At 64.4% G+C, this 56,474-nt stretch carries 52 protein-coding genes, 2 pseudogenes and 1 riboswitch (1 of these 55 running past the window's edge); of the genes and pseudogenes, 29 read left to right on the top strand and 25 right to left on the bottom strand.

The genetic code is table 11. From position 1 onward, the window contains the following. Positions 1–1,529, top strand: the 3' portion of a protein-coding gene (locus B7Z66_00270) for an adenylyl-sulfate reductase subunit alpha (protein ID OYV78048.1). 304 nt of this gene lie to the left of the window's left edge; only the last 1,529 of its 1,833 coding nucleotides appear in the window; its start codon lies off the left edge, out of view; it ends in the stop codon at positions 1,527–1,529. A gap of 56 nt (positions 1,530–1,585) precedes the next feature. Continuing rightward, positions 1,586–3,187, top strand: coding sequence for a hypothetical protein (locus tag B7Z66_00265; GenBank protein OYV78047.1), 1,602 nt, complete (start codon positions 1,586–1,588; stop codon positions 3,185–3,187). A gap of 277 nt (positions 3,188–3,464) precedes the next feature. Here B7Z66_00265 and B7Z66_00260 read toward each other — a convergent pair whose 3' ends face one another. Next, entirely contained in the window at positions 3,465–5,699 is a 2,235-nt protein-coding gene (locus B7Z66_00260) for a hypothetical protein (GenBank protein OYV78046.1), read from the bottom strand. Between the two features lie 955 nt (positions 5,700–6,654). Between B7Z66_00260 and B7Z66_00255 the strand changes: the two genes are divergently transcribed. From B7Z66_00255 to B7Z66_00240, 4 genes are read left to right on the top strand one after another with little or no spacing between them, the layout of a single operon-like run. Next, positions 6,655–7,020 carry a transcriptional regulator gene (locus B7Z66_00255; GenBank protein ID OYV78365.1) on the top strand — a complete coding sequence of 122 codons (366 nt, stop codon included), beginning with the start codon at positions 6,655–6,657 and terminating at the stop codon, positions 7,018–7,020. A gap of 31 nt (positions 7,021–7,051) precedes the next feature. Next, the gene (locus B7Z66_00250) at positions 7,052–7,489 is read left to right on the top strand and encodes a glyoxalase/bleomycin resistance/dioxygenase family protein (protein OYV78045.1); all 438 of its coding nucleotides are present in this window, start codon (positions 7,052–7,054) and stop codon (positions 7,487–7,489) included. A gap of 10 nt (positions 7,490–7,499) precedes the next feature. Continuing rightward, positions 7,500–7,937: an arsenate reductase gene (locus B7Z66_00245; protein ID OYV78364.1), complete on the top strand. Its 438-nt coding sequence runs from the start codon at positions 7,500–7,502 to the stop codon at positions 7,935–7,937. Between the two features lie 44 nt (positions 7,938–7,981). Beyond that, positions 7,982–9,067, top strand: coding sequence for an arsenical-resistance protein (locus B7Z66_00240; protein OYV78363.1), 1,086 nt, complete (start codon positions 7,982–7,984; stop codon positions 9,065–9,067). Positions 9,068–9,103: 36 nt separating this feature from the next. On the opposite strand, the pseudogene B7Z66_00235 reads toward B7Z66_00240, so the two are convergent. Continuing rightward, positions 9,104–9,517 (bottom strand): annotated as a pseudogene (locus tag B7Z66_00235) (phospholipase). A 318-nt stretch (positions 9,518–9,835) separates the two neighbouring features. On the opposite strand from B7Z66_00235, the gene B7Z66_00230 reads away from it, so the two are divergent. Then, a complete protein-coding gene (locus B7Z66_00230; protein ID OYV78044.1) occupies positions 9,836–10,174 on the top strand; it encodes a sulfur reduction protein DsrE in 339 nt (112 codons plus the stop codon). 172 nt (positions 10,175–10,346) lie between these two features. On the opposite strand, the gene B7Z66_00225 is transcribed toward B7Z66_00230, so the two are convergent. Continuing rightward, positions 10,347–12,128 (bottom strand): acetylpolyamine amidohydrolase, encoded by a 1,782-nt coding sequence (locus B7Z66_00225; GenBank protein OYV78043.1) that lies wholly within the window; start codon positions 12,126–12,128, stop codon positions 10,347–10,349. Positions 12,129–12,262: 134 nt separating this feature from the next. Here B7Z66_00225 and B7Z66_00220 point away from each other — a divergent pair, with 134 nt between their 5' ends. Beyond that, positions 12,263–13,075 (top strand): hypothetical protein, encoded by an 813-nt coding sequence (locus B7Z66_00220; protein OYV78042.1) that lies wholly within the window; start codon positions 12,263–12,265, stop codon positions 13,073–13,075. Between the two features lie 66 nt (positions 13,076–13,141). Here B7Z66_00220 and B7Z66_00215 read toward each other — a convergent pair whose 3' ends face one another. The 6 genes from B7Z66_00215 to B7Z66_00190 form a co-directional block, all read right to left on the bottom strand. Further along, positions 13,142–13,420: a hypothetical protein gene (locus B7Z66_00215; protein OYV78362.1), complete on the bottom strand. Its 279-nt coding sequence runs from the start codon at positions 13,418–13,420 to the stop codon at positions 13,142–13,144. Between the two features lie 555 nt (positions 13,421–13,975). Continuing rightward, positions 13,976–15,607, bottom strand: coding sequence for a mercury(II) reductase (locus B7Z66_00210; protein ID OYV78041.1), 1,632 nt, complete (start codon positions 15,605–15,607; stop codon positions 13,976–13,978). A 23-nt stretch (positions 15,608–15,630) separates the two neighbouring features. Next, a complete protein-coding gene (locus B7Z66_00205) occupies positions 15,631–15,924 on the bottom strand; it encodes a mercuric transport protein periplasmic component (protein ID OYV78361.1) in 294 nt (97 codons plus the stop codon). Positions 15,925–15,994: 70 nt separating this feature from the next. Next, the gene (locus B7Z66_00200; GenBank protein OYV78040.1) at positions 15,995–16,351 is read right to left on the bottom strand and encodes a mercury transporter MerT; all 357 of its coding nucleotides are present in this window, start codon (positions 16,349–16,351) and stop codon (positions 15,995–15,997) included. Between the two features lie 142 nt (positions 16,352–16,493). Next, positions 16,494–16,883, bottom strand: a complete 390-nt coding sequence (locus B7Z66_00195) for a hypothetical protein (GenBank protein ID OYV78039.1) — start codon at positions 16,881–16,883, stop codon at positions 16,494–16,496. Positions 16,884–16,997: 114 nt separating this feature from the next. Then, on the bottom strand, positions 16,998–17,456 hold the full coding sequence (locus tag B7Z66_00190; GenBank protein OYV78360.1) for a hypothetical protein: 459 nt from the start codon (positions 17,454–17,456) through the stop codon (positions 16,998–17,000). Positions 17,457–17,861: 405 nt separating this feature from the next. On the opposite strand from B7Z66_00190, the gene B7Z66_00185 reads away from it, so the two are divergent. The 4 genes from B7Z66_00185 to B7Z66_00170 all read left to right on the top strand — a co-directional run bounded on the left by B7Z66_00185 (position 17,862) and on the right by B7Z66_00170 (position 21,471). Further along, positions 17,862–18,269 carry a heavy metal-responsive transcriptional regulator gene (locus B7Z66_00185; protein OYV78038.1) on the top strand — a complete coding sequence of 136 codons (408 nt, stop codon included), beginning with the start codon at positions 17,862–17,864 and terminating at the stop codon, positions 18,267–18,269. Between the two features lie 69 nt (positions 18,270–18,338). Further along, a complete protein-coding gene (locus tag B7Z66_00180) occupies positions 18,339–20,846 on the top strand; it encodes a copper-translocating P-type ATPase (GenBank protein ID OYV78037.1) in 2,508 nt (835 codons plus the stop codon). Positions 20,847–20,913: 67 nt separating this feature from the next. Further along, complete coding sequence (locus B7Z66_00175; GenBank protein OYV78036.1) at positions 20,914–21,120, top strand: hypothetical protein; 207 nt, start codon at positions 20,914–20,916, stop codon at positions 21,118–21,120. A gap of 111 nt (positions 21,121–21,231) precedes the next feature. Further along, positions 21,232–21,471 carry an NrdH-redoxin gene (locus tag B7Z66_00170; GenBank protein OYV78035.1) on the top strand — a complete coding sequence of 80 codons (240 nt, stop codon included), beginning with the start codon at positions 21,232–21,234 and terminating at the stop codon, positions 21,469–21,471. A 44-nt stretch (positions 21,472–21,515) separates the two neighbouring features. Here B7Z66_00170 and B7Z66_00165 read toward each other — a convergent pair whose 3' ends face one another. Further along, a complete protein-coding gene (locus tag B7Z66_00165) occupies positions 21,516–22,031 on the bottom strand; it encodes a hypothetical protein (protein ID OYV78034.1) in 516 nt (171 codons plus the stop codon). Positions 22,032–22,203: 172 nt separating this feature from the next. Between B7Z66_00165 and B7Z66_00160 the strand changes: the two genes are divergently transcribed. From B7Z66_00160 to B7Z66_00125, 8 genes are all read left to right on the top strand, one after another. Further along, entirely contained in the window at positions 22,204–22,701 is a 498-nt protein-coding gene (locus B7Z66_00160; protein OYV78033.1) for a hypothetical protein, read from the top strand. Further along, on the top strand, positions 22,698–23,186 hold the full coding sequence (locus tag B7Z66_00155; GenBank protein ID OYV78359.1) for a hypothetical protein: 489 nt from the start codon (positions 22,698–22,700) through the stop codon (positions 23,184–23,186). The genes B7Z66_00160 and B7Z66_00155 overlap by 4 nt, the downstream gene beginning before the upstream one ends. 341 nt (positions 23,187–23,527) lie before the next feature. Further along, positions 23,528–23,848 (top strand): hypothetical protein, encoded by a 321-nt coding sequence (locus tag B7Z66_00150; GenBank protein OYV78032.1) that lies wholly within the window; start codon positions 23,528–23,530, stop codon positions 23,846–23,848. Between the two features lie 5 nt (positions 23,849–23,853). Beyond that, entirely contained in the window at positions 23,854–24,783 is a 930-nt protein-coding gene (locus B7Z66_00145; protein OYV78358.1) for a hypothetical protein, read from the top strand. 16 nt (positions 24,784–24,799) lie between these two features. After that, positions 24,800–25,777 carry a 6-bladed beta-propeller gene (locus B7Z66_00140; GenBank protein ID OYV78031.1) on the top strand — a complete coding sequence of 326 codons (978 nt, stop codon included), beginning with the start codon at positions 24,800–24,802 and terminating at the stop codon, positions 25,775–25,777. Positions 25,778–25,929: 152 nt separating this feature from the next. Further along, positions 25,930–26,856 (top strand): hypothetical protein, encoded by a 927-nt coding sequence (locus tag B7Z66_00135; protein ID OYV78030.1) that lies wholly within the window; start codon positions 25,930–25,932, stop codon positions 26,854–26,856. Continuing rightward, on the top strand, positions 26,735–27,271 hold the full coding sequence (locus tag B7Z66_00130) for a hypothetical protein (GenBank protein ID OYV78029.1): 537 nt from the start codon (positions 26,735–26,737) through the stop codon (positions 27,269–27,271). Before B7Z66_00135 ends, B7Z66_00130 begins: the two co-directional genes overlap by 122 nt. Further along, positions 27,271–27,882 carry a hypothetical protein gene (locus B7Z66_00125; GenBank protein OYV78028.1) on the top strand — a complete coding sequence of 204 codons (612 nt, stop codon included), beginning with the start codon at positions 27,271–27,273 and terminating at the stop codon, positions 27,880–27,882. Before B7Z66_00130 ends, B7Z66_00125 begins: the two co-directional genes overlap by 1 nt. A gap of 173 nt (positions 27,883–28,055) precedes the next feature. Here the strand turns inward: B7Z66_00125 and B7Z66_00120 are convergent, their stop codons facing one another. After that, positions 28,056–29,435, bottom strand: coding sequence for an L-serine ammonia-lyase (locus B7Z66_00120; GenBank protein ID OYV78027.1), 1,380 nt, complete (start codon positions 29,433–29,435; stop codon positions 28,056–28,058). A 64-nt stretch (positions 29,436–29,499) separates the two neighbouring features. On the opposite strand from B7Z66_00120, the gene B7Z66_00115 reads away from it, so the two are divergent. Next, positions 29,500–29,697, top strand: coding sequence for a hypothetical protein (locus B7Z66_00115; protein OYV78026.1), 198 nt, complete (start codon positions 29,500–29,502; stop codon positions 29,695–29,697). A gap of 44 nt (positions 29,698–29,741) precedes the next feature. Beyond that, a pseudogene (locus tag B7Z66_00110) lies at positions 29,742–30,656 on the top strand (IS91 family transposase). A 117-nt stretch (positions 30,657–30,773) separates the two neighbouring features. Here B7Z66_00110 and B7Z66_00105 read toward each other — a convergent pair. From B7Z66_00105 to B7Z66_00095, 3 genes are all read right to left on the bottom strand, one after another. Next, positions 30,774–31,898 (bottom strand): ribonucleotide reductase, encoded by a 1,125-nt coding sequence (locus tag B7Z66_00105; protein ID OYV78025.1) that lies wholly within the window; start codon positions 31,896–31,898, stop codon positions 30,774–30,776. Positions 31,899–31,958: 60 nt separating this feature from the next. Next, positions 31,959–34,817, bottom strand: a complete 2,859-nt coding sequence (locus B7Z66_00100; GenBank protein OYV78024.1) for a ribonucleoside-diphosphate reductase subunit alpha — start codon at positions 34,815–34,817, stop codon at positions 31,959–31,961. Between the two features lie 148 nt (positions 34,818–34,965). Beyond that, a riboswitch (cobalamin riboswitch) is annotated at positions 34,966–35,199 on the bottom strand. A gap of 31 nt (positions 35,200–35,230) precedes the next feature. Next, positions 35,231–36,151, bottom strand: a complete 921-nt coding sequence (locus B7Z66_00095) for a LysR family transcriptional regulator (GenBank protein OYV78023.1) — start codon at positions 36,149–36,151, stop codon at positions 35,231–35,233. A 156-nt stretch (positions 36,152–36,307) separates the two neighbouring features. Between B7Z66_00095 and B7Z66_00090 the strand changes: the two genes are divergently transcribed. Then, positions 36,308–38,620: a 5-methyltetrahydropteroyltriglutamate--homocysteine S-methyltransferase gene (locus B7Z66_00090; protein ID OYV78022.1), complete on the top strand. Its 2,313-nt coding sequence runs from the start codon at positions 36,308–36,310 to the stop codon at positions 38,618–38,620. A 98-nt stretch (positions 38,621–38,718) separates the two neighbouring features. Here B7Z66_00090 and B7Z66_00085 read toward each other — a convergent pair whose 3' ends face one another. The 6 genes from B7Z66_00085 to B7Z66_00060 form a co-directional block, all read right to left on the bottom strand. Then, entirely contained in the window at positions 38,719–41,796 is a 3,078-nt protein-coding gene (locus tag B7Z66_00085; protein ID OYV78021.1) for a multidrug efflux protein, read from the bottom strand. Beyond that, positions 41,783–42,901 (bottom strand): hypothetical protein, encoded by a 1,119-nt coding sequence (locus B7Z66_00080; protein ID OYV78020.1) that lies wholly within the window; start codon positions 42,899–42,901, stop codon positions 41,783–41,785. Before B7Z66_00080 ends, B7Z66_00085 begins: the two co-directional genes overlap by 14 nt. Then, positions 42,898–44,445, bottom strand: a complete 1,548-nt coding sequence (locus B7Z66_00075; GenBank protein ID OYV78357.1) for a hypothetical protein — start codon at positions 44,443–44,445, stop codon at positions 42,898–42,900. The genes B7Z66_00080 and B7Z66_00075 overlap by 4 nt, the downstream gene beginning before the upstream one ends. Positions 44,446–44,629: 184 nt before the next feature. After that, positions 44,630–45,676 (bottom strand): hypothetical protein, encoded by a 1,047-nt coding sequence (locus tag B7Z66_00070; protein OYV78019.1) that lies wholly within the window; start codon positions 45,674–45,676, stop codon positions 44,630–44,632. A gap of 18 nt (positions 45,677–45,694) precedes the next feature. Continuing rightward, a complete protein-coding gene (locus B7Z66_00065; GenBank protein ID OYV78018.1) occupies positions 45,695–46,045 on the bottom strand; it encodes a transcriptional regulator in 351 nt (116 codons plus the stop codon). Positions 46,046–46,413: 368 nt separating this feature from the next. Then, positions 46,414–47,088 carry an ArsR family transcriptional regulator gene (locus tag B7Z66_00060; GenBank protein OYV78017.1) on the bottom strand — a complete coding sequence of 225 codons (675 nt, stop codon included), beginning with the start codon at positions 47,086–47,088 and terminating at the stop codon, positions 46,414–46,416. A 112-nt stretch (positions 47,089–47,200) separates the two neighbouring features. Between B7Z66_00060 and B7Z66_00055 the strand changes: the two genes are divergently transcribed. The 4 genes from B7Z66_00055 to B7Z66_00040 all read left to right on the top strand — a co-directional run bounded on the left by B7Z66_00055 (position 47,201) and on the right by B7Z66_00040 (position 49,895). Beyond that, the gene (locus B7Z66_00055; protein ID OYV78016.1) at positions 47,201–48,079 is read left to right on the top strand and encodes a fatty acid hydroxylase; all 879 of its coding nucleotides are present in this window, start codon (positions 47,201–47,203) and stop codon (positions 48,077–48,079) included. A 111-nt stretch (positions 48,080–48,190) separates the two neighbouring features. After that, the gene (locus tag B7Z66_00050; protein OYV78015.1) at positions 48,191–48,370 is read left to right on the top strand and encodes a hypothetical protein; all 180 of its coding nucleotides are present in this window, start codon (positions 48,191–48,193) and stop codon (positions 48,368–48,370) included. 326 nt (positions 48,371–48,696) lie between these two features. Then, the gene (locus B7Z66_00045) at positions 48,697–49,362 is read left to right on the top strand and encodes a hypothetical protein (protein ID OYV78014.1); all 666 of its coding nucleotides are present in this window, start codon (positions 48,697–48,699) and stop codon (positions 49,360–49,362) included. A 302-nt stretch (positions 49,363–49,664) separates the two neighbouring features. Then, complete coding sequence (locus B7Z66_00040; GenBank protein OYV78013.1) at positions 49,665–49,895, top strand: hypothetical protein; 231 nt, start codon at positions 49,665–49,667, stop codon at positions 49,893–49,895. 32 nt (positions 49,896–49,927) lie between these two features. Here the strand turns inward: B7Z66_00040 and B7Z66_00035 are convergent, their stop codons facing one another. The 3 genes from B7Z66_00035 to B7Z66_00025 form a co-directional block, all read right to left on the bottom strand. Continuing rightward, positions 49,928–50,170: a hypothetical protein gene (locus B7Z66_00035; protein OYV78012.1), complete on the bottom strand. Its 243-nt coding sequence runs from the start codon at positions 50,168–50,170 to the stop codon at positions 49,928–49,930. 323 nt (positions 50,171–50,493) lie between these two features. Continuing rightward, complete coding sequence (locus B7Z66_00030; protein OYV78011.1) at positions 50,494–50,715, bottom strand: hypothetical protein; 222 nt, start codon at positions 50,713–50,715, stop codon at positions 50,494–50,496. Between the two features lie 268 nt (positions 50,716–50,983). Then, on the bottom strand, positions 50,984–52,219 hold the full coding sequence (locus tag B7Z66_00025; GenBank protein OYV78356.1) for an MFS transporter: 1,236 nt from the start codon (positions 52,217–52,219) through the stop codon (positions 50,984–50,986). A gap of 217 nt (positions 52,220–52,436) precedes the next feature. Between B7Z66_00025 and B7Z66_00020 the strand changes: the two genes are divergently transcribed. Then, complete coding sequence (locus B7Z66_00020) at positions 52,437–53,066, top strand: hypothetical protein (GenBank protein ID OYV78010.1); 630 nt, start codon at positions 52,437–52,439, stop codon at positions 53,064–53,066. 471 nt (positions 53,067–53,537) lie between these two features. Next, a complete protein-coding gene (locus B7Z66_00015) occupies positions 53,538–54,116 on the top strand; it encodes a hypothetical protein (GenBank protein OYV78009.1) in 579 nt (192 codons plus the stop codon). Between the two features lie 273 nt (positions 54,117–54,389). On the opposite strand, the gene B7Z66_00010 is transcribed toward B7Z66_00015, so the two are convergent. Both B7Z66_00010 and B7Z66_00005 read right to left on the bottom strand, forming a co-directional pair. After that, complete coding sequence (locus B7Z66_00010; GenBank protein OYV78008.1) at positions 54,390–55,073, bottom strand: alkyl hydroperoxide reductase; 684 nt, start codon at positions 55,071–55,073, stop codon at positions 54,390–54,392. A gap of 125 nt (positions 55,074–55,198) precedes the next feature. Continuing rightward, positions 55,199–55,759 (bottom strand): hypothetical protein, encoded by a 561-nt coding sequence (locus B7Z66_00005; protein OYV78007.1) that lies wholly within the window; start codon positions 55,757–55,759, stop codon positions 55,199–55,201. Positions 55,760–56,474: the final 715 nt, after the last annotated feature.

Below are 56,474 nucleotides of genomic sequence, written 5' to 3'. Positions count from 1 at the left end.
TTCACAAATTCGAGGAGTGGGGTTTGCCGATCATGCGGGATCCGAAGACCGGCCATTATCAGCGTGAAGGTAAATGGCAGATCATGATCCATGGTGAAAGCTACAAGCCGATCGTCGCGGAAGCTGCGCGCAAATCCGCAGACAAGATCGACAACCGGATCATGGTGACCCATCTGCTGAGAGACGAAAACCACCCCAATCGAGTCGGCGGGGCGATCGGCTTCAACGTCCGAACCGGCGATCTGCATGTGTACAAGGCCAAGGCGGTGATCGTCGGTGCCGGTGGCGCGTCTCACATTTTCAAGCCGCGCTCGGTCGGTGAAGGTATGGGGCGTACCTGGTATGCGCCCTGGAGCAGCGCGTCGGCCTATGCGTTGCCGATCCTGCTGGGCGCGAAAATGACCCAGATGGAAAACCGCATCGTGCTCGCCCGCTTCAAGGACGGATATGGTCCGGTAGGCGCCTACTTCCTGCACCTGAAGACCTATACCCAGAATGCCTACGGGGATGAATACGAATCGAAATGGTATGAACATACCAAGGCCATGGTCGGCGAGTATATCGATCACCACCCCACGCCGACCTGCCTGCGTAATCACGCCTTCCTGCAAGAAGTCGCGGCGGGCCGCGGCCCCATCCACATGGTCACCAAGGAGGCCTTCCAGGATCCGCACAAGGAAACCGTGGGGTGGGAAAACTTTCTCGGCATGACGATCAGCCAGGCGATTGTCTGGGCCTCGCAGGACATTGATCCCAAGTACGTTAACCCCGAACTGACGACTTCCGAGCCGTATGTGATGGGTTCCCACGCGACCTGCTCGGGCGCCTGGGCCAGCGGGCCGGAGGATCTTTCCCCCAGCGAATACTACTGGGGCTACAACCGTATGCTGACTGTCGAGGGCCTGTTCGGCGCCGGCGATGCCCTCGGCGGCACCGCGCATGCGTTCTCATCGGGTTCTTTTACGGAGGGCCGTCTCGCGGCCAAGGCCGCGGTCAAGTACATCCAGGATCATGCGAAAGACAAGGTCAAGGTCTCCGATAGACAGATCGAAGATCTCCGCAAGGTGATCTATAAGCCAATGGAGACCTATCAGATCTATCGCAACGAAATCGTCGGTGGCACGGTGTCGCCCCATTACATCTTGCCCTTGCATGGATTGCAGCGGCTTGAAAAAATCATGGACGAATACGTTGGCGGTATTGGCGTCAATTACATGACTAACGAGCCATTATTGAAGTTCGGGCTGGAGAAATTGAAGATCCTACAAGAAGATCTTGAACATACCGGCGCCGAGGATTTGCACCAGCTGCAGCGTGCCTGGGAGCTCAAGCACCGTGTGATCGCGTCGGAATGCGTGACGCAGCATACATTGTTCCGTAAGGAAACGCGTTGGCCGGGCTATTACTACCGCGGTGACCACCTGAAGTTGGATGACGAGAACTGGCATGTTTTGACCCTGTCCCGCCGCGACCCCGAGTCAGGCCAATGGGAAATGGAGAAAGCGCCTGTCTATCACATCGTTGACTGAACCGAGACCGCAGGGTGGATCAAGCCACGCTGCGGCCTTTCCGCAGAGCAAGTGTTATGAGTAGCACAGGACTCCACACGTCTGGCGGGGTGTCGCAAGACTTGTCGGAGACGAATCCCACTTACGCCGCCACACTGCATGCCGCCTGTCAAAACTTGCCGGCGCATAAATCCGACCTCGAGCGCTTGCTCGGTCCAATTCATGCTATGCAGGTTTCCCAACTACAGGTATCCGGTCTTCTTAAGCAGGCCTGGTTGCGGCTGGAAGCACTGCGTGAAAGCCATGCTGACGTTTCTGGCCCGGCATCGGAGCATCCTGATATCGCCCGTTTGTTAGAACGGGCTTTCGCCTGGCTGCAACCCGATGAAACCTTCTCCCTTGACGATGCCAACGCGGCATTCGAACAGGCCTATAGGGGTTGCCTTGAGATTGGTGCTGCCGCCGATCTCGTCGCCGCAATATGTGCTGGGCAAGCGCAAATCGCGGCCGTCAAACTGGACTACCGACAGGCTGCCAGCCTGTACGCTGAAGCCGCTACAACAGCAGGGCTGAGCGTGCCACTGCAATGGCGGTATCAAACCCAACACGCCCTGGTCCTTGCAGACTTGGGCCGTGAGCTTATTGACGACGCGGCCTTGGAAGAGGCCATCGATCTCTATGAGACCCGGGTGCTTGCACTGGCGCCGAGGGTGCAGCGGCCGGATGACTGGGCGGCGACACAACACCATCTCGGGGATGCACTCGGTGCGCTTGGCCAGCGCCAGCGCGGCACCTGGATGCTGGAAAAGGCGATTGAGACCTTGGAGTGCGCGCTGTCGGAGCGTAGTCGCGGACGGGTGCCGCTGGACTGGGCAGCGACGCAGAACAGTCTGGGTAATACGCTCGGAATCCTGGCCCAACGCCACGCCGATACGGAGATGCTGGAAAAATCGGCTGCGGCGTTTCAATCCGCGCTGGAGGAACGCACCCGAGATCGCTCGCCGCACGACTGGGCGGTGACACAGAATAATCTTGGCGCCGCACTGCTTGCGCTCGGCCAGCGCAAGAAAGATAAGACGGTATTAAAGCAAGCGTCCGAGGCCTATAAAAATGTTCTGCAAGTGTGGACCCGCGAGCGGATGCCACTGGAATGGGCGGTCACCATGAACAATCTTGGCACCGCACTGCGGATGCTTGGCGAACACCGCAAAGGTCCTCGGACGCTGCAGCAAGCTGTTGCCGCTTGTAGAAGTGCTCTTGCCGAAGGCACGCGTGCGCGTGTACCGAAGGTATGGGCTTTGACTCAGAACAATCTCGGTGCCGCGCTGCATAAACTTGGCGAACGCGAGCAAGATGCGCAGGCGCTGGAGGCGGCGGTCGAATCCTATGAAAGTGCGCTCGAGGAATGGACTCGTGAACGCGCGCCGATGAGCTGGGCGATGACCATGGCCAACCTGTGCGCGGCGCGAAAAGCATTGGCGGAACAGCTGCGCGACGTCGAACTCGTCCGTAGGGTTCTGACCGATTTTGGCGCCGTTGCGGAAGTATTCCGTGAAGCGAGCCACGCACGCTATTACGAGCTGGTCGTGGAACAAGTGGCATTAACGCGGAAGCTGGAACGAGAGCTCCTGAGCAACGAGACGCTAGGGGTTACATTTTCCGATGAGGGTTCGGTCTAACACGCGTTGAACTAAACCCCTTACGCGGTGGCTATAACCCATCTCAAAATGCATCTCGGTCACCCATTTCGGGTTGCGGACTCTGCTGCGGTGCTCATTTTCTAGTGTAATCTGCCCCACCCACAGGGCCCGCGCCTTGCGTGGACGCCCGATCTTAGACTTTCAGATAGATTTTATTCAGAGTTGTTGAAGATGCCGAAGTCAGGATCTCGAAGCCGTCTGGAAGGACTTGGCCGGACGGTATTGCACACGGCGCCGGGGCTGAGCGCAAGGTGTGCTAACGACGTGGTCCCGTGTCGGCGGAATAGAACTGATACGTGTTTTTTCCGAGCTGTTTGGCCTGGTACATTGCGGTATCGGCGGCACTCAACAGTTCTGTCTCATCGGTTGCGTCTACTGGGAATCGACCGATGCCGATGCTCGCGCCGAGCACGATCGTTTGCTTGCCGAGAGAGAACGGTGTGGACAGTATATGCAGCGTGCGTTGTGCAACCGCGATGATTTCCTCCCGACGTTCAAATTGTTTGAGAACGATGGTGAATTCATCGCCTCCCAGACGGAACACGTGTTCCCTCCCGTCCTTACGCAGCGTCCGCGCGAGGCGTGCCGCGGCGTCCTGCAGGATGCGATCGCCGAAGGCATGACCATGATTGTCATTGACGTTCTTGAAGTCGTCCAGGTCGATGAACAACACTGCGATCTCGAAATTCCCGTCCCGGGCGGTGGATATGGCCTGCTGCAGATGGGTATGGCACATCAGCCGGTTGGGTAGGCCGGTGAGCGCGTCATGATGCGCGATATGTTCCAGTTGCTTCTGAGATTGTTTCAGTTCCGTGATATCCGCGAAGACCGCGACATAGCTGTTGACGCGGCCCTCTTCGTCCCGCACCGGGGTCAGGCAGAGGCGCGCGGGGTAGGAGCGGCCCGTCTTCCCGAGGGCCATGAGTTCGCCCATCCAGTGTCCGTCGCGTGCCGCTCGCGCCCATATTGAATCTTCATGACTCCAGTCGGCATCCCAACCGAGCATATCGGGAGGCCGTCCCTGTACCTCGGATTCTGCGAATCCGGTGATCGCGGTAAATGCGGTGTTCGCGGCCACGATCCGGGTCTCCGCATCGGTAATGACGACCCCATCCAGGGTTGTTTCAAATACCGCGGCGGCTTGGCGGAGTTTCTGCTCGGAACGCTTGCGTTCGGCAATGTTGCGCCCAAAGCCGGTGAGTCCACCAATGTTGCCGGCATGGTCACGCACCGGAACCGTGATCCAGTGGTAGGGAACCCCGATCCCTTCCTTGTTGATCATGGTGATTTCAGTCTCGGATTGGCCATATTCGAGGGCGCGTCGCATCGCTTGTTCCAGGAGCGTGCGTTCAGCCTCCGGGAACAGGGCGTGGATTGGCAGCGACTCGAGCTCGTCCGGGCGCAGCGCAGTGGTGGCCTCAAGGGCGTGATTCCATCGTACCAGCCGGCCATTCGAAGCGACCTTGAATACGATGTCGGGGGTCGCATCGATGAGGCTTTTATGTTCCTGCAAGGCGCGGTTTAGCGCGGCTTCCGCTGCCTTGCGTCGGGCAACGTCCTGTTCCAATCGTCGAACCAGGATCTGGTTGGTCAATGCGTCGGTCAGGCGTTCTCCTATGTCCTGAACCAAGCGCTTCTCGCCGTCGGTCCAGTGTCGCGGGCGTGAGCACTGATGCATCCCCAATAACCAGGGCCTGTCTAGCTTTGGTCGTAAGGCGGTCATGATCTGGGATCGGATGGCGAAGTGGCTCGCCATGCTCGGGTCCAGCGCACCGCCTGGGCCCTCGTAGGTGACCGCCCGCGGTGTCGCGAGAGACTTGCGCATGACCGCGGAGATTGTCGTATCCATGGGGATCTGGCGGCCTTCGGCGTACGCGCCCGGATAGTCCGGGTGTGTGGCCTCGACCAGCACGCCCCATGACGCCGCGTCTGGGTCGCATGGATAGATCAGCCATGCGCGGTCGGCCTGAAAGACCACAAGCAATTCCCGAACAACCGCGCGGACGGTCTTGCGGATATCCATGGTCTGTGTGATAACGCGGGCGATGCGTGCGAGGTTTCGATGATAATTCTCGTCTGCGTTGTCGGAGTCCGGGTGGCCGAGATCGCGGAATGCTAGGAACGCGCCGGTCGCGATTCCATCCGGGTCAAAGGTTGCGAGCAGCCTCAGGTGGATGGACTTATCCGGGCGGTCCGGCCACACCAGTCGGACTTGGGTGTCGTTTGCGTTGGTGCGACCACTTTCGATCGTCGCGCGGACCAGGGCTGCGAGGCTGGTCGAACGCTCGCCGTCCAGGATGGTCACCCAATCCAGCGTCTTCCCGGCCAGGGCTTGCGGGGTGCATCCCAGAGTCGTTTCCGCGGCGGCGTTATGTTGGAGGACGATACCGTCGATATCGACCAGTATCATAGCGTCCAGGCCAACGTCCAGGATCGCGCGCTGCATACTGGGATGGCGGAAGGGATTAGCGGTCACGATGACATTGCCCATAGAGCAGTCGTGGGGCGGGGCTGACGACCCGTCACGGTCGCCGGCACTTGATACGCGCGAACGCCGCTTTCTTTGGTACGTGTGACGCGGGCACGCGTTTCATGTTCGAGGATTGAACCGTTCTTGGCGGTGGTGTTCGGAGCACCGGGCTGTTCCAGCGTACCGCCCGGTCGGTGGGCCGACGCTGGGCGAGTGTGACGTAGAAGAGCGATCCGCATCGTCTCGGGTTCTCGGTACGGGTGCGCAAAATACCTACGCCGCGGGTCCCATTCGGGGCTAGCGTAGAGGGCATGAATTTACGGATTTTACAGGAGTGTAATCAGGTGCTGCCGGAGCGGCAAGCTGGCCGATCGCGATAGTAGGCCGAGTGTGGGCTGTGTAGCCCCGGGGCCGCAATTGTACGCGCAGTTTCTTGCCGTTTGCCGCGGCCTACGGGCACAGCGTGCGTCTTTGTAGTCGGCCCCAGGACGCTGCGGTCTGTTCTACGGCGTGCACTGGCCGGTAGAGAGACGCTTTCGCGTCCCGGCTTGCATCACGAGCGCCGCATACGCAGATTGGCATGTCAGCAGGGGGCACTTCCCGACGCCTGTAAGACCTTCGTGGCGGGGGCCGACTTTTTCTGTGCCACGTTTGGTGTCAACGTGTTCGATCCAAACCCGTATCGCCAGCACGGTGGCTGGTTCCTTGGTGTCATGCACAACATGTGTATGGATGTGGAGATCAACAGCGATTTCCCCCCCCGTGCCATCACGCAGGCCGCATAGATCGTGTGACCATCAACGGTGAGGGGTTCGACCCGAGCAAGGTATTCACTATGGTCTCCTGCTGCGGACGCGCCACATCCGCGCAGCCGCGTGGGGCATCCGCCGGGATCGGATCCCGGGGGTACGGCGCTGGCGGAGTTCCTGGCATATTGACATAATATATGGATAACGATATATATGGAATTGTGAATATCAATCCCACGCAGTTTTTCAAGGCCCTGGCAGATCCCACTCGGCTGCGCTGCGTGGTGTTGTTGCAAGCGGAGGGCGAACTCTGCGTTTGCGAGCTGACCCACGCCCTGGGTCTCATCCAGCCCAAGATCTCCCGGCATCTGGCGCTCCTGCGCGCCAGTGGCGTGGTGCAGGACCGCCGGGACGGGTTCTGGGTCCACTACCGGATCCATCCGGACCTTCCCGCGTGGGCCCAGGACGCCATTCGGGAGACGAACCGGGGGCTGGCGGGCTTGGCCCCGTTTAGTTCCGATCGGCGTGCCCTGGCTGCGATGCCTAACCGCCCGGGTGAGCCATCCTGCTGTGCCCCCGGAGTTCATGGGTAGGCGTCAGCCCTTTCGAGATAGGAGGCATTCCGTGGCGCGGTTTCATATGCACATGTCGGTTAGCGATCTGGCGGAGAGCATTCGTTTCTATTCGATCCTGTTCGGTAGTGCCCCCGATGTCATGAAGGACGACTACGCCAAGTGGGAACTGGGCGACCCCAAGGTGAACTTTGCCGTCTCTACCCGCGGCCGCCGGCCCGGACTCGATCACGTAGGCATCCAGGCCGAATCTGATGCGGCGCTGGCGGCCTTGCGCGGGCGCCTGGACGCGGCGGGCCTGCCCGGGGTGGCCCAGCCCAACACCACCTGCTGCTATGCGCGATCCGACAAGTATTGGACCATCGATCCCCAGGGGATCCCCTGGGAGACCTTCCACAGCCTGGATACGGTACCGACCTTCGGTGCGCAGTCCGGATCCGCCGAGGGCGGTTCGGCCTGTTGCGTCCCATCCCTGCCCGGGGCGCATTGAGGTGGCGGCGCTGAAGGTGTTGTTCCTGTGTACCGGGAACTCTTGCCGGTCGCAGATGGCCGAGGGCTGGGCGCGTACCTTGGGCGGCGGGCTCATCGACGCACGCTCCGCCGGTATCGAGGCGCACGGCAAGAACCCCCGTGCTATCGCCGTGATGGCCGAGGCCGGCGTGGATATATCGCGGCAGGAATCCACCCGGCTCACCGACGGGATGTTCCGTTGGGCGGACGTGGTCGTGACCGTATGCGGACACGCGGATGAACAGTGCCCGCTGCTCCCGCCCGGCACCCGCAAGGAACACTGGCCCCTCACAGACCCGGCGAAGGCGACCGGTACGGAGGAACAGGTGATGGATCAATTCCGCGCCACGCGTCAGGACGTGGAGCGGCGCGTGCAGGCGCTACTCCGGCGCGCCCAAGCCGGTGAGTACTCGGAGGTGGCAGGATGAGCGCAGCGTGCGAGAAGACCGGCCGGCGTGCGGCCGGCGCGGGCATGGGCGTTTTCGAGCGTTATCTGACCGTGTGGGTGCTTCTGTGCATCGTCGCGGGGATCGCGCTCGGGCATTGGTTCCCGGCGTCGTTTCAGGTAGTGGGGCGCCTCGAGTTTGCGCAGGTCAACTTGCCAGTAGCGGTGCTGGTCTGGCTGATGATCATTCCAATGCTGCTGAAGATCGATCTTCGGGCGCTCAAGGAGGTACGCCGGCATTGGCGTGGCGTGGCGGTGACCTTGCTGGTCAACTGGGGTGTGAAGCCCTTTTCCATGGCCCTGTTGGGCTGGTTGTTCATCGGCGTGCTGTTTCGTCCCTGGCTGCCCGCCGGCCAGATCGATTCCTACATTGCCGGGCTGATCCTGCTGGCTGCAGCGCCCTGTACGGCCATGGTGTTTGTCTGGAGCCACTTGTCCCGGGGCGAGCCGCACTTCACCCTTTCCCAGGTGGCCCTCAACGACGTCATCATGGTCTTTGCGTTCGCGCCGGTGGTGGGTCTGCTGCTCGGGCTCTCCGCTATCCACGTGCCCTGGGATACCCTGGTCCTGTCGGTAGTGCTCTATATCGTGATCCCGCTCGTCGCTGCCAATCTGGCACGGCACTGGTTGTTGCGTGGGAACGGCGGGGCGGAGCGGCTGGCCCGGGTGGTGCGGACGTTGCATCCGCTGGCGTTGTTGGCGCTGTTGGCAACCTTGGTATTGCTGTTCGGATTCCAGGGCGAACGTATCATCGGACAGCCGCTCGTCATTCTGCTCCTGGCGGTGCCGATCCTGGTCCAGGTGTTTTTCAATTCAGGGCTGGCCTACCTGCTCAACCGCGCGGCGTGCTCGCCCCATTGCGTGGCGGGTCCATCCGCCCTGATCGGCGCCAGCAACTTCTTCGAGCTCGCCGTGGCCACCGCGATCGCGTTGTTCGGATTTGATTCCGGGGCCGCCCTGGCCACGGTGGTGGGGGTGCTGGTCGAAGTGCCGGTCATGCTGGCGGCGGTGGCGGTCGTGAATCGTACCCAAGGTTGGTACGAAGCGCGCTCCGGTGTGGTGTCCTATGAGGTATGTTGCCCACAATTGGCAGAGATTGTGACCCGCGGCTGAATGCGGGGCCCGCGTGGCCGGGCGGGTAGCGCGGATGCCGGTAGTGGGATCCAGCAGGATCTGTTTCATCCGCGGCCAGTCGGTAAAGTCGAACATGTTGTGCAAACTACCCGCCTTCGCGTCGAGGGACTCGTCGCCGATCCTGCCCAGACGCGAGTTATCCTCGATAAATCGCAGAATCGATGACTGCTCGGTGACGTGGTAGTCCACGAAATTTTCCCGTGCCCACGGCGAGATGACCATCAGCGGCAGACGGGGCCCGTAGCCGCAGCGGTCCAGGTAGGGTCCGGCGGATGCCGTGCCGCAACGGCCCGGACCGGTGGACCCGTCATAGGCGGAGTCGTTGGACTGGCTGACGATCGGGCTGGGCACATGGTCGTACCAGCCGTGGGAGTCGTCGTAGGCGATGATCACGGCGGTATGTTTCCAATCGGGCAGTTGCTGCCGGATCTGACTCGGTGCGGCGGGGAAATGTACAGGTGCATTTTTCCGGGGTGTTGACTAGAACCTATCTCAAAATGCATCTCGGTTGCCAATGCGGTGTTGCGGCCCCTGCTGCGGTGCTCATTTACTGGGTGTAAACTGCGCTCCTTGCAGGGCCCGCGCCTTGCCTGAACGCCCGATCTGCGATTTTGAGATAGGTTCCAGGATACTTCGGAGCGGGTCCGAATGACGATGACTGGGGTAGGTGCTGCTGCCGCATTGGCTGTTAGCCCAACGAGGGATCTTCAATAGAATTCAGCGCGGATTTCAATGGGAGGTGGTGCAATGAAAGTGGCATATATATTTTCGACTCAAGGCCATACGGTCTCCTATAAGCTCGGCAAGATGATTCTGCCCCAGCTTGAAGAGGGGGCCCATGGCGTTGCGGTGGTCGGGATGTTTTTTTTCGAGGACAACAACTATGTGCTGGTCAAAGGTGATCCTATCGGCGAGCGCCTGGCGCGGGTCGCGAAACGCGAGAACATCCTGTTGATGGGTTGCGACCAGTGTTGCTATGAACGGAACATCGATGGCAAGCTGGTGGATGGGGCGACCATCGGGTGTTTTCCGAACCTCTACGCGGCGCTGGCTGGTAATCCTCCGGACCAAGTCATCACGCTCTAGACCGCGTTATTCATGCGGGTGGCTGACCGCTCCAGTGGTGCACGGGGGCTCGCGTCGTCGGATTGGTCTGGTCTGGCTTTGCAGTGAGTTCGCCGGTATGCCCGTTGTGTAACCGGCGCCTGCGTGGCTTTTCACGCTGGGAGGTCCATCGGCGTTTCCTCAATGGGCCCAGTCAAGACGCGGGGCGGGCCTTGCGCGTGGCTGGTTTCGGGGTGGTGGCGCCTTCCGATCGTGCCGTCCACAGGCCCTCGAAGAAATGCCGTGCATTCACGCCGAGGGTACGGGTCCGGTAGCCGCCTTCCTGTACCACCAGCGTGGGAAGTCCCAGCGCGCCGATCAGACGTCCGTTGTTGCGGAAGTCCTCGGCGCGAAGGGCCCAGGTGCCCGTGGGGTCGGCCTTGGCCGTGTCGAGTCCGAGGCACAACACCAGAAAGTCCGGCCGGAATTCCCGAATATGCCGGAGCGCCTTTCCGAGCGCACTCACGTAGCGCTCGGCGGTGATGGTTTCCGGCAGGGGGATGTTCAGGTTGAAGCCCTCTCCGCCGCCGCTGCCGCGTTCATCCTCGAAGCCCGCGAAATGAGGATAGGCGAAGTGCGGATGTCCGTGGATGGAGACGGTCAGGACGTCGGCGCGCTCATAGAAGATATCCTGGGTCCCGTTGCCATGGTGAAAATCCACGTCGAGGATCGCTACCCGCCCGTACTGGCTCAGGTGGTCGGCGGCCACCGCGGCGGAATTGAAATAGCAGAAACCACCGAAGGCGCGCCGCTCGGCGTGATGGCCTGGCGGGCGCACCAGCGCGTAGGCCAGTTCGTAATCTCCGAGCAATGCGGTGGCGCCGGTCACCGCGCAGTCCACGGCCCCGCGCGCCGCCAGGTAGGCATTGCGGTTCAGGGGCGTGAAGGTGTCCATGCAGTAGTAGCCCACCTGGAGTTCGATGTCCTTCGGCGGGCGCAGCACGTTGCGGATTGGAAAGATGATCGGGTAGATGGACTTCCCTTCCGGAAGTTGGCCGCAGGCGCGGCGCAGGTAATCGACGTAGTGTCCGTCATGCACGCGCCGGATGAGGCGTTCCGGTGTGCGCACCGGTTTGATGCGCGTGAACAGACGCGTCTTGTCCAACTCCTGGAGGATGGCGGAAACGCGCACCGGCGCTTCGACGTAGCCGCGGTCGCGCACGTGGTGGATGCTGTGGGCCTCGTTGACGATCAGTGCGATCCCGGTGGTGGTCCCGCGCGGGACCGGCTGCACCGCGCTGCGCACCCGGTAGCGCGGCGCGCGCAGGACCACGGGGTCGTCCTTGAAGGATCCGGCGACCAGCTCAATGTGCTTGGAATCGAACAGGTCGCCGTATTTGCGCTCCAGGATGGCGCGGACCGTGGCGCGGACCGTCGTCAGGCGCAAAGGGGTTTCCTTTCCGAGCGAGTCGTACATCAGGAAATACAGATCCTCGTCTCCGGGATGCGCGGGGCTGGCGTATTCGTTCTGGATGATCGGCCGTACACCATAACGTTCGTAAAACCGCATCCGGATTACGTTCTGTTTCAGGATTTCGGGATCCGATATCCGTTCCGGTTCATCCACCGAGCATTCGAAGAACAGGCCGTGGGCGCCCAGTGAAAGCGCCTCTTCGCGTGCGCGCTCGTAGAGCACGCTACCGATGCCGCCGCCGGTCTTACCCGGGGCCGCGGAAATTAGTTCCAGGTAGGCGATGTGCACGTCCGACATGTGCAACAGTACCGCGAAGCCCTTGACCTTTCCGGAGGCATTTTCCGCGACGAACAGGATCGACCGGTAACGGTATTGCATGGGGTCGTGAAGTTGCAGGGGGAGCTTGTCCACGTCACCAGGCCGCGCGCGCGGAAACTGGCGGCGCATGATCGTCTGCACCTGCTCAATCGCGTCGCGATTCGCGGGGGAGGTGTCGTCGTAGATCTTGCGGATGCGGAACATGCGGTATTCCCTGGCGTTGGGGCCAGTGGAGTGTAGCGACGAAGCCGGCGGCACCGCAAGGAAGCTGCGGTACGGGGACGTCCCGGCTGCGCCCGGGTGCCGGGCACCGGGCACGGTGCGTAGCGGGCCAACGCATGCTTGTACCCCGGGTGGCAGGTTGCCAGAATGGCTTGCCGGGGCGGTGCTCGCCCCGGGGTGAGCAGGGTTCGACCAACACGGACGAGGAGGACGAGTGGATGTCAGGTGCGGGGGAGTGCACCGCGGGCAATGGAAGCGGCCGCTCCGGGGAGCCGCCAGACCCGCGCGGGCTGGTGGACCGGTTTCGCAACGCATTCCCGCGGCTGAGCGTGGAGGAACAGCGTCTGTCGCTTGCGCTCTACGGGTTGCTGGCGCAGGGCCGCCCGGTATCCGCTGAGCGGCTTGCGGATACGCTGGGCCAGGAGGCCTCCGGGGTGCGGAGGCGTCTGGAGGACTGGCCGGGCGTATTGCGCGACGCGCAGGGCGCAGTGATCGGGTTCCTGGGTCTCGCGATCGGTGAAACCGCCCATCGTTTCCGGGTCGGCGGGACGACCCTCTACACCTGGTGCGCGTGGGATGCGTTGTTTCTGCCGGAACTGCTGGGGGCCACGGCGCAGGTGGAGTCCTCCTGCCCCGCCACGGGGCAGCCGATCCGGCTCACCGTGGGGCCGCAACGGGTGGAGGCGGTGGCGCCGGCGCGCACGGTGCTCTCGTTTCTGGTGCCCGGCGCGGAGGATCTGCGCCTGCACACCATCAGCCGCTTCTGCCACTACGTCCACTTCTTCGCCTCGGCGGCGGCGGGGCAGGGCTGGATGGAGCACCACGAGGGGACGTATCTGATGACGCTCGAGGACGGGTTCGGTCTGGCCCGCGCGGTAAACGGTGTGCGTTACCCGGACCTGCTGGGTGGTGTCCGGCCCGCGGACTGACCGGCGTCGGCACCAGATCCTGGTACCGGCGATGTGGCGGGCGGGGGAATTGCCGGCGACGCCGGCTCAGTGGGCCTGCGGATCCGCGGGAGAGCCTTTGAGCGGGACGCCGCCCCTGGCGTAGCACGCCTTTTTGGGGACGTTCTCGTAGCCCTTCCCCTTGCACTGGTTCTGCCCGCGGCACGCGTTGAAGGCGGTGCTGCACGCGGTGGTCCCTTTGCAGTTGTTGATCCCGTAACAGGCGATGTCCCCGGCTTGCGCCGGGGGCGCGAAGGTCTCCACGGACTTGTAGAGGCCATAAAACGCGGCCGCCGCCGCGACGCTCAGGGCCGCGCCGGTGGCCATGCGCCGCCCGGGGCTATGGGCTCGTGCCCGCGGGGGCTCGCAGGCGGGCTCGCTTGCGCAGGCGGCGGTGGACCGGGCGTTGAGCAGGTCCCAGAGGCTGGCCGCGACCAGCAGCCCCAGCCCGAGATACACCGGCGCGCTGTGCGGATAGCGGCCGGTGACCAGGAACCACATGCCGGCGCTACCCACGAGCGCACCGGCGAGACCCAACCAGAACGGCGCGAGTCGTCCGCGGCCCCGTGCCGCGCGGAACAGCAGCCAGGTGCTGAGACTGAGGAACCCCACGAAGATCGGGAACAGGTAGGCATCGTGGACCACGAAGCCGAGCCCCACGGCGCCCACCGCGGTCAGGACCGCGGGGATGCCCAGGCAGCAGGCCGCCGAGATACCCGCGCCCAGCAGTCCCGAGAATTGCCCGAAGAAGTCTTTCATGCGGCGCCCTCGCGATGCACATCGGATGCTGTGACGATCATTGGGCCCGCTGCCGGACCGGGACGCGGGCCGCACGCGACGATCCCGGTGCCACCGGTACGCGCCGCGCGGGCCACCGGTTCGTTAGCCCGCGCAGCAGGAGAGCTGCTTGACGTCGCGGGTGAAGGTCTGGGCGCACAGCTTGAGCCCTTCCACCATCGTGAGGTAGGGGAACAGCTGATCCGCCAGTTCTTGGATCGTCATGCGGTTGCGCAGTGCCAGCGCCGCGCTTTGGATGATCTCGCCGCCTTCGGCGGCCAGCAACTGGGCCCCGAGCAGGCGCCCGGTGGCGCGCTCGGCCACCAGTTTGATGAAGCCGGTGATGTCGAAGTTCGCGAGCGCCCGCGGCACGTTGTCCAGCGTCAGGACCCGGCTGTCGGTCTCGATGCCTTCGCGTTCGGCCTGCGCCTCGCTGAGGCCCACGGTGGCCACCTGGGGATCGGTGAACACCACCGCCGGCATTGACGAGAGATCCAGTGCCGCTGCGCCGCCGGTCATGTTGATCGCCGCGCGCGTGCCGGCCGCCGCCGCCACATACACGAACTGCGGTTGGTCGGTGCAGTCCCCGGCGGCGTAGATCGATTCGGCGGAGGTGCGCAGGCGCGCATCGATGACCACGGCGCCATGGGTGTCGGTCGTGACGCCGGCGGCCTCCAGCCCGAGGCCGGCGGTGTTGGGCCGCCGCCCGGTGGCTACCAGCAGTGCGTCACCGCGCAGGCGCTCGGTGCCGATCTGCAGCGTGTAGAGGCCGTCCGCATACTGCACACGCTCGGGCACCGTGTGCAACCGCACCTCGATACCCTCCGCCTCGAACGCCTCTTTGAGACCGGCGCCCAGCGCCGGGTCTTCGCGGGAGAGCAGCGTGCTGCGCGCGAGTACCGTCACCTGCGCCCCCAGGCGCCGGAACGCCTGCGCAAGTTCCACGGCGACCACCGACCCGCCGAGTACGATCAGGTGTTCGGGCAGCCGTTCCGCCACCAGGGCCTCGGTGGAGGTCCAGTAGGGGGTGTCCTTTAGTCCGGGAATTGGTGGCACCGCGGGTGCGGCACCGGTGGCGATGAGGATGCGGTCCGCATGAAGGGTCTGCTCCGTGCCGTCGGCGGCGCGGATCTGAAGGGTGCGTGCGTCCTGGAAACGCGCGCGCCCGTGGATCAGGTGGATGGACGGGTTCTGTTCCACGATGCTTTCGTACTTCGCGTGGCGCAACTCCTCGACCCGGGCCTGTTGCTGCGCCACCAGACGGCCGCGGTCGATCGTCGGTTCGGTATCGGCGATGCCCGCGAACGGGTTGTGGCGTTCCAGGTGCGCGATGTGCGCGGCACGGATGGTGATCTTGGAGGGTACGCAGCCCACGTTTACGCAGGTGCCCCCCACGGTCCCGGATTCGATCATCGTGACCTGGGCACCCGCCTCCGCGGCGCGGATCGCACAGGCGAAGGCGGCGGAGCCGGAGCCCAGGACGGCGACTTGCAAGCCCGTGCCGTTGCCGTGCGAGGATTTTCCGGATCCATCCAGGGCACGGGCGCCGTAACCTTTGGCCTGTACCGCCTGGATCAGCCGCTCGGTGTCCACGGCCCGGTCCGCTTCCACCCGCGCGTGGGCGTCCGCGTAGGAGACCCGTGCGGTCACCCCACCCACCCCGTTGAGGGCCTCCTCGACGGTGCGGGCACAGTGCTCGCAGGTCATCCCGACGATTTCCAGTTCTTGAGTCTCCATGGGTACGTGCTCCTGCGCTGAGTTCACGGTTGCGGCGTCGAGGGGTAACCGGCGTCGGTGGTGGCTTTGGTCAGGGCCGCGACATTGGTTCGCGCCGGGTCGTAGCTCACCGTGGCGGTACGGGTGACGAAGTCGGTCTTCGCCTTCGCCACGCCGGGAACCTGCTCCAGGGCGGTACGGATGGTGATCGGGCACAGGCCACAGGTCATCCCCGGCACCGACAGGGTGATGGTCTTGAGCGGAATCGGCTTGGTGGTCGCGGCCGGTGCGGCGGAAACGCTGGACGGGCCCAGGACCGCAACGGCGAGTGTCGTCATCAACAGCAGTGCGTAGCGCATGAGTAGTCCTCCAGAACGGGGGTGGGCTGGGCAACCGGAAGAACGGCATTCATCGGGTGAGGAACCACTGGGCGACCCAGGGGGAGATCAACATCCCCAGCAACGTCACGCTGACTACCCAGAACACGATGCGCTGATTGCGCCGCGTGCGGGGGTCCGCGCAGGGCGTACCGGGGGTGCAGACCTGCGGTGCCCGATAGAGTTTGCGAAATGCGAGTCCCAGGAACAGCAGGGTGATTCCGATGAAGATCGGTCGGTAGGGTTCCAGGACCGTGAGATGCCCGATCCAGGCTCCGCTGACCCCGAGGCCCAGCAGTACCAGGGGTCCGACGCAGCACAAGGAACCGACTACGGCGGCAATGGTACCCGCCACCAGGGACCGGGTTGCAGTGGACTCATTGGCCATGGGTGTGCCCTCATCGGGATTTACGATGAAGACAGCTTACATTCCGTACCAGAGTACGGAGTCAAGCCCTGGGAATGAAACCTGGGGGTGCCCCATGGGGGGCGGGCTGGGGGATCGGAGCGGCCGGCGGCGCCGGGGATGGCTATCGGTCCCGGTGTCCGGTCAGGGCCTCCACGATGGGGCAGTGCCGACGACGCCCGGACCGGCAGGCGCGGATCAGCGCATCCAGGGCATCGCACATCCCGCGCAGGTCTTGGATTTGAGCGTCGATCTGATCGCGGCGCGCCGCGGCGCGGCGGCGCACGTCCTGGCAGCGACCCGTCCCGAGCGTGAGCAGTTCAGCCACCTCCTGCAGGGTGAAGCCAAGCCGCTGGGCGCGGCGGATGAAACGGATCCTGTCCACGGTTTCCGGGGGGTAGTGGCGGATGCCGCCCGTGGGACGCGGCGGCGCCGGTACCAACCCGATACGCTGATAGTAGCGCACCGTCTCCACGTGGACGCCCGCGGCGCGGGCGAGCCGCCCGATGGTCATAGGAAGGACGTGTGCCACGGTCCCGGTACCTGTCATGAGGAGGTTGCTGTCCGTGCGGCCCCGGGTGATGGGTGTGGCGGACCGCGCGTTCCGCTAGCCGGGCTGCGCGACTGGCTAGTGCCCAGCGGCCGCTTCGGCGAAGTGGTGCAGCGCCATGCTCATCTTCCGGACCACTGCCGCACCGCAGGTTCCCAAACCGTGACGCTCGGCCAAGTACTGCGGGTCATTGTAGGTGAGCCAGACCTGGCCCTTGGCGTCCTCCCAGGCGAGTATCTTCTGGGGCAGGTCGATGCCCACAGTCTGCTTGCACTGCATCAGCGGGGTTCCCAGCCGCGGGTTGCCGAAGATCAGCAGTGTGGTCGGCCGCAGGCTGAGTTTGACCTTTTTGGCCCCGCGCTGGTGATCCACGCGCGCGAAGATGGTCATTCCCTTTTTCCGGAGCATGGCCTCCAGACGGTTGATGGTGACGGGAACGCTGTGGGCGCTCTTGATCGTGACCAGACCGTTGTCTGCGGCATGGGCGGCAGGGATGAACAGGACGAGAGCGAAGATGCTGAGGAGCCAGTGGCGCATCATGTGTGATCTCCCTTGAAGAACCGTTGGCAGTGGGGTGGATCGGCGATCCGGTGCCAACGCATTGTATTCGGTTCGGCGGGAGTTCGGGCAGCCCGGCCGCGCGAGCGCCGGGCCTCGCCCGGGGTCGGCGGACACGGATGGATTCTTGAGGAGCAGCGCGGATGCCGCGCTGCCTAACCGGAGCATCCCATACCGGGGCCAGTGTGGTGGTGTGTCCGGCGCCGGATAAAGGGCCGGGGCCGTGCCCATCGGCGCCGGATACGCCACCCTTGACATTAAAGCTTACTATAAGGTTTATACTATGCACGATGGAAGCCGCGGGACCCGGCGCGTTCCCCCGGGGGCTTGACCTTAAACCATACTGTAAGCATTAAGCTTCAACCGGGCTGGGAGGGACGGACCATGCAGACCATGACCATCGGGACATTGGCGAAACAGGCGGGCGTGGGTGCCGGAACCCTGCGCTATTACGAGCGGCTCGGTCTGCTCGCGCCGCCGCAGCGTACCGCCGCCGGCTATCGCGTTTACCAGCCGGCTGCCGCGCGTCGGCTGCGGTTTATCCGGCGCGCTCAGGAGTTGGGCTTCTCCCTGGAGGAGATTGCCGCCCTGTTGGGGATGAGCGAAAACCCCGGGGCCAGCGCGCGCGACGTGAAGCGCCTGACCAAGGAGAAGATCGCCGACATCGAGTCGCGCATCCGCGACCTGGATCGCATGAGGCGCGGTCTCGAGACCCTGGCCGGCCATTGCAGCGGCCGGGGGTCGACCGCCGACTGCCCGATCCTCGCCGCGCTTAACCAGGATGATGGCTGATGGGTCGCCCCGGACGCAGGGTTCGCGCCCTGCGCCGGCATTTGCTACGGATGATTGAAGGAGCACGCCATGCAGAACATTGAACTGGGAATCGAAGGCATGACCTGCGCCTCGTGCGCGGCGCGCGTGGAACGGGCCCTGGGCAAGCTGGCCGGGGTGCAGGAGGCGTCCGTGAACTTGGCCACCGAACGTGCCAGTGTCGCCTACGACGAGGCACGCCTGACACCGGCGCAGATTTTGGAGGCCGTGCGCGAGGTGGGTTACACGCCGGTGGCGGCGGAGTTGGAGATGGGCGTCGGGGGCATGACCTGCGCGTCCTGTGTGGGGCGGGTGGAACGGGCCCTGAACCAGTTGCCCGGGGTGTTGGAGGCGTCGGTGAACTTGGCTACGGAGCGGGCCACGGTACGTTACGTGCCGGCGGCGTTGAACGCTGACGACGTAGCCCGTGCCATCGAGGCGGCCGGTTACGAGGCGCGCGCCATGGATGAGGCGAACGAAGACCGGGAGCAGGCGGCGCGCCGCGCGTCGCTGCGTGCCCTGCGCCGGGATATCGTGCTCGCCGCGGTGCTGACCGTGCCGATCCTGATCCTGTCCATGGGTAGCGCGTTCTCTCCGGAGATGGCGCGGGCGCTGGCGGCGCTGACGCCGTGGCCGCCGCTCTGGGACTGGGTCCAACTCATGCTTGCCAGCGTGGTCTTGTTCGGACCCGGACGGCGCTTTTTCCGCCCCGGCTGGATCGCCTATCGCCATGGATCGCCGGACATGAATTCCCTGGTGATGACCGGTACCGGTGCCGCGTGGCTCTACAGCTTGGTGGTGGTGTTGGCACCCGGGCTGTTCCCGGTTCTGGCGCGCAACCTCTATTTCGACTCGGCGGCGGTGGTGATCACCGTCATCCTGTTCGGCAAGTTTCTGGAGGAACTGGCCAAGGGGCGTACCAGCGAGGCGATCAAGAAGCTCGTTGGGCTACAGGCCAAGACCGCGCGCGTACTACGCGACGGACATGAAGAGGAGATCCCGATCCGTAGCGTACAACCGGGCGACGTGATCGTGGTGCGCCCCGGCGAGCGCCTGCCGGTGGACGGCAAAGTGCATGAAGGCGAGAGCTACGTCGATGAGTCCATGCTCACCGGCGAGCCGGCCCCGGTGGCGAAGCGCGCCGGTGATCCGGTGGTGGGCGGTACCGTCAACCAGCACGGCGTGCTGCGCGTCGAGGCGACTCAGGTGGGCAGGCAGACGGTGCTCGCGCAGATCATCCGTTTGGTGGAACGCGCGCAGGGATCGAAGTTGCCGATCCAGGGGCTGGCGGACCGGGTAGTGAAGGTATTCACGCCCATCGTCCTGTTGATCGCCGCGCTCACCTTCGGGGTGTGGCTGCTGTTCGGTCCGCCGCCCGCGATCACCCTGGCCCTGGTCAGTGCGGTGGCGGTACTGGTGGTGGCGTGCCCCTGCGCGATGGGGCTCGCGACCCCCGCGGCCATTATGGTGGGCACCGGGCGTGCCGCGGAACTGGGCGTGCTGTTCCGCAAGGGCGAGGCGCTGGAGGCCCTGAGCCATGTCGACACCGTGGTGTTCGACAAGACCGGCACGCTGACCGAAGGCCACCCGCGGCTCACTGACCTGGAGCCGGTGGGCATAGACCGCCAGCAGGCCCTCGCGTTCGCGGCCGCGGTGGAAGCGGACAGCGAACACCCGCTCGCCATGGCGGTCGTCGCCGCCGCGCGGGAGGCGGAGATCGATCCGCCCGCGGCGGAGGATTTCAAAGCCATCCCCGGTTACGGGGTGGGTGCGCGGGTGATGGGGCGCGCGGTGTTGCTCGGCGCCGCGCGGCTCATGGACCGGGAAGGCATCGACGTATCTTCCCTGTCCGCGCGCGCCGACGCCCTGGCCGAGCAGGGCAAGACCCCGATCTATCTGGCGCTGGACGGCACGGTGCACGGCATCCTCGCGGTGGCCGATCCGCTCAAGGCGGAGTCCGCGCCGGTGATCGCCGCGCTACAGGCCCAGGGCCTGCGCGTGGTCATGATCACCGGGGATGCTCAGGGTACGGCCGCGGCCATCGCCGCCCAGGCCGGCATCGACCACTATCAGGCCGAGGTGCTGCCCGATGGCAAGGCGGCGGCGGTGGAACAGCTCCAGGCCGAGGGCCGCAAGGTGGCCTTCGTGGGGGACGGCATCAACGATGCGCCGGCCCTGGCGCAAGCCCAGGTGGGGATCGCGGTGGGCAGCGGTACCGACATTGCCATCGAGGCGGCCGACGTGACCCTCACGCGTGACGATCTGAGCGGCGTGCTGACCGCGTTGAACGTGGCGCGGCGTACCATGAGCACGATCCGCGGCAACCTGTTCTGGGCATTCTTCTACAACATCCTGCTGATTCCCCTCGCGGCCGGCGTGCTCTATCCCAACTTCGGTATCCATCTGAACCCGATGTTCGCCGGCGTGGCCATGGGGTTGTCCAGCGTGTTTGTCGTAACCAACAGCCTGCGCCTGCGCCGATTGCGCGCCGCACGCATCGAGGGGGCCGGTGACACCGTCGCGCCGGCCGTATCCACCACCGCGGTGCATGCCCACTGAGGGGTGGGACCGCGCGGGCTGCCGAAGGAAGCCCGATGAAGGAATCAATCATCAGAGGAGAACGGCTATGTCAGAGACGACTTTGAAGGTAAGCGGAATGACCTGTGGACATTGTGTATCGGCAGTGACCAAGGCGCTTAAGGGCGTGCCCGGTGTGGAGTCCGCCGATGTGAGCCTCGAGAAGAAGCAGGCGGTGGTGAAGGGATCCGCCGATGCACAGGCCCTGGTCCGGGCGGTGACGGGCGAGGGCTACGGGGCCGAGGTGCAGCGCTGACCGGTAGATCGGCGGGCGCTGCCCACCGACAGCGGGGCCGGGCGGCCCGGCCCCGGGAGCGATGGGTGGCGCCGCGACTGCGCGGCGCACGGAATTGCGGAGGGATCACCAATGGATGACATCCTGATCTATACCACGCCTGGCTGCCCGGATTGTGCGGCCCTGAAGCAGTGGCTGGCGAAGCGGGGCCTGGCCTTTGGGGAGCGGGATCTGAGCCAACCCGGGGTGGCGGATGAGGCCAAGCGCCGCTATGGCGTGCGGGTCGCGCCGGTGACCGTCATCGGCGCTGAGGTGTTCTACGGAACGTTTATCGATCAGCGGCCCAGGATCGAGGCACTACTCGGCCGCTGATGCCGCCCGCCCGACGGTGGCCGTTCCCATCCCCGGGCGCGTGGTCACCGGTTGCTGATATAGGCGTACCCCTGCATCTGCTTCTTGATCAGCTGCAGAATCCCTGCCGGGATCACCTTCATATAGGGAAAGACATCGTCCTTCTTTACACCCAGGGAGTGCATGGAGTTGTAGCACACCCGGAACTCCACCCCTTGTTTGTGCAGCGCCTTCATCAGGTCACCGTAACCGCTGTAGCGCTGGTTCCACATGTCCGCCGCTAAGACCGCTTTGCCGTACAGCACGAACTGAATCTCGTAGCGGTAACCCTTGTGCTTGAGATAGCGGATGATGAGCGACGCGTTGGTCAGCGATTCCTTGAGCTGACCCGTGGGGTCGCTCACGCCGAACACCACCTTGGCGGGCTGGTGATCCTTGAAGAAGCCTCCGTATCCCATGGCCTTCGGGAGCGGAATCGACTCGATCCCCGGGAACTGGGGCACCGCACCGGGCGGGGCGTCGGCCGCCGCGAGGACGGTGGTACCCAGCAGGAGCAACAGGATTGACAGTGTGCGTTTCATAAGGCCTCCCGGAGCGCCGCACACGGCGGCGCGTATTCAAACCATGCATGTATCGGTAGGACCAACCCGGCGCTGGGATTATTCCGGATCGGTCCGCGCGCGGCCATGCCGCGCATGGCCGCGGCAACACCCATGGGGGACTATATCGGGTCGGCGCGGGTCCCGGTAGCCGATGCCGGCAGCGCACCTTGACCCTGGAGCACACTCCAGGTCTATGCTACTCCCTGGAGCGGTAATCCCGCGCCCGCACGGGCCTTGGGTTCGCCTCCGGCGGTACCGGGCCGGACGGATCCGACGGGCTCTGCGGTCGCGTGCCGGGCCCAACCGCAATCCGATCCACCCGATCGCCTTCCATGGCGCGCGGAGGTGCAGGATGACGTTGGAGGTGGAGGTGTTTACCGCCCCCGGGTGCCGCCGCTGCGCGGGCCTGCTGGCGGCGCTGGATGCCCTCGCGGACGTCTATGGGGATGCCCTGCACTGGCAGGCGGTGGACGTGGTGGCGGAGCTGGATCGCGCCGTGGTGCTCGGGGTGCGGGCGACGCCCGCCCTGGTGGTCAACGGGGTGCTGGCGTTTACCGGATCCCCTACGCCGGCCCGCCTGCGGACCCTGGTGGACGGGTGGCTGGCGGTACCCGGCCGCGGCCGGCGCACGCAGCGGGGCACGCCATGAAATCCACATCCTCCGCAGACGCGCTGTCCATCGGCGCGGTCACCCGGCTCCTCGGGATCAGCGCCGACACCCTGCGCTACTATGAGAAGATCGGCCTGCTGCCCCCGGTGGAACGCCGCGCCTCGGGTCTGCGCCGCTACCGGGAACGGGACCTTGCGCGGTTGCGGTTCATCCGCCGGGCCCAGGGCATGAACTTCACGCTTGCGGAGATCGCCGCCCTGCTGCGTTTCCGCGAGGATCCTACCGGAGCCCGGCGCGAAGTGCGCGAACTCACCGGCCAGAAGCTCGCAGAGGTGGAGGCGCGGCTGGAGGAACTGGCCTACCTGCGCAAGGAACTGCGCCTGTTGTTGACCCTGTGCGCGGCGAGCGAACAGGGTTGTCCGGTGATCGAGGGCATGGAGCAGGTCGAGCGGGACATGGGCTCCGGTTCCGGGGCCGCGCGTGTATGGCACGGCGTACGCCGACGCCGTGCTCGCAAGGGTTAGATTCCGGGCCACTGATAAACGTCCTGCCACGTGGCGCGGGAAGCGGACGTATTATTTTCCAGGCCCGCGAGTGCTGGGGAAATTCCTCAAACCGTGGGCGCGGAACATGGCGTAGCGCGCCGTGCACGGCTGGGATAACGATTGCCAACCGCGGGGGTGAGTTGCGCCCGCCACCGTATCGGGCCGCATAATCCCTGGTGCCAGTGTCCCACGATTCAGGAGGCCTTGCCTCTGGAGTGCACTCCAGAGGTATCGTGCCTCTCGAATGCCGTCGTGGGCCGGCGCAGGCGCACCCCGCACCTGCGCGGCGCCGCGACGGGGAAGGTTCAGGAGAAACGCCGATGAAATCGACAAAGGTACTGCTGGGGGCCGTGCTTGCGGCGAGCTTGTGGATCGGCGCGCCGCTGCTGGCGGCCCCGGTCGCCGGTCCCCAATACCGGATTCACGTGGAGGGACTCGCCTGTCCGTTCTGCGCCTATGGCATCGAGAAGAAACTCAGCCAGATCCCCGGCGTCGACGGCGTGCGCACCGACATCAAGTCCGAGATCGTGACCGTCACCATGCAGAAAGATCGCGTACTGCGCGAACCGGCGGCCCGCAAGGCGGTACGGGATGCGGGCTTCACGCTGAAAGGTTTTGCGCCGGTGGAGGGTTCCCCTTGAGGCAGGTGCGTGGGTGCCGTGGGAGGTTCCACGGCACTGGCTGCTGCGTTGCGGCCCTCGGTCTGCTGTGGGCCGCCGCCTGGGGTTCCCGGGCGGTGGCCGCGCCGATTACCTTCAACACCGCCCTGCCGGTCGCCACCCAACAGTTTGTTTTCCGGGAGCGGTTCGTGCGCGTACACTCCACCGGCGATGTTACCCCCGCCAACCGGGATCTCACGGCCAGCGGCGCGATCTCGGTGCTTGCTTACGGGGTGACGCCGGACTTCGCGCTGTTCGGGATCGCGCCCTGGTTTGACAAGCGCTTGGAGCTGAACATGGGCGGCGGGCGCATCGCGCGCAGCACCGGCGGGGGTCTCGGTGACGTCACCTTGTTGGGACGTTACACCGCCTACCGATATGATGGGCCGGGCGTGAACCTGCGGGTGGCGCCCTATGCCGGGGTGCAGGCGCCCACTGGCAGCGACGATGTCCGCGATGCGCTTGGTCTGCTGCCGCGCCCGCTGCAGCCGGGTTCTGGTGCATGGGATCCGATAGTGGGTTTGGTGGCCACCTACCAGACGCTTCCCTATGAGGTGGATGGTCAGTTCAGCTACAAGGCGACCACCGCGGCTGGCGGATTCCGGTTCGGCAACAGTGCCGAGCTGGACGGATCGCTCCAGTACCGGCTCTGGCCGCGGCGCCTGGGCAGTGGGTTGCCGGCGTTCGTCTACGGGGTCATGGAGTTCAATCTGGTCCATCAGGACCGCAACGAGATCAATGGGGTAGCGGATCCCAATTCGGGGGGGACCACCCTGTCGCTGGCCCCCGGCTTGCAGTACGTGACCCGTACCTGGATCCTAGAGGCTGCGGTGCAGGTGCCGGTGGCCCAGAATCTCAATGGCAGCGGTCTTATGAACGACTACGTGGTGAACGCTGGGTTCCGGATCAATTTCTGAACGGGGGACGGGGGCGATGGCGCGGGCCAAGTGGAGCGCGTGGCTGGGGTGGACCGGCTTGACCCTGTTCGGGTTGACCGCCGCCGGATGGCTGGCCTTTGTTCCGTACCCGACGGGAAGCGGATACGGGTTTGTGCGGGCGTGGGGCAGTTCGGGCAGTGGTCCCGGCCAGTTCCACGACCCCACCGGTGTCGCGGTCACCGCGAGCGCGGTGTACGTGTCCGATGCCCGCAACGCTTGGATCCAGGTCTTCGACCACTTTGGACATTTCCTGCGCCAGTTCGGTACCCGCGGCGACGGACCGGGGCAACTCGGCCGGCCCATGAACCTCGCCATCGCCAAGGACCAGCTGTATGTCGCCGACTACTGGAACGACCGTATTGCTGTTTTTACCCTGAACGGAACGTTCGTGCGCAACCTCGGACACAGCGGCCGCGGACCCGGGGAATTCAACTCGCCGGGGGGTGTGGCGGTGGCGCCGGACGGAAACCTGTACGTGGCGGATTTTTACAATCAACGGGTGCAGGAACTGCGCGCGGACGGGACCTTTGTGCGCCAATGGGGCACCACCGGACAGACCGGGATCCGCGCCGACGAGTTCAGCTATCCAACGGACGTGGCCCTCGGTCCCAAAGGCACGTTGTATGTGGCCGATGGCTACAATAACCGGATCCAGGCATTCGCACCGGACGGAGAATTTCTCCGTAAGTGGGGCGGCCCTTTTGCCTTGCACCTGTACGGACCGTTTCCCGGCTGGTTCTCCACCGTGACCTCGGTGGCCGTGGGTCCCCGCGGGGACGTGTTCGCCGCGGATTTCCATAACAACCGGATCCAGAAGTTCACGCGCGGCGGCGTGCTGCTGACGACCTTCGGCCGGCCTGGCAGCGGTCCCGGCGAGTTCCATCTCCCGATCGCCGTGGCGGTGGCCCCGGACGGGATGGTGTTCGTGGCGGATTTCCGCAACGACCGCGTGGAGAAATGGCGGCCGCGCTGAGTAGGCGTGACGCTTGTGCGGGTTGATCCTCAGCAGTATCATCACCGGCCACATACCATCCCCTCGATCCCTGTTGGGTTCCATGCTCGGTATTCGTTGTCCCGCATCCCCGCCAGGAACGCGGAGGACCTGATCCTTTGCTGGCTGGCCCGATGGATACGCTGCTTACCCTGATCACGCCCTGGGAATTCTCCCCGACGGTGCTAGTGACCTGCCTCCTGGCGGCGGGGCTGTTCCTGCGCGGCCTGCGGCGTTGCCGCCGCGAGGGAAAATCCATCAGCCCATGGCGGACCCTGTCGTTCTTTACCGGCCTGATCCTGATCTATGGGGTGCTCCAGTCCTATTTCGATTATGTGTCCCAGCACATGTTCTGGGTCCATCGCCTCCAGCATCTCATCCTCCATCATCTGGGTCCCTTTCTGGTGATGCTCGCGGTGCCCCACGAGGTGATCGGGCGCGGGATCCCGGACCGCTTACGGGAGTCGGTGCTGTTGCCCATTTGGTACAGCCGGCCGGTGCACGGAACCTACCGGTTCCTGCAGAGGCCATGGGTCGCCGCGTTCCTATTCGTAGGCCTGATCTACCTGTGGCTCACTCCAGCCATTCATTTGTATGTCATGCTCAGCGCCTGGCTTTACAAACTGATGAACTGGAGTATGGCGGTGGACGGACTGCTGTTCTGGTGGCTGGTGGTGGATCCGCGTTCACCGCAGGAACACGGCACGCCTTCATATACCACGCGTATCGTCATGCTGTGGCTGGTGATGTTGCCCCAAATTATCCTCGGGGCCTTCATTTCCCTCAGTGGGCACGATCTCTACAACGTGTACAGTATCTGTGGCCGCGTCTGGCCGATCAGTCCGATGACGGACCAGGATATCGGTGGGCTCATTACCTGGATACCAGCGGCCATGATGAGCGTGCTGGGAATTCTGGTGGTGTTGCGGCTCTGGACCCGTGCGGACCGCGTCGCGGTGCGCGCCTTGCGCGAGCGCAACCGGCGTGGCGCTTCGTTCCGCTCCGGCACTTGGCGCACGGCGCGGGTCCCAGCGTCACTGGGCGGACACACGGGTGCGTAGGGCGTTTGTCATCGCATGGCTGGTGTTGGCGCCGGGCCTCGCCCTGGCCCAGCCGCCGCCGGTCACCGTCACCGCCGCGCGCATCCGCTGGCTGCCCGGCGATTTGCCCTTGGGTGGTTACTTCAAGCTGGAGAACCGGGGTTCACAGACCCTGCGGCTGGTGGGGGTCGCCAGTCCCGCCTTTGCCCGGGTGGAGATGCACCGCAGTCTCCCGTCCGGGGACATGGTCCCGGTGTCGGAGATCCCAGTGCCGCCGCACGGCGCGATCGCATTTTCCCCTGGTGGTTACCATCTGATGATGATGCATCGTGCGCGCACGCTGCAGGTGGGGGAACACGTCACCGTCGAGTTCCGGTTCGCCGATGGGGGTACCGTGACCTTCCCGTTCCTCGTCCAGCCTCCGGACATGCAGTGATGGTCCGGGCCTGCGACGCCGGGTGCCGCATTACCCGCTGGGTCTTGCCGGCCCTGATGGCACTGGCCGTCGCCGGCTGCGGCGGGGGCCGTGGCTGGCGGATGACGAACATCACCGGTCTTATGCCGGTGCTGAAGTTCACCCTGACCGACGCGGCCACTGGCGCGAGCATGGATGCGGCGCACTTCAAGGGCAAGGTGGTGTTGCTGTATTTCGGCTACACCCATTGCCCGGATGTTTGCCCCATGACGCTGGCGGATCTGGCGGCGGCGGTGCGTACCCTGGGGGCCCGTGCTGACCAAGTACGCATCTTATTCGTGAGCGTGGACCCGGCCCGCGACACGATACCAGTGCTCAAGCGGTATGCGGAGGCCTTCGGTCCCCAGGTGGTGGGTTTGCGCGGTGACCAGGAGCAGCTCCGGCGACTCACCAAGCGCTACCGGGTGACCTACGGCTACGAAAAGCCCGACGTCCACGGTAACTACGTGGTTTCCCACAGCAGCGCGGTGTACGTTTTCGACCGCAATGGCCATGTCCGCCTGCTCGCGCAGCGCCCCAACCGGACCGCCGATCTCGCCCACGACCTGAAGGCGCTGCTCGCGGAGGGTTGAGCCGCGCGGGGCGTGGGCGTGCTGCAGGCCGCGATGACCACGGCGCGCGGGCTCAATCCCAGGTCAAGGCGCCGCCGGTCCGCTACTCCGTAACCCGGGTCCCGAAGAAGTTTTTACATTTTCCATGCTGGTATCGTTATCCAGCCACGTGCCGGGCTGACGTATAGTGCACTTCAACATTCGGTCAGGCTGACAGCAAGTCCCCCGAGCGCCGTTTCTTTATATTTATGCGACATCTCCAACCCGGTTTTCTTCATGGCTTCAATACAACTGTCCAGCGGCATAAAGTGAGTGCCGTCACCTCGAAGTGCAAGAGACGCCGCGGTATAGGCCTTGATTGCACCAAAACCATTGCGTTCGATACACGGGACTTGCACAAGTCCGTTAACGGGATCGCAGGTCATACCGAGGTGGTGTTCGAGCGCGATCTCGGCAGCATTTTCAATTTGTTGGGGGGTTCCGCCACGAATCGAACACAAACCCGCGGCTGCCATGGCGGCGGCTGAACCGACTTCACCCTGGCAGCCCACCTCGGCGCCGGAGATAGAGCTGCGATGCTTAATGAGACCACCGATTGCACTTGCGGTAAGCAAAAACTCCCGCACCTGTTCCTGTGTGACATGCTCATGGACGCTGGCATAATAGAGTACCGCAGGAATGACGCCTGCCGCACCGTTCGTTGGCGCGGTCACCACCATATTACCGGCCGCATTTTCTTCATTCACGGCCATGGCATACGCGCATAGCCAGTCATTAATATTTGCCTTCTCAGGCGTACTTTTCAGGCTCTGATGAAGTTTTTTGGCGCGCCGCAAGATACCCAGACCACCAGGCAATGTGCCTTCTGTTGCCAAGCCTTTTTCAATGCATGTTTGCATGGATTGCCAAATCCTGCCCATACCATCAAACAGCGCTTTTTCCGAGTAATATTGCTGCTCGTTAATTTGCTTCATCTGTGCGATGGACATGTTGCTGTCCTGCGCCATTCGCAACATGGAATTCGCCGAATCAAACGGATATTGGCACGAGGACGCAGACTCCATTTTAAGTGGTGCTTGCAATTGATGAATTTCCGCCAGGGTGTTTATAAAGCCACCGCCAATCGAAAAATACGTTTCTGAATATAATTTCTTGCCGTCGTTGCCGACGAGATCAAAAATCATCCCATTAGGGTGCTCAGGTGACGGCTCCCCTTTGTCAAAAATGATGTGTTCCGTTGGGTTAAACGAAACACGGATGTTGTTGTCGAGACAAAGATGATCGCTTTTCCAGATAGTTGTAACCAGGTCAGCAATATCCTTATCGGCGAGACTCGCCGGCTGATGGCCATTTAACCCTAATGCGACCGCGTGATCCGTGGAATGTCCCTTGCCCGTAAAAGCCAGGGAACCCTTGAGCGTACAGCGTATAAATGCGTTTTTCGCACTTGCATCAATGACTTTCTGATTTTTTATGCGACCAACGAAATCATTTGCGGCGACCATTGGTCCGTGCGTGTGTGAGCTCGATGGACCAATCCCGATCTTAAATAGCTCTAATACGCTGATAAACATAGAGACAATGCCTCATGAGCAATCTGACAGGATAATAGCAAATGATTTAAGCTGCGCCGCGCTGTTGGTGGATGAGATCGTGCCCGAACAGCCGGTGCGTCAATGGGTGCTGAGCTTTCCGTATCCCTTGCGTTTCCTGGTTGCCAGCCGCCCGGCGGTCATCGGCCGAGCGCTGGGGATCGTCTACCGAGCGTTCGCCGCCCACCGGATAGGGAAGGCGGGCCACGCGCCCAAGACGGCCCATACCGTGCCGTCACGTTGATCCAGCGGTTTGGATCGGTGCTCAACCTCGATATCCATTTCTACATGCTGTTCCTCGACGGCGTCTATGTCGATGGCGCCAATGCCGGGTGGACCCGGTTTCACTGGGTCGAGGCGCCGACCAGCACCGAGCTCACCCAACTGGCGTACACCATCGCCGCGCGATTCGGCCGCTATCTGGAGCGGCGGGGGCTGTCAGATCGTGATGCCGAGAATGGTTGCCTCGCTGGCGATGCGGTGGACGACGACCCCATGATGCAACTACTGGGTCGCTCCATAACCGACCGCATCGCGGTGGGTCCACAGGCGGGGCACAAGGTGTTTACCGTTTCGGCTCTTGCCCGTTTGTGAACCAGAAGATCCGTTCGGCGAGACGGTGGGCAAGGTGGCCGCCTTCTCGCTGCACACCGGGGTGGCAGCCAAGGCCGCGTGAACGCAACAAGCTCGAACGGCTGGGCCGATACATCGGCCGCCCGGCGGTCTCGGAAAAGCGGCCGTCGCTAACGCTGAACGGCCATATCCGTTGCCAGCTCAAGACACCGTAGCGCGATAGCACCACCCATGTCATCTTCGAGCCACTGGATCATTGTAAGATTGGCGGCCCTGGTACCGAAGCGCAGGGTCAACCTGACGCGATTCCACCGCGTGTTCGCACCCAACAGCAAACATCGAGCAAACATCGTGCCTTGGTGCCCCCCCGCCCGCGAAGCGAGGCAAAGCCACTGGCGACGGGTGGGAGCCGACGCCCGCAGAACGTCCGCCACGATGACGTGGGCGCAAAGCCTCAAACGGGTATTCCACATCAACATCGCAACGTACCGAGAACGCGGCGGCGCCGTCAACGTCAGCGCCTGCATTGAGGACCCGTTGGTGGCCAAGAAAATCCTCGATCACCTGAAGGACAAAGCCGAACCGAACGAACCACCCCTTGTCCGAGTGCCGCCGGCCGGGCTGTTCGAGCGATACCCAAGCCCTGCATCATTACCCAGGAATCGATGTTATCCCAAACAGGAAGTGTCTGGACTCAGGTTGACACGCGGGGTCGCAGCGGCGGCCGGGTACCCTAGCGTCGCGCGCTCAATCCCAGGTCAACGCACCACCGGTCTGGTACTCGGTGACCCGGGTCTCGAAGAAGTTTTTTTCCTTGCGCAGATTGGCCTGCTCGTCGAGCCAGGGCAGCACGTCGCGGGCACCCGGAAACGGTTCCTCCAGGCCGAGCTGGTGGGCGCGGCGGTTGGCAACGAACCGGAACTGCTCGCTGTGCAGGTCCGCAGAATAGCCCAGAATCGGGTCGCGCAGAATATAGTCCGCGTAGGCGCGCTCCGCGGCCTCCGCCTCGTCCCACATGGCGCGCATGTCCTTGGGATCCGGCTGGATGTTCTCTTCGAACATGATCTGGCGGACGACGCGGATCCCGAACCCGCAGTGCATGACCTCGTCGCGCAGGATGTACTGGAACTGTTCGGCGGTGCCTTTCATCAACCCCCGGCGCTGCAAGGCAAAGATCGGGCTGAAGCCGTTGTAGAACCAGCATCCCTCGAATACCGCCGCGAAGAAGATGTAGGCCATGAGAAAGTTCCCCAATTCACCGCGGTCCCGCAGGTCGATGTCCGGGCGCAGCACGGAGTTCAAGCGCCGGTTGGCGATGCGGATCTTGGCGTTGATTTCCGGCACCACCCGGTAGCGGTTATAGACCTCTCCCTGGTCGAGCCCAATGGTCTCGATGCAGTGCTGATAGGTCCAGGTATGCAGGGACTCCTCATAGACCTGGCGGGCCTGATAGATCTGCAGCTCCGGCGCCGTCATTTTCTCCATTACGGCGAGCCCAATGTTGCGCATGGCCATGATGTCCGAGGTGGTGAGATAGGACAGCACGTTGGTGTATACGTGACGTTCCTCCACGGTGAGTCGGTGGAAGTAATCGTGAACGTCCTGACCCATGCTGATGTCCAGCGGCGTCCAGTGGTTCCGGTTGGCGTTCAGGAAATACTTCCATGCCCACGGATAGCGGAACGGCGCCAGCTGGTTAACGTCGGTCAGACCATTCACGACCCGCTTGTCTTTTGGATCGACCGGGCTCATGGCAGACTCCGGTGTGTCGTTGCACAATGACGGGCCGGTGCGCGGCGCGCTGTCAGCGGCGAGGGGTGGAAGGGGCGCGGTGTGCGCGCTGGCGGTGAGCGGATCTTCCCAGTTCATCATGTCTTGGTACCTCTCGTCGAATGCATCCGTGGTGTGCCGGCCGTCGCCGGTGCGGCGTGCCTACTGGCAGGCATCGCAGTTGGGGTCCAGGATCGAGCACGACGGGATGGTCCCGGTGTCGCCTTGGGTCGCTTGGTCGCCTGACGGCTGCCGCACGCCGCCCTTCTCCATGTGCGTGGCCCCCATGGAGCGCAGGTAGTACGTGGTCTTGAGTCCGCGCGTCCAGGCCAGCCTGTACAGGTTGTCAAGACGCTTCCCGGAGGGTTCCGCCATGTATAGGTTCAAGGACTGGGCCTGGTCGAGCCACTTCTGACGGCGGCTGGCGGCCTCCACCAGCCAGCGTGGATCGATTTCGAACGCGCTCGCGTACAGCGCCTTTAGCTCTTCGGGGACGCGGTCGATGGCGAGGATGCTGCCGTCGTAGTATTTGAGGTCGTTGACCATGACCTCGTCCCACAGGCCGCGCGCCTTCAGGTCTGCCACCAGATAGGGGTTCACGGCCGTGAACTCGCCCGAGAGGTTCGACTTCACGAACAGGTTCTGGTAGGTGGGTTCGATGGACTGGGAGACCCCGCAGATGTTGGAGATGGTCGCGGTCGGCGCGATCGCCAGGCAGTTGGAATTGCGCATGCCCACGGTCCGGACCCGCTCGCGCAGCGTGTCCCAATCCAAGGTGCGGGAGCGGTCCACCTGAAGGTAGCCGCCGCGCTCCTGTTCGAGCAGGTCCAGGGAGTCCAGCGGCAGTACGCCCTGGCTCCAGAGCGAGCCCTCGAAGCTCGCGTAGCGGCCGCGCTCCTCGGCCAGGTCGGTGCTGGCGCGGATCGCGTGATAGGCCAGGGCCTCCGCGGAGCGGTCGGCGAATTCCGCGGCCGCTTCCGCCGCGTAGGGGATCCGCAACTGGTAGAGGGCGTCCTGGAACCCCATGATCCCGAGGCCCACCGGGCGGTGACGCAGGTTGGAACGCCGCGCCTCGGGCACCGAGTAGTAGTTGATGTCGATGACGTTGTCCAGCATACGCATGGCGGTACGTACCGTGCGCTCAAGTTTAACGTCGTCGAGACCGTTGGCGCCGGTATGGCGCGCGAGGTTTACGCTGCCCAGATTGCACACCGCGATCTCCGCGTCGGAGCTGTTCAGCGTGATCTCCGTGCACAGGTTGGAGCTGTGCACGACGCCCGCGTGGCGCTGTGGCGAACGCAGATTGCACGGATCTTTGAAGGTGATCCAGGGGTGGCCGGTCTCGAACAGCATGGAAAGCATCTTGCGCCACAGCTCCACCGCCTTCACGGTGCGGGTAACCTTCAGTTTCCCGCGCGCCGCCTGGGTTTCGTATTCGTGGTAGCGTTCCTCGAAGGCGCGCCCCGACAGGTCATGCAGATCAGGCACCTCGTCCGGGGAAAACAGCGTCCAGTCGCCTTCTTCTGTCACCCGTTTCATGAACAGGTCCGGTACCCAGTTGGCGGTATTCATATCGTGGGTGCGGCGGCGCTCGTCGCCGGTGTTCTTGCGCAGCTCCAGGAATTCCTCGATGTCGATGTGCCAGGTCTCCAAGTAGGCGCACACCGCCCCGCGGCGTTTCCCGCCCTGGTTCACGGCGACTGCGGTGTCGTTGGCGACCTTCAGGAACGGCACCACCCCCTGGCTGCTGCCGTTGGTGCCGCGGATGTGGGCGCCCATGCCCCGCACCCGGGTCCAATCGTTGCCCAGGCCACCGGCGTATTTGGACAGCAACGCGTTGGCGCGGATCGCGCCGAAGATGCCGTCCAGGTCATCGGGGATCGTGGTGAGGTAGCAGGATGAGAGCTGCGGGCGCCGGGTGCCGGCATTGAACAGGGTGGGGGTGGAGCTCATGAAATCGAAGCTTGATAGCAGTTCGTAGAACTCGATGGCGCGTCTCTCGCGGTCGATCTCAGGCAGGGCGAGCCCCATGGCCACGCGCATGAAAAACGCCTGGGGCAGCTCGAAGCGTACCCCGCCGTGATGCAGGAAATAGCGGTCGTATAGGGTCTGCAGCCCGAGGTAGCCGAACTGCCGGTCGCGTTCCGGTTGCAGTGCCGCGCCGAGCCGTGCCAGGTTGAAACGGGCGAGCTCCTCGTTCAGCAGGCCCAGGGTGATCCCCCGGTGTACATACTGGTCGAAGTACTCCGGATAGCGGGCCGTCATCGCCTCGTGACTCGCGGTATCGGGTCGTCCAGCGAGGAACGACAGGGCCTCCCGACGCAGCGTATGCAGCAGCAGGCGCGCCGCCGCGTAACCGTAGTTGGGCTCCCGTTCGATGAGGGAGCGCGCGCCGATGGTGAGCGCGGGCACCACTTCCGCCTCGGGAATCCCGTCGAACAGGTTGCGCAGCGCCTCCTGCACGATCCGCGCGCCGTTTACGTCCTCAACGCCGGCGCACGCCTCTTCCGCAAGCGAGCTAAGCCACGCCGGCTCCAGGGGCTGGCTGGTGCCGTCCGGCCGGCGTACATGGAGGATCGGTGCCGTGGTCTCGGGGGATCGGGCGGCGCGAGTCTGGCGCTGGCGGGTATGTTCTTCGCGGTACAGCACGTAGGCGCGCGCGATCCGGTGATGGCCGTCGCGCATCAGGGCCAGTTCCACTTGGTCCTGGATATCCTCGATGTGGACCGTGCCCCCGGTGGGCAGGTGGCGGGTGAGCGCAGTGGCTACCTGCCCGGTCAAGCGCTCCACGGTTTCATGGATGCGGCGGCTGGCGGCGGCAGTGCCGCCTTCCACGGCTAGAAAGGCCTTGGTCAGGGCCACGGAGATCTTGGCCGGATCGAAGGCGGTGACCGAGCCGTTGCGGCGGATGACCCGGCAGTGGTCCGGGTCGACGCCGAGCGTCGCTAGGGTGGCGGCCGGCCTGCGGGTCGCGGGGCCAGTCGGGGATCGGTTGGGAACAGGTGCGGTGTCGGTTTCCATGGCGCCTCCAGAATCACGTTCGTTGGAGTGGGCGCCTGCGCGGACGGGTGGGGAAAAGGGGGCAACGCGCGCCGGGCTGTGGCGTGGAATCCCGCTTCACTCCCGGAGCCTGTATCGCGAAGGCCTGGGTGATTTCCGAACCCGGGCCGTGGCCCGGGTTCTCTCCGGCAGGTCTTCGGACTTGGGGGCGGGCCGTAGTTCACGGCGGGCCTCGGTGCGCGGCTTCCCATCCCCTGCGGGACAGTGCCTGGGACCCCATGGTGGCGGCCCCGTGCGCGCCTTGTTCCCCCTTACCGCTGCGCGTCAGTCCCGGAATTACACCGGGTTCCCTTTTTCGGCACACTCAATATGTTGGGTGTGCACCGGAGATGGAACACAAGATAGTGTGATTATCGAGGGAATGCAAGTCGCCGTCACGGGGTCGGCTGGATCTCCTCCAGGTGTCGGAAGGCGGTGATCCGGGCGGTGTCCACGAAGTCCTGGATATACACGGCTTCCATCTGACGGGTGCGCAGCGCGGCATAGAGGGTGGCCCACATCCCGCGCTCACTGCCCAAGGGCCGTGCGACCACGGAGCCGCGGGCCAGAAAGGCGGCGGCGGCCCAGCGCGGGAGGGCCGCAACGCCGCGGCCGCTGGCCACCAGTTGCAATAGCACCGCAGTGAGTTCCGCGGTGCGTCGCGCCGCCGGTTCGACCCCGGCGGGGGACAGGAAGTGGCGATAGATATCCAGCCGCTCCGGGGGTACCGGGTAGGTGATCAGGGTCTCGCCGGCCAAGTCCCGAGGCTGGATCCAGGGGCGTGCCGCGAGAGGATGCCCGGGCGCGAGGATGAGGACCCCCTGATGGCGGAATAGAGGAATAAAACGCAGGTCGGCACGGACCTCCGGATCCGCGGTAATCACCAAGTCCAGGTCCCCGCGGGCCAGGGCCGGAAGGGGTTCGAAGCCGAACGCAAGCGACAGGTCGATCTCCACCTCCGGCCAGCGCGGCCGGTAGGCGTCCATCGCCGGCATTAGCCAGTCGAAGCAACTGTGGCACTCGATGGCCAAGTGCAGTCGTCCCGCCCGCCCCGCTGCCATCCGGCTCAACTCCCGGCCGGCGTCCTCCAATTCCCCCAACACCCGTTCCGCCAGGGCCAGGACGCGCTCCCCGGCCGCGGTGAAGCGGAGTGGCCGGTGTTTCCGATGTAATAGGGGAATCCCCAGCCGTTCCTCCAGGATCCGGAGCTGGTGGGACAGGGCCGACTGGGTGAGATGCAGACGGGACGCGGCCCCCGCCAGGGTGCCGACTTCCCGGATGGCCATCAGAGTGCGGAGATGGCGGATTTCGATCATTAACGTGAGTATATTTCATGTATAACCTGAAAATAAAGAATTTGTCTCATTTTATAGCCTAGCTCAAACTTCCATCGATCTCGGAATCCCGGCGATCCCGAATCCCGGCCCGTGGGTCCCAGCCGGCACCCCTGGGGACCCGATGGAGAGACACAGATGAGTATTGCCCATACCCTCGGATTCCCCCGCATCGGCGCGCGGCGGGAACTCAAGCGGGCCGTGGAAGCCTACTGGCGCGGCGATCTGGACGAGGCCGCTCTGCACGACATGGGGCGCAGCCTCCGGCTCAGGCATTGGCGCCACCAGCAGGAGGCGGGCCTCGATCTGGTGACTGTTGGGGACTTCTCCTGGTACGACTCGATCCTGGATTTGTCTGCCCTGTTGGGGGTGGTGCCGGCGCGGTTCGGACCGGTTACCGGACCGGTGACGCTGGACACCTACTTCCGGATGGCCCGGGGCCGCGGCCGTGATGGCGCGGACGTACCGGCCTGCGAGATGACCAAGTGGTTCGATACCAACTACCACTACATCGTGCCGGAGTTCAGCGCGGACCAGGAATTCCGGCTTTCGGCTTCGGGGCTGTTCGAGCAGGTCGCGGACGCGCGTTCCGCGGGGCACCGCGTCAAGGCGGTATTGCCAGGACCCCTGACCTACCTGTGGCAGGGCAAGGCCGCGGGGGCCAGTTTCGACCGCCTCGCACTGCTGGAGCGCCTGTTGCCTGCCTACGGAGAGATCTTGGTGGGGTTGCGGGAGCAGGGGGTGGAATGGGTGCAGCTCGACGAGCCGATCCTCGTGTTGGACCTCCCGCACCCCTGGCGGGACGCATTCGAATACGCCTATGCCCGGCTCCAGGTTCCTGGCCTGCGGCTCATGGTGGCCACTTACTTCGGCGGTTTGAACGAACACCTGGGCCTCGTCTGCCACCTGCCGGTGGATGGTTTGCATGTGGACTTGGTGCGCGCGCCGGAACAACTCGAGGCGGTGCTCGATCGCCTGCCGCCCTACAAGGTCCTGTCCGCAGGTATCGTGGACGGGCGTAATGTGTGGCGTTCCGACCTTGATGTCCTACTGGCGCGTCTGCGTCCAGCCTACGAACGGCTGGGTGAGCGGCTGTGGCTCGCGCCCTCCTGTTCCTTGCTCCACGTACCGGTGGATTTGGACCTGGAGGAGACATTGGACCCGGAGCTGCGTGGTTGGCTGGCCTTCGCGGTCCAGAAATTGGAGGAGGTGGTCCTGCTGCGCCGCGCACTTGCCGAAGGGGAGGCCGCGGTCTCCGGAGGATTGCAGCGGGCTCGGGAGGCGTTGGCGGAGCGGCGCGGCTCGCCGCGCATCCACTGCCCGGAGGTCGTGGCGCGGGCCACCGCGGTGACCAACGCCATGGCGCAACGCGCCAGTCACTATCCGCGGCGCTGTGTCGCACAGCAGCAACGTTTGGGTTTGCCGATCCTGCCCACCACCACCATCGGCTCGTTCCCCCAGACTACGGAGATCCGCCGCCTGCGCCGCGACTACCGCGGCGGGGGGATCAGTGAAGCGGTCTACCGGGAGCGGCTACAGGCCGAGATCGCGCAGACCGTCGCGCGCCAGGAGGCCCTGGGCCTTGACGTGCTGGTGCACGGGGAGCCCGAGCGCACCGACATGGTGGAATACTTCGGGGAACTCCTGGACGGCTTTGCGATCACCGCAAACGGGTGGGTACAAAGCTACGGATCCCGGTGCGTAAAACCGCCGATCCTATACGGCGACGTGCGCCGTATTCGGCCCATGACCGTGGATTGGACCGGCTACGCCCAATCCCTGACCACGCGTCCGATGAAGGGCATGCTCACCGGTCCGGTCACCGTTTTGCAATGGTCTTTCGTGCGCGATGATCAGCCGCGCGCCGATACCTGCGTGCAGCTCGCCCTCGCCCTGCGCGACGAAGTGGCCGACCTGGAGTCCGCCGGGATCGCCATCATCCAGATCGACGAGCCGGCATTCCGGGAGGGGCTGCCCCTGCGCCGCTCCGAGTGGCCCGCGTATCTGGACTGGGCCGCGCGCTGTTTCCGCGTCGCCGCTTGCGGCGTGCGCGACGAGACTCAGATCCACACCCACATGTGCTATGCCGAGTTCAACGATATCCTGGAAGCGATCGCCGCCCTGGATGCCGATGTGATCACCATCGAGACTTCCCGCTCGCGCATGGAACTCCTGGAGGCGTTCCAGACCTTTCACTATCCCAACGGGATCGGTCCCGGGGTGTTCGACATCCATTCGCCGCGGGTGCCGCCCGTGGAGGAGATAGGCGGGTTGTTGGAACAGGCCGTTCAACGGGTTCCCGTGGAACGGCTGTGGGTCAATCCGGATTGTGGGCTGAAGACGCGCGCGTGGCCCGAAGTGGAGGCGGCGCTTGCCAACATGGTGCGGGCCGCGGGGCTCCTGCGCGTGCGGGTGGGAATACCCGCTGACGGATCCGCCGTCGCGCGATAGCCACCGATGGCCGCGGCGCATTTCCGGTGACCAAGTGGTTGGGGCGCGAATTGACGCGCTCCGATAGCGGCTGAAAGCGCCAAGCGTGCAACACTACACTAGCCCGCGCTCAGCGACTCCTTGGCGTGATCGCGCGCCAGATAAACATAGAACGTCGGCACTACGTAGAGCGAAAACAATGCGCCGATAGATAAGCCGGTGGCGATTACCAGACCCATGTCGTGGCGGCTCACGGCCCCCGGGCCGGTGGCCAGTAGCAGGGGCATCACGCCCACGACCATGGCGCCCGTAGTCATGAGGATCGGGCGCAGACGCACGCTCGAGGCGCGTTCCACCGCGTCGCGCTTGCTGAGGCCCTCGTGGCGTTGGAGATCCCGCGCGAACTGCACGATCAGAATACCCTGTTTGGTGATCAGGCCGATCAGGGTGATTAGTCCCACCTCGGTGTAAATGTTGAGGGTAGCCAGCCCCAGGCTCAGGAAGATCAGGGCGCCGCAGATGGACATAGGCACCGTGGTCATCACGATCAGCGGATCGCGGAAGCTCTCGAACTGCGCGGCGAGCAGCAGATAGACCAGTATGATCGCCAGCGCGAAGCTGACCAATGCACCGCCGCCTTGCTGGGTGTACTGGCGCGACTGGCTGGCGTAATCCACCTCGAACCCGGGGGGGAACAGCTTCGCCGCGGTGTCCTTGAGGTAGGTCAGCGCTTGGCCCATGGTGATACCCGGTGCCATCACTCCCTGGACAGTGGCCGAATTGAGCTGCTGGAATTGGGGCAGATAGTCGGGTTGCACCACGGTGTGCACTGACGCCACGGTGGACAGCGGCACCAGTGTCCCGGAGCCGGTGCGGATGTAATACTGTTTGAGCAGTTCCGGGTTTGCCCGGAACCGGTCCGGTACCTGCGGAATGACCTTATAGCTCTGCCCCGCCATACTGAAGCGGTTGATGTAATTGCCTCCGAGCAGGGGCTGCAGGTCTTGGGCGATGGCGCTCATGGTGATGCCGAGGGTCGCCGCCATATTCCGGTTGATGGACAACACCAATTCCGGGCTGTCGTATTTGAGGTCCTTATCCAAAAACATGAACAGCCCGCTGTGCATGGCAGCCTCGATCAGGTGGTCCGACACCTGGTTGATTTGCTGGTAGTCGGCGCTGGCTTTGACCACGAACTGGATCGGCAGGCCACCGGCCGAGCCGGGAACCGCCGGGCGTCCAAAGGCCACGGTCTGCAGCCCGGTGATGTGAGTGAGCTTGGCTTGCAGCAGCGGCTGGATCTCCATCTGTGAGCGGCTGCGATCTCCCCAGGGCTTGAGCAGCATGCCGCCGAACGAGCTGTTGTTCCCCGCGCCGCCCCCGGGCGCGATCCCGTTTACCAGGAACGTCATGTGTTCCTCGGGAAATGTACCGAAGATCTTGAGGATCTGTTTCGAGTAGCGTTCGAGATAATGCAGGGTCGCGGTGGGCGGCCCCTTGCCTTGCACGAACAGAATCCCCTGGTCCTCGGTAGGGGCCAGCTCCTGGCGGGTGCTGGTGAACAGGAACACGATGCTGACCAGAATCACCGCGGAGAACACTACCACCACGGGCCGGTAGTTCAGCACCCCGTGCAGGGATCGGTTGTAGCGCGCGCGCAGCCGGTCGAAGACCTGGTCCAAAAAGTGCGCGAGACCCTGCGGTGGGGTGTGACGCAGGACCCGCGAGCCCATCACCGGTGAGAGGGTGAGGGCGACCACCATGGAGATCAGCACACTGGACGCTAGCGTGAACGCAAATTCGCTGAACAGGCTGCCGGTGAGTCCGCCCATGAAGCCGATCGGCGCGAACACCGCCACCAGGGTGGTGGACATCACCACGATGGGCAGGGTGAGCTCGCGGGCGCTTTGTATGGCGGCATCCAGTGGCGATTTTCCCTCTTCGATGTGGCGGTGGATGTTCTCAACAACGATGATGGCGTCGTCCACCACTAGCCCGATGGCCAGCACGATGGCCAGCAGGGTCATCAGGTTGAGGGTGAAATGCAGGGCGAGCATGAGGAGTCCGGTGCCCACGATGGACAGCGGAATGGCGACCGCCGGTATCAGCAGGGATCGGAACGAGCCCAGGAATAGGAAGATCACCAGCACCACGACGCCGAGCGTCATGGCAATGGTGGCGATTACCTCATGGATCGACGCACGGATGAATACGCTGCCGTCGTAGGGTATGCCGGCGTGGAGGCCCGGGGGGAAGTCCTTCTGGATTTCCCCGAACACCTTGTGTACGCCGTCGGCCACTGATAACGCATTCGCGGTCGGCGTGGGTGTGACCCCGATGAACGTGGCGGGTTCGCCCTTGAAGTATACCGATTGGTCGTAGTCCTCCGCGCCCAGTTCGACCCGCGCGACGTCGCCGAGGTGAATCTGGGTGCCGTTGATGTCGGCTATCACCAGGTGCCGGAACTCTGCCACCGAGTGCAGACCGGTGGTTGCGCGGATGGTTATCGCTACGTTTTTGCCCTTGGTGCGCCCGACGGCGGAGACGAAATCGTTGGACGCGAGCGCGGTTGCCACCTGAGACGGCGTGATCCCGAGGGCCGCCATCTTCTCCGGATTGAGCCACGCGCGCAGCGCGAAGGTATTGCCGTTGCCGGAACCCGCCGGCAGGATCTGCGCCTGTCCCACTCCCGCGACACTCTGGATCTTGGGCTGTATCACCCGATTCAGGTAATCGGCGATCTGCTGCGAACTCATGCTGGTGCTGTAGAACGCCAGGTACATGAGTGCGGTGGCGTCTCCCTCGGTCTCGTTTACCACCGGGGATTCACTCTCCGGGGGCAGCTGGTTACGGACCTGGTTGACCTTCGCGATAACCTGGGTCAATGCCGCATTGGGGTCCGAGTTCAGCTTCATGTACACCTGGACCGCGGAGACCCCCTGAGAACTGGTCGAGGTCATGTAGTCGATGTCCGGGGCGCTGGCGATGGCCTTTTCCAGGATCGTGGTGATAAAGCCCTGTACGGTGCTGGGGCTGGCCCCCGGATAAGAGGTGGTCACGGAGATCACGGTGTTGGTCATCTTCGGGTATTCGCGCACCGTCATGCCCAAGTACGCACGCAGGCCCAACAGCAGAATGACCAGGTTGAGGGCGGTGGCGAGTACCGGCCGCCGGATGAAAAGATCAGTGAACCCCATGATCCCTCTCCGCGCCGCCCTTGGGTTGGCCGCCGATCACCACGACCGATCCGTTGTGGAGCTTGAGCTGGCCCGCGCTGACCACCCGAACTCCGACCTTGAGTCCACGGGTAATTTCCACCATGCCATCGCGCTGGGAGCCGACCTGGACCAGCTGCTGCTGCACGGTGAGCTCGGCCTTCCCCTGCTTGCTCTCCTGGTGGATCACAAACACATAGTCTCCGAAGGTGTTGTAGGCGATGGCAGTGACCGGCACCACCAGGACCTTTCGCGCCGCTGACCGGATGACCTTGACGGTACCGAACATGCCGGGGCGCAGCCGGTGATCCGCGTTGTCCACCTCGGCGCGGGTGCGGAAGTTGCGGGTTGCCGGGTCTACCCGGGAGTCGAGCGCGCGCACCGTGCCCCGGAATACCGTGCCGGGGTATGCGTCTACCCGCAGTTCCACGGTCTCGCCGCTCTTGAGGTCGCCCAGATACTGCTGGGGCAGGCTGAAATCGACGTACAACGGGTTCCAGGACTGCAGGCCCACCAGGGCCTGCCCGGCGGTGACGTACTGCCCGAGATCCACGTGGCGGATGCCCAGCACCCCGTCAAAGGGGGCGCGGACTGCAAGTTTGGCCAGGGTTGCGCGGTCGTTCTTTACTTGCGCCACCGCGCCATCGTAATTGGCGCCCGCAGTGTCCACGTCGGATTGGCTGGCCGCTTTGCTGCGGAGCAGCCGCTTGGCGCGGTCCATGTTGATGCGTGCCAGGCGTTCCGCGGCCTCGTCGTGTTCCAACTGTGCGCGCTGGCTGCTGTTGTCGATTTGTACCAGGAGCTGGCCTTTGCGCGCTGGTTGTCCGGACTTGAACAGCATCCCGGTGATCTTGCCGGCCAGCGGGCTGGAGACCTCCACGCCCTGGACCGCCGTCAGGGTTCCTACTGAACCCAATTCCGGCGCCCACTGGACCTGCCGCACGGTAGCCGCAGATACCGATGCCGGCGGCATGGCGCGGTGCGCGAGCATCTCGCGCATCATGTGGCCCACGAAGGCCTTCCACCCGAAAATGCCGCCGAAGACCACGGCAAGGACGAGCAGCGTGAGCGCCAGACGTTTCTTCATGGGGTCCTCCGGTTGGCCGCGGATGCCGGCGCGATGGTCGTCTTTGCCGTCGGTTCCGTCACCGTGCGGGCCGCAGCGGCGGGTGCGCTGCCCGGTGGCGTGGGTTGCTCCGACCACCAGCCGCCACCGACCGCCGCAAACAACGCGGCTGTGTCCCGCAGGCGGTGGGCCTGGGTCTGGAGGACCAGAATACTGGCGTTGTGGTAGCTGACCTGGGTGGTGAGCAGCGTCAGGTAGTCGATGGCGCCGTCCGTATATTGGGCCTTGGCAAGATCCAGGGCCTCCCGCGCCGTTTGGAGTGCCTGCTGCTGCGCATGCAAGGCTTCTGCGTCGTGTTGTACCGCGCGCAGCGCGTCCGCCACCTGGGCAAAGGCCCCGAGTACCGTCTTGCGGTATTCGGCAGCCGTTGCCTCATATGCCGCCTGGGCCGCACGGCGCTGGGCGCGCAGGGTTCCACCTTGGAACAAGGGCTGGGTTAAACCCGCAGCGAGGCTCCATACGTTGCCTCCTGAGTTGAAAAAGGCCTGGGGCAGTCCGCTCTGTTGCCCGAAACTTCCGGTCAAGGCGAGGATCGGATACATCTTGGCGCTGTCGATGCCTACCTGCGCATTTGCGGCGCGCATCTGCGCCTCCGCGGCACGGATGTCCGGACGTTGCTGTACCAGGGTTGAGGGCAAGCTTACCGGCAGGTCCCGGGGTAGGCGGATTTCGCCATCGGTCCAATCCGGCTCCTTCCATTGGGCGGGGTATTCCCCGGCGAGGATGGCCAACTGATGGCGTGTCTGTGCCAGCCGCTGTTCGAGAGGCGGAAGTGCGGCGCGGCTGGTGGCCAGTTGGTTGCGCTGGTTCAGTACATCCAGATAGGGCGCGGCGCCGAGCCGGTAGCGGTTCTCGGTGAGGGTGAGCAGTTGCGCCTCAGCGGCGATGATCGCGCGGGTGGTGCGGATCTCCTCGGTGAGCTCCGCCGCGGTGATCCCTTGGGATACCACGTTGGCCTCTAGCGTCAGGTAGGCCGCCTGCAGTTGAAACTGCTGATAGTCCACCTGCGCCTTCTGTTGGCGATACACCAGGCGGTTGGCACCGAAAAAGTCTGGATAGTAGGTGACGTTGAGGCTGCCGGTATAGAGCGTGAACAGTCGCGGTGGCACGGACCCGCCGAAGGTGGCGCCGGAGAACCGCTCGCGTTGCGTGCCCAGTTGGCCGGTGACCTGGGGGTAGAACAGGCCAGCGTCGGCTTCCAGGGTGGCCTGCGCCTGGCGCAGCGTAGCCTGTGCCGCGTCCAGGGTCGGGTTGTGTTGCAGGCTCGCGCGCAGCAGCGCGTCCAGGGCCGGCGAGCGGAACAGGGTCCACCACTGGGCATTGAGTCTTGCGCCGTAGTCGAACCGCTGGCTTGCGCCGGCGCTCGTCACGGTATGCTGGGGTGCGGGTCCGGCCGTATAACGGTCGACCGATGGTGCCGCGGGCGCGACGTACCGTGGGCCGATGGTGCAGGCCGTGGCCAGCAGGGCGCACGTCACGGCCGCGACGACGGAACGCGCCCTCATCCGCGCCGGTGCCTTGGGCCACGCGACCGTATCGCGTCGCAGGCCGGGGCCGGGATCCGGTAGCGCTGCAGGGATGTTCACCGTCTGGGGTTCCTTCGGTGGCGGACCGGAATACCCACGTCCGTCGCGCCGTCGGCAGCGCGGACGGATCACGTTAACGGGTTGGCGGCTGGCCGGCAATACGTCAATTGGCGATTAAAGATAGCAGACTATCTATTAGCCAGCAATACAGAACTGCGGGACCGCTGCCCGGTGTGCTTGCCCGCGGAGAGGTGGTCGCCGTGGAGACCCTGATGCCCCGATCCTTAAAGTATGTCGGGGATGGACCGGTGGTCGAAGATCGGTCAGGCCCCGGGGTGGGCCGGGGGTGCACGCCGAACCGTTGCGCCAGGGTCCGATGAATGGCGCGCAGCGTGGATTCCGCGTCGGCGTCGCGATCCAGACGTACATGCAGCGTCACCATGGCTCCGCGGCCGGTCAATGACCATGCATGGACGTGGTGCACGTCCTGGACTCCGGGAATCGTTTCCACTACCGCGGCGCTGAGGTCGGCCGGGCGGATATGGTCCGGTGTGCCTTCCAGGAGGATATGGGTCGATTCGCGGGTCAGGCGCCAGGCGCTGCGCAGGATGAGCAGCGCGACCAGGATCGAAAGCAGGGGATCGATCGGCATCCAGCCGGTGGTGAGGATTACCAGTGCCGCCGCGATGGCGGCGCCGGAGCCGAGCAGATCGCCCACCACGTGCAGTACCGCCGCGCGCAGGTTCAGGTCCTCGCGGTCACCGTGATGCAGGAGCCAGAACATGCCTGCGTTCACCAGCAGCCCGAAGGTCGCGATGACCAGCATCAGGCCGCCGGCCACCTGCGGCGGCGCGAGCATGCGCTGGATGGCTTCCACCACGATCCACAGACTGAGTGCCAGCAGTGTCACCCCGTTTACGAACGCGGCTAGCACCTGGAAACGCTCGTACCCGTAGGAGCGGTGATCGTCCGCGGGACGCTGGGCGGCGCCCACCGCCAGCCAGGCGAGCAGCAGGGAGCCGGCGTCGGCGAACATGTGGCCCGCGTCGGCGAGCAGCGCGAGTGAATGGGCGATCAGCCCCCCCGCGGCCTCCACCACCATGAAGCCGGCGGTCAGGCTCATCGCCAGGAGCAGGCGCCGGCGGTTTTCCGAGGGCTGGGCGTGCGCGCCGCCGTGGTCGTGGTGGTGATGTGAATGGGTCGCGGTCATCCTATGGGATTCCTGATGTCAGTCGCCGCCGCGGCCGGGTTCCGCGACGTGGGTGGTCATGTCACGCAGGACGCAGCGCACGTGTTCGTCGGCCGCGGCGTAGAACACCTGCTTCCCGCGCCGTTCCGCGCGCATCAGCCGCGCGGCCCTCAATAGCCGCAGATGATGACTCACGAGCGAGGCCGAAAGACCGAAGCGCTGGGCCAGATCCTGCACGCAGACCGCCTCGTCCATGCAGGCGTGGATCAGCCGCAGACGGTTCACGTCTCCCAGGAGATGGAACATGTCCGCCAGCTCTTCGGCCTGTTCGGGCGAGAGCTCGGACCGGCCCGGAGGCCGCAGAGACTTGTTTGTTCGGCTGGTGACCATGACGCCGCCGGGCCAGGGATCTGTCGACCTATAAAACATGAACATGTGAACAGCTGTTATTATATACCGGCGGTCAAGCTGGTCAATTAGGCTTGTGGGGCCACTTGGCTGGGGCGTGGCGCGTTCGCCCAGCAGACTCCATCAGCCGCGACATCGGCGTACATGATGATCTCGATTTTGGGGACCATGTCCGGCGATGGCGAGTCGCGGGCCAGCATTTGTCGGCCTGTGGCTGTTGCCGCCGGTGCCAACGACCGGGTCAGGCGTAGCTCTTCCATCCACCGTAACGGGGTACCCGCTTGCGCTCGACGATCCACGCGCCCCGTCGCGTCAATCCCCGCCTCACGAGCGGCGGTGTACAATCCGGGTCAGCTCGATTCGGTCGGCAGCCCGGCGCTCTTCCATTCCGGGTAGCCATCCTTCAGGCGGCGCGCCCGGAACCCCGCCTTGCGCAATAGCTGGACGGCATCGTAGGCCAACACGCAGTAGGGTCCACGGCAATAGGCCACCACGTCCTGATCCCGGGGCAGCTGGCCGAGGCGCTCTTCCAGTTCCGCCAGGGGCACGTTGATGGCCCCAGGCAGATGTCCCGCCTCGAACTCCTCACGGGGCCGTACATCCAGGACGGTCACCAGTCCCGTGCGGGCACGTCGCAGGAGGTCTTGCGCCGGCACCGGCTCCAGTGCGTCCTTCGAAGTAAGGAAGGTGGCCACCAGGCGGTCGATTTCCGCGAGGTGAGCCTCGCCCACTACGCGCAGGGCGTGGGTTAGGCCCACCACGTCATCACCGGCGAGCCGGTAGTAGACGCGCTGACCGGCCCGGCGGGTGGCCACCAGACCCGCCCGCCGCAGCTGTTGCAGGTGATGGGAGGTGTTGGCCACCGGCAGGCCCGCGGCTCGTGCGAGGGCTTCCACATCCCGTTCACCCTGGGCCAAAAACTCCAATAATTCAAGTCGGTTGCCGTTACTCAGGGCCTTTCCGATCCGGGCGAACTGGGCGAATAGCTCGCGTTTGAATGGTGCCGGCGGCGCAGTGATTGACATGTCAGGCCCCCACGGTGTTTACTATTCAAGTATTCTTAAGAATAGTTGATAGAACAGATCATACGGCCCCCGGTGGCGGCGCGCAACCGGGGGCACTGAGGAGGTTCACGCCATGCCGTTCGAGTCCTTCGTACTGGCCCACGCCACCGGCATCCGGTTGGGGGCGTTTCTCGGCGTGTTCGTGGCCATGGCGGCCTGGGAGCTGGCGGCGCCGCGGCGCACGCTGACCGCCTCCAAGGCGCGGCGTTGGACCAGCAACCTGGTCCTGGTGGTGCTCAACAGCGTGTTGCTGCGCGTCCTGTTTCCGGCCGCTGCCGTGGGGGTGGCGGTCTTCGCGCAGGCCCGGGGCTGGGGCGTGTTCGATTACCTGCAGCTGCCTTACATCGTGGCGGTGGCGCTGGCGGTGGTGGTGCTGGATCTCGCGATCTATCTCCAACACGTCATATTCCACGCGATCCCGGCCCTGTGGCGTTTGCATCGGGTACACCACGCGGATCCGGACATCGACGTGACCACCGGCGCGCGTTTCCATCCGGTGGAGATCGTGCTGTCCATGCTGATCAAGTTCGCGGTAATCGTGGCTCTGGGCCCTCCGGTGGTGGGAGTGGTGTTGTTCGAGGTCCTGCTGAACGCCACTTCCATGTTCAACCACAGCAACGTGCGCATGCCGGCACGGCTCGACCGCGTGCTGCGCTGGCTGGTGGTCACCCCGGACATGCATCGCGTGCATCATTCCGTGGCCGAGGATGAGACCAACAGCAATTTCGGTTTCAACCTGCCGTGGTGGGACCGGTTGTTCGGCACCTACCGGGATCAGCCGCGGCTTGGCCACACGGCCATGACGATCGGGATCACGACCTTTCCGGATGTAAGACAATGCACGGGGTTGCGCGGCATGCTGGCGATGCCCTTTGTCGGGCGCATCACCGCCTACGCCATCAACCGCCGCAGCTGGGAGCCGCCAGGTGAACGCACGGACGATCGCCCGTAGTTTGCTGCTCCTGGCCCTTGGTGCCGCTGTCCCCTTTCAATTTGTTCAACTACGCTCTTGGCATTGGTCGTATCCCAGTGGCCAGTTTCGCGCAGAGTTCCTGGTCTTCCAATGATCCTGGGAGTGTTGGCGTACGCCTACCTCGGCTATGCCGGCCGCGCGGCGGCAGTGGGGGACGCGGGCTCGATACGCAAGGGCTTGCTGGAGCTGTTGGCTGCGGCGATGTTCGTGCCGCGAGTAGTCTCCCGCCTGCGCGGCGTTCCGATGGCCGATGTTGTGGGGTTGCAGTGACGCTTGCGTCAGGAGGGTGTGGCGCTGTTGGACGTGCGCGATGGGGACGAATACCACGGCCCCGCGGGCCACTGCAGGGTATTATCCGCATCCCCGTGGCGGAATTCCCGCCCCGGCACCTGGATCTGGAGGCCTTGCGCGGAACGGCACTGGGTATCGTGTGCCGTTCCGACAAACGTTCTGTTCGGGCCGCCCGTATCCTTGGCCGCGGCGGTTACACGGCGGCGCTTGATCGCCGGAGGTGCCCGCGCGTATCGGGCCTACCGTGTTGACCGGCGGGCCCTGAGCTTGGAGCCGGCGGCCGGCGTAGGGTTGGGGCGGAGAGGATGCGACCGGATATCTATGATGCCTGGTATCACACCGAGCGCGGTTCCTGGATCGGCGCGACCGAATCGCGGCTGATGTTGGAACTCCTGAACGCCAGCCCGGGTGCCTCGGTCCTGGACGTAGGTTCCGGAACTGGATATTTCAGCCGCCGGCTCGCCGCCGCGGGCCGATCGGTGGTAGCCGTGGACGCTGATCACGCCGCACTCCGGTTCGCGCGGCAGAGGGACCGGCAGATTCCGTGTGTACTCGGCGACGCGCAACGGCTTCCGTTCGCGGACCGGAGCGTCGACTACTGTACCGCCGTGACCAGCCTGTGCTTCGTCTCCGAACCGGCAGTGGCATTGGCAGAGATGTGGCGGGTGGTCCGGTGCGGGATGTTCCTGGGTCTGCTCAACCGGTGGAGCCTGCTTCATCACCGCAAACGAGGCCGGGGTGGTTACCGCGGTGCGCGCTGGGACGACTTGGCGCACGTCCGGGAGTGGGCTGCGCGACTGGATCCCGCGCCGCGACTCGTTTGGGCATCGGGGGTATTCGTGCCCGGCGCGTCGCCTTTCGCCCGCTGGCTCGAGCGGGTGATCCCCCGGGGGCTCCCCTGGGGCGCGTTTCTGGCCGTCGCGCTTCACAAACCGGATTTAGGTCGCGCTGGCCCGTGTCGCGGTGCATGAGGTTCGGGTCGTCATGCGCCCGGGTTGCGTCTGGTCGACGCGGCGCTTGAGCCGCGGCGTTGATTCGCGGTTGGGTTACCGTTCGTGGGTCTATCGGCCGGTGTAGTGCAGGTAGTTGGAGCTTGTGGTGCCCGCACGGTAACATGTGTCGGGGTGTCGGGGCCGCGCCCCGGGGGAGTCGGATATCGCCGCGCTGATCGCTGTTGCGCAGCGCGCCGGCCGATACCGAAGCTGACGACAACATGGGTACGAGGTGGAATGCAGGCATGGAGGGAAGATCTGGAAGATGTCAGAGTTGTGGTATGCCTCTCGTCAAGGACAAGTCCGGCGGAGGGACCGAGGCGGATGGCCGCAAGAGCGCCAAGTACTGTGGGTACTGTTATCAGGACGGCCAGTTCATGAAACCCGGCCTGACGGTAAGCGAGATGCAGCAGACCGTTCGCAAGGTGGTACGTAAGCAGGGAATGCCTTGGTTTGTGGCCGAGTACTGGGCGTGGCGGGTGCCACGCCTGGAGCGATGGAAACGGACCTGAAGCGGTGCCGGTGCGTTACCGCACCGGCGGATTCAGACCTGATTCCGATCCGTCTTCTCGGCCGTGGACTCTACGACTTGGCCGTGGTTCAAGGTCTTGGGTTGGGCGGTCTGAGTCTGAGTTTGACCGGGTTCCTCCTCGCCCTCTTTCATTGCCTTGCGGAATCCGCGGATGGCGTTTCCGAGATCGGAGCCGATGGTCTTGACGCGTTTGCCGCCGAACAGGACCAGTGTGATCAGCAGGATGACCAGCAGTTCTTTGAAGCCGAATTCCATGGGGGTTCTCCTCGATCCGGGCAGCGGCCACTTAGCCCGCGTTCGGTCCAGCGTGTACGGTGCCGTACCGGCGCGGGAAACGCACCCGGAGTGTTCAGGAACGATTATATCACCACGCCGGATGGGGATGGGAGAGGCCGTGTGCGCCGCCATTTGATGTCGCTGGGCACACTACTTGATTAACCGCGGGGTGTTCCTGTGATTGGGGCGAGAACCGGGGCGCAGGACCGGGCTGAGCCGATGAACCCCGCACCCGGGGTACGCTGGTGCGGCGGTCGGTCGGGTCACCTGGTGTACGATCGGCGGGTCGAGATGGCGGATATTCAGGCTTGGTGCTTGCCGGTCTTCTGGGTCTCCGCTGCGTTGACTTGCCCCGGGCCCAGACTGCCGGGTTCGGCGTGCTCACCCTCACCGTCTTTCATCGCCTTGCGGAATCCGCGGATGGCGTTTCCGAGGTCGGACCCGAGGTTCTTGACGCGTTTTCCGCCGAACAGTACCAAGGTGATCAGCAGGATCAACAGCAGCTCTTTGAAGCCGAAGTGCATGTTTGCTTCTCCCCGCCGAGCCGCGCTCCGCCGGCCCGGACCATTATCAGTTCCACCGGTACGCGGTGGGCGCTCCGGAGCCTTTGGGTGCATTCTAGCATGGCGGACGGTCCGGCCCGCATTTCTTACTGGTGTTCGCCGTGCTGGGGCTGCGGTGCTCTGCCGACCTCTGGGACGTACCCCCCCAATCCCGGCAAGCGCGGCGGCGGTTACGGCAGGTGGTCGGTGGAAAATACCAGACGGCCACGCCAGCGGTGTGGCGCGGGACTCAGGTCAGGGGCACTCTGGCTTGGACCGCCGGGTCGTAGCGATGGAACACGCGCCGGTAAAAGAACACGTAGGCACCCTGGAACGAGGCCGCCAGCAGGAACGGCAAGGCCAGCCAGCCGGCCTGGAACAGGACCCCGGCCACCGCCGGACCTATGGCCCGGGGGACCTGTATGGACACGCTGCTCAGGCTGGCGGCGAGTCCGCGCCGGTTGGGGTGCACCAGCCCCATGTTCAAGGCCTGACGGGCACCGGCGGTACCCAGATTGAAGGCGCCCCGCAACACGTAGAAGGTGGCGGCCCAGGCAAAGGTCGGTGCCAATGGCATGAGGACCAGTAGCCCGAGTCCGACCATGCGCATCCAGACTACCGTACGCACGACGCCCAGGCGAGTGCTGAGCCATCCGCCGAACAAAGACGCGAGGGCGGTTATCACGAACGCGAAGGCCATCACCGGCGCGATGGCTGCGGCTCCCTTTCCAAAGCGCAGCATGAACCAATAGGCCATAAGGGGGCCCACCAATCCGATGCCGGTCCCGTTCAGGGCGTTGATCGCCGCGAGGCGGAGCAGGCGGCCGTTCTCGGCCCGCGTGTCCGGTTGCGCCGCCGCTGAGGGCGGGGTGGCGGAGGGTGACTCCGCCGCCCCGCGCAACGCCAGGATCGAGGCGAGCGCCCCCAGCAGTACCAGTCCGAACAGCGGCCGGTAGGCGCCCGGTCCGGGTGGCCCCTGGGTCAACATGTCGGGTAGGGCCGCGAGCAATGCGCCCATCCCCATTCCAAAAAAGCCCACCGCGGTGTTCAGGCTGTAGACTCGGCCCCGATCGCGGTCTTCCAGGGGTGCGGCCAGCCACGCCTGTTCGACCGGGGCGAAGGGCCCCGCCCCCCCGCCTGCGCCACGTCCGAAGCCCCCCAGAAGGGCGGCTGGCACCAATACCTCCGGGCGGCTGCTGAGCAGCGCCAACAACGCGGCTACCAGCTGGCTTCCTTCATAAGCCAGCAGGAAAGCCCTGCGGCCGATCCGGTCACTCAAGGGTCCGGTCACCAGCGTGAGCACCGCTCCCACCAGCAGCGCGCCGCTCAACACCGCGCCGATCACCGCGGCGGACCAGTGCAAGGCATGAAGATAAAGGGAGAAATCCACTACCAGCGCGCCCTGGCCGACGCTGCGTGCCGCACGGGCAGCGATCAGCCGCCGCGTGTTCCGGGGCAGCTTGGAAAAGGGGTTGAGGGCTGACATCGGGTTCCCAGCGGGGGCGACACGGCGCGCGCCAGCAGTGTAGCAGTCCACCCGCGGGTCCGGCAGGGCAGTGCGCGAATTCATCTCTGTGCCGAAACCCGTTAAGCTGTATGCCGGGTGCTGTATGCCGGGTGCCGGGTGCCGGGTGCCGGGTGCCGGGTGCCGGGTGCCGGCCGGCCGGTGATGGCAGGAGCGAATCGAGTACCGTTATCGCAGCATGGCGGCAACCAGACAACTCAAGCATGGGATTGCCGCGCTGGTGCTTGCAGCGGCGGTCCTTGGGATGTCCGGATGCGCCACCCCACCGACCAATACCCGCAATGCCTGTGCGATCTTCCAGGAGAAGTCCGGTTGGTATCGGGATGCGGAGCACGCCTACAAGCGCTGGGGGGTGCCAGTCCATATCCAACTGGCCATCATTTATCAGGAGTCCCGTTTTCGTCATGACGCCAAGCCGCCGCGCGGCCGATTGTTGTGGGTGATCCCCTGGGGCCGCGTGTCCTCGGCCTATGGCTACGCCCAGATCCAGAGCGGGACATGGAAGTGGTACCAGCGCGCCACCGGCCATTACGGCGCCGACCGGGACGATTTCGGCGATGTGACGGATTTTATCGGCTGGTACGTGAACATGGTGCACCGGACCTTGGGTGTCTCCAGGTGGGACGCCTATCACCAGTACCTCGCCTACCATGAGGGCCCCGGTGGGTATCGGCGGCACACCTACCGGAACAAACCGTGGCTGATGCGTGTCGCACGACGGGTGGCGGCCAACGCGCGCCGTTACCAGGCGCAGATCAAGGCCTGCCAGGATGAATTGAAGAGCGGGTCTTGGTGGTGGCCGTTTTGAATTTCACCGCACTAGGCGTCGGTCGGACTTAGGACTGATCTACTGCGCCGGTGGGAGAGCGGTCCATTTTTCCGATCCTTTTCGTCCAATAGCTACGGCTATTCTCCTCAAACGATCGAAAAACGGTCCTCACTCTCCCACCTTGCTCGCTACGATCGCCTAAGTCCGACAGGCTCCTAGAGTGGTACCAGAGGCCGGAATTTCCGTGGTGACCTTGCGGGTGTTGGAATGCCACGGGCATGTTCACCGTCTCTCTCTGTACGTTTTAAGGTACGCTAAGGGATGGTGGCGGATCAGTCCACAAAACGTAAGATTTTGCCCAGGGTAGCGACTGACCCTGCGGTGGTGACACGAGCGGCCGCTACGATCCCAATCGCCGCGACGCAGGGGTTGTTTCGTGGGCGTGTCCCGGGACGCGGAACGGCGTCCGGATCGGGCGGATAAAGACCGAATCACGAGGGGAATGGACGGATGAAGAATTGCAGTCGATGGCTGGGGTGGATCGCACTAGTGGCCGTGTTGGCGAGTCCTGTGGCGGTTGTTTATGCGCAGACCGCCCAGGCGAAGCCAGCGTCCGCGGATCGGGTGATGGCAAAGTTCGCAGCCGCCCACTGGATCGCCGAGGGTAGCGGTAAGCGGATCCTCTATGTTTTTGTGGATCCCAACTGTCCGTATTGCCGCAACCTGTTCGACGCATTGCAACCGGAGATCAAGCCTCGGGACTTGCAGGTGCGCTTTATTGTCGTGGGGTATCTTACTTCCACCAGCCAGGGCAAGGCGGGCGCGATCCTGGCCGCGAAGGATCCGCTGGCGGCGCTGCGGTACAACGAGCGGAATTTCGGACGCACTGCGCCCGGGGGCGGTATCGATGAAACCCTGCCGTCCGATAAGACCATCGCCGCGCTCGACAAAAACTACCGGCTGCTCATGTCGACCGGCTCAAGTGGCGTCCCTGCGATGGTCGTGCTGGATCGACGCCAGGGCCCCCGGTTGGTGGAGGGGGCGCCGGATGCGAAAGACTTGCGCAAGATCCTGGATGACCTGCGCTGAGGACCGCTCCGGTCCGCAGCGGTGCGCGGCGTGACTCGGCCTATCTTTGCGGCCGGATCACCGATCCATTCGCCACTCAGAATTAATGTGTGTTAGGGCCCAAGATGGCCCTTTGCGGGGCTACGAGCTCCGCGGCCGGCGCGTTGTGGCGGCACCGATCGGGCCGCCTGTGTGTCTCCCCGGGCGATGGCCGGTGGCTTGCAACCCGCCCGGGTGCAGGCGACCGTGCCCCGCCATTCACCGCTACGACAGCGAGCGCGTGTTGCGCACCGCTCAGGCGCGGATATCGCGCAACGCCGCGAGGATGGCGGTCGGCTCCATCCGGGTGGTGTAGTCCATGCTCACATGGGCCGCCCGCACCATGCCCCCAGTGTCGATGACGTAGGTGGCCGGGATTGGCAGTTCGAAGGAGTCGTCCCCGTTCCACGCGGGCAGGTCGATTCCCCATTCCTGGTACAGGGCGCGCAATGCCTCGGGCAAAACAAAGACCAGACCATACGCGCGCGCCGCCTGATCCCCCACGTCACTCAAGACCTCGAATTCGAGGCCGTGCTTCTGTGCCGTGGAGAGGGAGTGGTCCGGGGTTTCCGGGGATACGGCGACCAGGGCTGCGCCTAGGGAGCGGATATCGGGCAGATGCCGTTGCAGCGCCGCCAGTTCCAGGTTGCAGAACGGGCACCATCCGCCACGGTAGAAACTCAGTACCACCGGCCCGCGGGTCCATTGCCGGGATAGGCGGATGGATGCGCCGCGCAGATTGGGCAGCGCAAAATCCGGCGCCGGCCGCCCGGTATTCACGGCCCGCTCCCCGACCCCCGATGCGGCCAGTTTTTGCGCCGCCTGCATCATGGTCTGTTTCACCGCATCCGGCAGGCCGGCGAGAAACTGCTGTTTGACCTGATTCATCTCCGCCGCCAGGGCGGTGGTCTGGCTGTCGAGCTCGGGTGATGTGTTCATGCAGGGTGCCTCCGTAGCCGTAGGGTTGGGCGGACCCGACTCCGGGTTGCGCCCGCTGCTGGGATCAATGAAGTATAAGTTAGTTATTTAACTAATTTTCTCGCACGTTTTCAAGAAACGTATTCTCACAGGGTATCCAGCCAGTTACGGAGCCGGGTGGTCTGTTGCTCCACGACGGTGTGGTCCCCGAGGGCATTGGCCACCAGGGCCATCCCCTGCAGCGTCGAAACGAAGTAGATCCCCAATTCCTCCGCTCCCGGGGCGCCCATCTGGCGGAACTGCCCGGTGATCCATGCGATCTGGTCTCGCAGTACCGCATCTGCCTTGTCGGACAAAGCGATCCGGCCTTTGTCCAATTCCTGACACAGACTGCCTATGGGGCAACCGTGGCGGGTCAAGATGTCCCGATAGCTATGGATCAGATCGATGAACCGGTGGATCCGCTGGCGCGGGTCCTGGAGTTCCTGTTCCCAAGCATCAAACTGCCGACGGAACTCCTCGCCCCGTTCCTCGATGACCGCGGCCGCCAGTTCATCCTTAGTCTTGAAATAATAGTACACGTTGCCCAGGGGTACTCCGGACTCCGAGGCGATGTCCGCCAGGGTCGTGGGCCGGAAGCCCTGACGATGGATTAGGGTACGGGCGGCCTCCACTAGGCGTTCACGTTTGTCGCTGGAACGAGACATGGATTGATTTTAATCAGCTGACTTAGTCACCGCGTAGCCGACATGCCGGAGCGGCAACCTGCCGCGCGACGCCCGTGTCCGCTCCTGGTGGACTTGGAAATTCCGTAGATGGCATGATGATATCATGATTAGACCTACAAGCTATCGGCCCTGAGACGCTTATATTTAGGCACGCGGCCCTCGAGTTCCCATGTGCCTCGCGGCAAACACTTATACAAGTTAGGCCACTCCTGGACCGTAGTTCTTACCGGTCTCCCGTGGAGGCCACCGCCACCCTTGCTGGGAAAGGGTGTCGCCCTGTGCGCGCGCCGATGGTGATCTGCGCCATCGACATCCGGCCCGCGGGTCGTTGGATGGGCCCCCAAACATGGAATATTACACTCAGACCCCGAGGTGGCGTCGGTCGAGCGGGCGCGGTCTTGGCGTCATGGCGCCTGAGGTCCCGCCGCACTAGGGGGAAGTGGTCCGCGGTTGCTCGGGTATGGCGTGTCTCGCCGTGTGCCACGCCCGTACTGCGCCGGTACTGTAAGATTCCTAACGGGGCCTTCGACTAACATGGTGAATTTCAGAACGAACCTGGAGAGGGTAGGCCACTGAGGGGGCGGTAATCGGCAACGCGGAGGGTGTAGGGATGAGTGGACTGGTGGCGGTACGCAGGGGTTACGCACGACTGGCGTGCGGGCTGGAGTTTCTGGCCCCGGTGGGGGACCTGCTG

The sequence above is a fragment of the Chromatiales bacterium 21-64-14 genome (genome assembly GCA_002255365.1).
GTDB lineage: Bacteria > Pseudomonadota > Gammaproteobacteria > 21-64-14 > 21-64-14 > 21-64-14.
Note: the sequence above shows the minus strand (reverse complement) of the source record. Positions and strands in the feature narration are given on the sequence as shown.

What these genes read in the sequence shown, in the direction of transcription:
- B7Z66_00265 (OYV78047.1), top strand. Translation starts at nt 1,586, where the DNA reads ATGAGTAGCACAGGACTCCACACGTCTGGCGGGGTGTCGCAAGACTTG.
- B7Z66_00260 (OYV78046.1), bottom strand. Translation starts at nt 5,699, where the DNA reads ATGGGCAATGTCATCGTGACCGCTAATCCCTTCCGCCATCCCAGTATG.
- B7Z66_00240 (OYV78363.1), top strand. Translation starts at nt 7,982, where the DNA reads ATGGGCGTTTTCGAGCGTTATCTGACCGTGTGGGTGCTTCTGTGCATC.
- B7Z66_00230 (OYV78044.1), top strand. Translation starts at nt 9,836, where the DNA reads ATGAAAGTGGCATATATATTTTCGACTCAAGGCCATACGGTCTCCTAT.
- B7Z66_00225 (OYV78043.1), bottom strand. Translation starts at nt 12,128, where the DNA reads ATGTTCCGCATCCGCAAGATCTACGACGACACCTCCCCCGCGAATCGC.
- B7Z66_00220 (OYV78042.1), top strand. Translation starts at nt 12,263, where the DNA reads ATGCTTGTACCCCGGGTGGCAGGTTGCCAGAATGGCTTGCCGGGGCGG.
- B7Z66_00215 (OYV78362.1), bottom strand. Translation starts at nt 13,420, where the DNA reads ATGGCCACCGGCGCGGCCCTGAGCGTCGCGGCGGCGGCCGCGTTTTAT.
- B7Z66_00210 (OYV78041.1), bottom strand. Translation starts at nt 15,607, where the DNA reads ATGGAGACTCAAGAACTGGAAATCGTCGGGATGACCTGCGAGCACTGT.
- B7Z66_00205 (OYV78361.1), bottom strand. Translation starts at nt 15,924, where the DNA reads ATGACGACACTCGCCGTTGCGGTCCTGGGCCCGTCCAGCGTTTCCGCC.
- B7Z66_00200 (OYV78040.1), bottom strand. Translation starts at nt 16,351, where the DNA reads ATGGCCAATGAGTCCACTGCAACCCGGTCCCTGGTGGCGGGTACCATT.
- B7Z66_00195 (OYV78039.1), bottom strand. Translation starts at nt 16,883, where the DNA reads ATGACCATCGGGCGGCTCGCCCGCGCCGCGGGCGTCCACGTGGAGACG.
- B7Z66_00190 (OYV78360.1), bottom strand. Translation starts at nt 17,456, where the DNA reads ATGCGCCACTGGCTCCTCAGCATCTTCGCTCTCGTCCTGTTCATCCCT.
- B7Z66_00185 (OYV78038.1), top strand. Translation starts at nt 17,862, where the DNA reads ATGCAGACCATGACCATCGGGACATTGGCGAAACAGGCGGGCGTGGGT.
- B7Z66_00180 (OYV78037.1), top strand. Translation starts at nt 18,339, where the DNA reads ATGCAGAACATTGAACTGGGAATCGAAGGCATGACCTGCGCCTCGTGC.
- B7Z66_00175 (OYV78036.1), top strand. Translation starts at nt 20,914, where the DNA reads ATGTCAGAGACGACTTTGAAGGTAAGCGGAATGACCTGTGGACATTGT.
- B7Z66_00170 (OYV78035.1), top strand. Translation starts at nt 21,232, where the DNA reads ATGGATGACATCCTGATCTATACCACGCCTGGCTGCCCGGATTGTGCG.
- B7Z66_00165 (OYV78034.1), bottom strand. Translation starts at nt 22,031, where the DNA reads ATGAAACGCACACTGTCAATCCTGTTGCTCCTGCTGGGTACCACCGTC.
- B7Z66_00160 (OYV78033.1), top strand. Translation starts at nt 22,204, where the DNA reads ATGCCGGCAGCGCACCTTGACCCTGGAGCACACTCCAGGTCTATGCTA.
- B7Z66_00155 (OYV78359.1), top strand. Translation starts at nt 22,698, where the DNA reads ATGAAATCCACATCCTCCGCAGACGCGCTGTCCATCGGCGCGGTCACC.
- B7Z66_00150 (OYV78032.1), top strand. Translation starts at nt 23,528, where the DNA reads ATGAAATCGACAAAGGTACTGCTGGGGGCCGTGCTTGCGGCGAGCTTG.
- B7Z66_00140 (OYV78031.1), top strand. Translation starts at nt 24,800, where the DNA reads ATGGCGCGGGCCAAGTGGAGCGCGTGGCTGGGGTGGACCGGCTTGACC.
- B7Z66_00135 (OYV78030.1), top strand. Translation starts at nt 25,930, where the DNA reads ATGGATACGCTGCTTACCCTGATCACGCCCTGGGAATTCTCCCCGACG.
- B7Z66_00125 (OYV78028.1), top strand. Translation starts at nt 27,271, where the DNA reads ATGGTCCGGGCCTGCGACGCCGGGTGCCGCATTACCCGCTGGGTCTTG.
- B7Z66_00120 (OYV78027.1), bottom strand. Translation starts at nt 29,435, where the DNA reads ATGTTTATCAGCGTATTAGAGCTATTTAAGATCGGGATTGGTCCATCG.
- B7Z66_00105 (OYV78025.1), bottom strand. Translation starts at nt 31,898, where the DNA reads ATGATGAACTGGGAAGATCCGCTCACCGCCAGCGCGCACACCGCGCCC.
- B7Z66_00100 (OYV78024.1), bottom strand. Translation starts at nt 34,817, where the DNA reads ATGGAAACCGACACCGCACCTGTTCCCAACCGATCCCCGACTGGCCCC.
- B7Z66_00095 (OYV78023.1), bottom strand. Translation starts at nt 36,151, where the DNA reads ATGATCGAAATCCGCCATCTCCGCACTCTGATGGCCATCCGGGAAGTC.
- B7Z66_00090 (OYV78022.1), top strand. Translation starts at nt 36,308, where the DNA reads ATGAGTATTGCCCATACCCTCGGATTCCCCCGCATCGGCGCGCGGCGG.
- B7Z66_00085 (OYV78021.1), bottom strand. Translation starts at nt 41,796, where the DNA reads ATGGGGTTCACTGATCTTTTCATCCGGCGGCCGGTACTCGCCACCGCC.
- B7Z66_00080 (OYV78020.1), bottom strand. Translation starts at nt 42,901, where the DNA reads ATGAAGAAACGTCTGGCGCTCACGCTGCTCGTCCTTGCCGTGGTCTTC.
- B7Z66_00075 (OYV78357.1), bottom strand. Translation starts at nt 44,445, where the DNA reads ATGAGGGCGCGTTCCGTCGTCGCGGCCGTGACGTGCGCCCTGCTGGCC.
- B7Z66_00070 (OYV78019.1), bottom strand. Translation starts at nt 45,676, where the DNA reads ATGACCGCGACCCATTCACATCACCACCACGACCACGGCGGCGCGCAC.
- B7Z66_00065 (OYV78018.1), bottom strand. Translation starts at nt 46,045, where the DNA reads ATGGTCACCAGCCGAACAAACAAGTCTCTGCGGCCTCCGGGCCGGTCC.
- B7Z66_00060 (OYV78017.1), bottom strand. Translation starts at nt 47,088, where the DNA reads ATGTCAATCACTGCGCCGCCGGCACCATTCAAACGCGAGCTATTCGCC.
- B7Z66_00055 (OYV78016.1), top strand. Translation starts at nt 47,201, where the DNA reads ATGCCGTTCGAGTCCTTCGTACTGGCCCACGCCACCGGCATCCGGTTG.
- B7Z66_00050 (OYV78015.1), top strand. Translation starts at nt 48,191, where the DNA reads ATGATCCTGGGAGTGTTGGCGTACGCCTACCTCGGCTATGCCGGCCGC.
- B7Z66_00045 (OYV78014.1), top strand. Translation starts at nt 48,697, where the DNA reads ATGCGACCGGATATCTATGATGCCTGGTATCACACCGAGCGCGGTTCC.
- B7Z66_00040 (OYV78013.1), top strand. Translation starts at nt 49,665, where the DNA reads ATGCCTCTCGTCAAGGACAAGTCCGGCGGAGGGACCGAGGCGGATGGC.
- B7Z66_00035 (OYV78012.1), bottom strand. Translation starts at nt 50,170, where the DNA reads ATGGAATTCGGCTTCAAAGAACTGCTGGTCATCCTGCTGATCACACTG.
- B7Z66_00030 (OYV78011.1), bottom strand. Translation starts at nt 50,715, where the DNA reads ATGCACTTCGGCTTCAAAGAGCTGCTGTTGATCCTGCTGATCACCTTG.
- B7Z66_00025 (OYV78356.1), bottom strand. Translation starts at nt 52,219, where the DNA reads ATGTCAGCCCTCAACCCCTTTTCCAAGCTGCCCCGGAACACGCGGCGG.
- B7Z66_00020 (OYV78010.1), top strand. Translation starts at nt 52,437, where the DNA reads ATGGCGGCAACCAGACAACTCAAGCATGGGATTGCCGCGCTGGTGCTT.
- B7Z66_00015 (OYV78009.1), top strand. Translation starts at nt 53,538, where the DNA reads ATGAAGAATTGCAGTCGATGGCTGGGGTGGATCGCACTAGTGGCCGTG.
- B7Z66_00010 (OYV78008.1), bottom strand. Translation starts at nt 55,073, where the DNA reads ATGAACACATCACCCGAGCTCGACAGCCAGACCACCGCCCTGGCGGCG.
- B7Z66_00005 (OYV78007.1), bottom strand. Translation starts at nt 55,759, where the DNA reads ATGTCTCGTTCCAGCGACAAACGTGAACGCCTAGTGGAGGCCGCCCGT.